The following is a 57,671-nucleotide window of genomic DNA, read 5'->3' on the forward strand; positions in this document are numbered from 1 at the left end:
TCTGAATATGCTCATCGACCGTGGTCGCCCAGGGCTCCGAGGGGAAGGCGATCGTCGGTGCGATTTCTGACAGCGCCTTATACTCGGCCTCGGTGATTCCGGAGTTGATGGCGACGATGAGATCGGGCTGCTGCATCAGGACGTACTCCAGGTCGACCTCACCGCGCTCCAATGAAGGGTCCACGGAGGGGAAGGGAGCACCGAGTTTCTCGATTGCTTCGGAGACCCACGGGTAGTAGTCGGCTTCGATGCCGGTTGCGTGGCCTTGCGCGACCGGAACCGTGCCGAACTGGATCGCGATATCGGCGCCGCTCCAGCCGATTGCGACGACGCGCTTCGGCTGGGTTGTGACCTCGGTCGACCCGTACGCGTGCTCGATCGTCACCGGATACGCACCATCCTCCGGCTCGGCGAAGACGCGTTGCTCGGCCTCCGCGGGCGGAGGTGGGGAAACGCATCCGGAGAGGAGAAAAGTGCAAGCCAGCACGGCGAGCGCCGCGCGACGGGAGATAGAGAGCATGGACAGTCCTCACGAGTAGAGATGATTCAGCGGGATAAGGTAACCCTTAGCTCCGACGCTATCCGTCGCTGTTTTCGTATGGCGGACATCTGCCGTTGCCCTTGCGACAGATCCCCGCAGGGCGCTCGCGAGCGATACCCGCGAGGGTGAACGAGCGCCGTGAGACGTCGCTGTGCGCCTTGGCGATTGCCGGCTCAGGAGGCAAGCGGTCGTCGGACGACGCGACGAGGGATGACCAGCGGTGTGCCGGTTTCGGGGTCGGGTTGGATGAGGCAGGGAAGGTCGTAGACGTCCTCGACGAGCTCGGCGGTGAGGACCTGGTCTGGTGCACCGGACGCGACGACCGCGCCGTCCTTCATGACGATGAGGTGGTCGGCGTACCGGGCGGCCTGGTTGAGGTCGTGGAGGACGACCACGATGGTGCGGCGTAGCTCGCTGCGGAGTGTCTCGAACAGTTCGAGGAGCCCGTACTGGTGGGAGATGTCGAGAAACGTGGTCGGTTCGTCGAGGAGTAGGACTGGGGTCTGCTGGGCGAGGGCCATCGCGACCCAGACGCGCTGGCGCTGCCCGCCGGAGAGTTCTTCGACGAGTCTTCCAGACAGGTCAGCGGTGCCGGTGGCTTCGAGGGCGGCGGTGACGGCGGCCTCGTCCTCGGCGGACCACCGGTCGAACATACCCTGGTGCGGGTAGCGCCCGCGGGCGACGAGGTCGGCGACGCGTATCCCGTCCGGGGCGAGGGAGGTCTGCGGCAGCAGTCCGAGCCGGGTGGCGAGCTGTTTCGGTGGTAGCCGGTGGATGTCGTCTCCGTCGAGCAGGATCGCGCCGTCGAGTGCTGGGAGGACGCGGGCGATCGTGCGCAGCAGGGTTGATTTGCCGCATGCGTTGGGGCCAATGATGGCGGTGTACGAGCCGCGAGCGATGGTGATGTCGACCCCATCGACGATGATCCGCTTGTCGTACCCTGCGCGCACGGCGACTGTGCGTACTGCGTCGACGGCGACGGTGCCGGTGGCGGGATTGGTCGTGGTCATGTTCTCCTCCGGAACTCCGAGATTAGCAGCCAGGCGAGGTATGCGCCGCCGAGTGAGACGGTGACGACACCGACAGGCACCCCGATGCGCTGGGCGAGGACGTCGGACGTGAGCAGGCTGAATGCGCCCACGAGCGCCGAGGGGACGAGCAGTAGTCCCGATCCGCGCACCAGGCGGCGCGCGATCTGCGGGGCGGCCAGGGCTATGAAGGAGATGGGGCCGGCGGCGGCGGTGACGAGCGCGGTGAGGGCGACGCCGACGACGACGGCGAGGGCGCGGGTGCGGTTGGCGCGTAAGCCGAGCGATTGGGCGGTGGCGTCGCCCAGTTCGAGCTGGCGCAGGCCCGGGGCGAGGGTGATCACGGCGGCGAGCAGGATGAGCAGGAGCGCGGTCATGGGCCAGAGCTGGTCGTGGCCGAGTGCGTTGAAGGATCCGGCTGCCCAGACGGCGGCGAGCATAGCGGTGTCGACGCTGGTGGACAACATGAGTGCGGAGTTGAGCGAGGAGAGCAGGGCGGCGACGCCGATGCCCATGATGATCAGCCGGAACGATTGCACGGATCCGCCCACCGTGGCGAGGAGATAGACGATAGCGGCGGTGATGATGCCGCCGACGATGGCACCCGTGGCGATGTCGAGGTAGCGGGTGGATCCGAGAAGGAGCATGACGAGGATCGCGCCGGTGTAGGAGCCGGAGGAGAAGCCGATGATGTCCGGGGAACCGAGCGGGTTGCGGGTGAGGGTTTGGAAGATGGCGCCGGAGATGGCGAGAGCGATGCCGCAGGCGATTGCGAACAGTGCCCGCGGCAGTCTCCATCCCAAGACGAGCATGTGCGTCTGCTTGCTGGCGGTGCCGGTGAGCGCGGCGACGACGTCGCCGAGGGGCACGGGGTAGGTGCCGAGGGTGAGGGAGATGATCGCGAGGATCAGGGTGAGCAGTGCGAGGGTGGCGCAGACCGCGAGGACACGTACGCTGACCACGCCCGAGACCCGTGGCACGCGAATGACGATCGCGCGGTATCCGTGGTCGAAGGTGTCGCGCCCGGGACTGCGGCGGGAGTAGGTGCTCACAGGCCGCTCACCCCCCGTCGTCGTGCGAGGAGAATGAGCGCGGGGGCACCGATGACGGCGGTGACAAGGCCTACGCGCAGTTCTCCACTGGGGAGGATGACTCGGCCGAGGATGTCGGACAGCAGCAGCAGAATCGGTGAGACGACGATCGTGTAGGCGAAGATCCATCGCTGATCGGGGCCCACGAACCAGCGCACGACGTGCGGCACCATGAGCCCGACGAACCCGATCGGTCCCGCCAGCGCGGTCGCCGTGCCGGCGAGCAGGGTGACGGCGACGATCACGACGATCCGCACCCGCCCGGCACGAACCCCGAGCGAGGCGGCGAGCTCGTCTCCGAGCGCGAGGGCGTTGAGCGCTCGGGCGGTGCCAAGGCCGAGCAGGAGCCCGAGAAGAATCAGCGGCGCGAAGGAGAGGACGATATCGAGCTGTCGCCCGCCGATGGATCCGACGCCCCAGAATCGGAGGTCGTCGAAGGTGTCACGGTTGCCGAGAACGATCGCGGTGGTGAGGCCGCCCAGCACTGCGCTGATCGCCACACCCGCGAGGGTGAGCTTCGCCGGGGTGGCTTTGCCGCCGCCGACGGCGCCAAGCGCGTACACGAGTATCGTGACAGCGCCGGCGCCGAACAGGGCGAACCAGACGTAGCCCAGCGGGGCGGCGATGCCGAGGAACCCGACCGCCATCGTCACCGCGAACGTCGCCCCGGCATTCACGCCGAGGATGCCGGGATCAGCGAGGGGGTTCCGGGTGTACGCCTGGATCAGTGCCCCGCACATCCCGAGCGCCGGGCCCACGACCAAGCCGACGACCGTGCGCGGCACGCGCAGCTCGAGAATCATCACGTGCTCATCGATCGTGTGGTCGTACGCCCACAGCGCGTCCCAGATCGTCGGCAGCGTGATAGCTCGAGCGCCGACGCCAACGCTGAGCATGACGACGACAGCGAGCACGGCGATCGCGGCACCGAGACCAGCCAGTCGAAACGCCCCGGAGCGGGCCACACCGGACGGTGCCGCCCGCTCCTCGAGCGCACGGGCGGCTTTCACTGTCGGGACGCTCACCTGCTCGAATCCGGATCGATGGGATGAACCCTGGAGCACCGTGTCACTGGGCCCTGCGCACGACGGCGCCACCGTCGATCGCCGCGGAGATGTCCTTGATGTAGCCCTGCTCGATCGCCCACGGGATGCTGAGCACGCTGGGACCGCTGGTGGCCATGCCGAGCGTGTTGTCTTCGGCGATGAAGTAGCGGCCGTTCGCGATCGGGTCCCACCGGGTGAAGACCGGGTGTTCGAGCGTGTGCTTGGTGTCGGCGGCGGCGTACGACCACGCCAGGACGACATCCGCCTCCACCGAATCGAGCTCCTCGAGACTGATGCCGCCGTACCAGGTGTCCGCCGGCACGTCTGCGGTCTTCGCAGCGAGCTGCGGAGTGTCGACCATGCCGAACTCGTGCAGCAGCCGCACGCGCGGGTCCTCGCTGATATAGGCGGTGATCTCCGTTGCCCCCGAGGAGAAGGTCGTGCTGTAGAGGAACGAGGCCCCTTTGAGGTTGGGGTACTTCGCGGCTTCCTCGGCGATGGCTGCCTCGGTCTGTTCGATCAGCTCGGCGGCTTTGTCTTCCTCGCCTAGGATCTTACCGATGATCTCGGTGTGCTCCTGCCACGTGCCGGCAGTGAACGGCCGATCCATGTACCCAACGGTCGGGGCGATCTCGCTGAGCCGCTTGTACTCTGTCTCGGTGAAGCCGGAGTACACGCCGATGATGACGTCCGGCTGGAGGGCCAGGATCTGCTCGTAGTCAGGGCCGTCCTCGGTCACGTTGATGACCTCCGGCATCTGCGCGCCCAGCTCGTTCTCGATCTGGTGACGGAACCACGGGGTGAAGCCCTCCTCGTCGCCGCCCCACGTCTCGGGAACGCCGACCGGAACGACGCCGAGCGCGGCGACGATGTCGTGGTTCATCCAACTCAGCGTCACCACGCGCTCCGGTTTCTCCGGAATCGTCGTGTCGCCCAACGCGTGTTCGATCGTGCGAGGGTAACTCGATTCCGTCGCGGCCGCCCCGTCGGGGGCTGCGCTCGAGTCGGGCGTGGACGAGCAGCCGGTGGCCAAAAGGATCGATGCGACGAGTGCGACGAGCGCGCCGGTGCGACGTAAAACGGACATGAGTCCTCTCAGTGATGTGATCAGGTGTCTCCGGTGGAAGACCTCCAGCAGCCAGGTTAGGCCAGCCTTAGCTCACGCTAGAGAATGATGCTTGCCGAAAACGGACACCTTCTTGCGTTGAACGGACACGAGCTCACCGCCGCTCCTGTCACATCGACATGAGGAGGCTCCCGCACGAGCAGCACCCAGGAAAAGGCACCGCCGAGCGTCATCGACCATGACCCCGAGGAGCACCTTCGTCAGTCGTCATTATTGGCGGGCAGGAATCGGTGCGGCGGACGCCCCATGACACGGTGGAATGCGGCGCTGAAGGCGCTGAAGGTGGCATAGCCGACTCTGCGTGCCACCATCCCGACGGGGGTCCCGTCGCTGAGGAGACGGACCGCGGCGGACATGCGTGCGGCCATGCGCCACTGACTGAACGTCATCCCGGTCTCGGCACGAAACGCACGTGCGAGTGTGCGAGCGCTGGTAGAGGTGATCCATGCCCAGTCCTCGATCGAGCGGTCATCGGCAGGGTCACGCATGATCGCCCGGGCGATTGGAGCGATGCGCGGATCCCGCGGGAGCGGCAGTTCGATCACAGGGAACACTTCATCTGCAACGAGCTCGAGACAGACCCGCTGGGCGCGCAAGCGCTGCTGGCGAGGCATACCGGTGATCGCCAGATGTGTGAGAAGCTCACGCAGAGCGGCGTTCACGGTGACCGGGCGCACCTCCGCTGCGGGGCCGTCCCACACCTCGGGTAGGAGGTGCAGAGCAGCGAGCGTGGTGGAGGGGGCGCGGCTTGCCGCGTGCCGCGTTCCGGCGGGCACCCACAGCCCCTGCCCGACGGTGAGTCTGCGTCGGATGCCCTCCACCTCGATCTCGGCTGAGGCGCGTTCCGGCCAGAACACGACATGTTCGGGGTGCGCGTGCTCGACCGGCGAGCACCCATCGGCGTCATCGACGTACGCATATCGCAGGAACCGGGTGGTCAGCAGGTACCCTTCGGGCACGATCCGCTCCCGTACCGGCAAGCCCACAGCATCATCGATGCACTCGCCGGTCGACGACGAATCGAGCAGAGTCACTAGCACCCCTCACTGTCCACGGCCATAGGTCTACTTAGGCAAGCCTAATCTATTTTGCAGTGTCTGATCGGCGACAACATTCGTCATCCCCGCGGTCACCCGCACGCCTAGCGTCTCAAGAGTGACCACCGACACTCCCCTCTTGACGCCACAGACGCCTGGCCGGGTCATACGCGTCGCGCTGTCGCGTGGCGGACGCGGGTGGCGACTGTCGGCGGCGACCGCGGGGCTCATGCTTCACCAGGCGAGCGAGGCAGCGGTACCGATCCTCATCGGCGTGGTCATCGACCGGGCGGTGCTCCCTCGTGATCCGGGCGCGCTGGCGCTTTGGCTGGGTGTGCTGGGAGCGGTGTTCCTCATCCTGTCGTTCAGCTACCAATGGGCGAGCCTGGCGATGGTTCGCATCTACGGGCACGGTGAGCATGACCTGCGGCAGCTCGCGGTCGCCCGGGTGCTGCATCCGCGAGGAATACGAACGCGCCGCACGGGCGAGGTGTTGTCCGTCGTCACGAGCGACACGTATCGGGTTGCCGGCGTCGCGTGGAGCATCGCCGAACAGGCCGCCACCATCGCGGCGCTGCTCACCGCGGTGACTGCGCTGCTACTCATCTCGATCCCGCTCGGCCTCGGAGCGCTGGCTGGGGCGCTGCTGGTGCTGTGGGGCATGGCCGCACTGGCTCGGCCGCTGGAACGTCTGGGCATGGCCGAGCAGAGCGCGGTCTCGCGGGCGAGCGACGTGGCGACGGACGCCATGGAGGGGCTGCGGATCATCCACGGCCTCGCAGCCCATCCGCAGATCGTCGCCCGCTACCGCGAAGCGAGCACAGCCTCCCGCGACGGCGCGATCCGCGCGTCTGGGTCACTGTTGACCTACCAGGCGGTGAGCACGGCAGTATCGGTCCTCTACCTCGGCGCGCTGGCTGCCGTGGCCGGTTGGATGGCGATGCACGGGACGATCACACCGGGGCAGTTGATCACCGTGGTGGGGTTGGCCCAGTTCCTGCAAGCCTCCCTCGACCACATCGGCACATTCGGGGCGAACTGGGCGCACAAGCACGCATCAGCCCGACGCCTGCACGACCTGCTCACCGAGCCGCACACTCTCCCCGACGGACAGGACACGGACCCGGATCACAGCATGCTGCGGTGGGCCACGATGGACGGTCGTGTGATCGAGTCGCAGCCGGGACGGATGATCGGCATCCGGGTGGCCGGCGCCAGGCACGCTCACGACGTGGCCACCCGGCTGGGGTTCCGCAGCGTGCCCGCACCGGGCGAACTCATGCTCGGCGGGGTCGACGCCCTGACCATCGGCCCGGATGCCTACCGGAAGCATGTGCTGGCTCCGCCTCATGATGCGTTCGTGTTCACCGGCAGCATCCGACACAACGTCACCCTCGCGACCTCCCCTTCCTGCGCGTTGAACGACGATCTGGTGAAAGCGACCGCGCTGGACGACGTGATCGAGCATGTCGGATCACCAGACGCGCCCATCGGTGAACAGGGGTGCCGCCTGTCCGGAGGACAGCGACAGCGACTGCTGCTGGCACGAGCGCTGCACACCCCGGCCGATGTTCTCGTGCTCGAGGAACCGACGACCGCGCTCGACCCCATCACGACGCATCGTGTGGGAGCCGGCCTCGCACGATGCGGCCGCACCATCCTGCTGATCACAAGCGACCCGATCCTGCTCGACAGCTGCGCGACGGTCATCGACCTCACCGCGCCCCCGGTTGCACAGGCGGTGCACACGTGACCGAGACGCTGCCCGTCGCATCGATCCGCGACACCCTGCGCACCGTCCGTGGTCTCCTGGCGCGACGACGAGGCCTGATCACCGCCACAGTGGCGTTGCTGCTGACCGGATCTGCCAGTGCATTGGCGATCCCTCCCGTGCTGGGCTGGATCGTCGACATCGTCCTCTCCGGCGTCGACGCGTGGCGCATCCCGTTCGCAGCCGGCATCCTCGTCGCAGCCGGGACCGTCTCGGCCACGACCGCCTGGTGGGGCGGACGGCTGCTGGTCGTCTGCGTGCAAGGGATGCTTGCGCAGCTGCGCGAGGACGTGTTCACCGCCGCCATGCGGATCGACGCGACGACGATTGAACGGGCCGGAAGTTCGGACGTGGTGTCGCGACTGACGGGTGATGTCGAGGCGGTCACCGAGGCCGGGTCAGGAGTGCTGCCGCGCTTTGTCGGCGCCCTGTTCACGATCGTGCTCACGGCAGTTGGAATCGCCGCGCTTGATCCGCTCCTCGCGCTGGCCGCGCTGATCGCCGTCCCGCTGCAGCTGGTCGCGGTGACGCGGTTCCTGCGCCGCTCGCGCCCTCTGTACGTGCGACTGCGCCGCGAGGAGTCTGACCGCGGACAAGCGATAATCGAGAGCGTCGCCGGAGCCCGCACCATTCGCGCCCATCGTCTCGCCCCTGCTCGTCTCGGACTGATCGCCGAGCGAAGCCTGACCGCGGTAGACACCGCTCGCACGGCCGGCAGGGCGCGAAACGTGTTCAACGGCACGCTCAACCTGGCCGAGTTCGCAGGTCTCGCCGCCGTGCTCACCGTCGGATTCTGGCTCGTGGAGACGGCCGGAATGACCGTCGGGACGGTGACCGCCGCCGCGCTGTTCTTCCACCGCCTGTTCGGCCCCATCGGAGCCTTGCTGTCGAGCATCGATGATCTGCAACGCGCCCAGGCGGGACTCGAGCGTCTCGTCGGCGTGCTGCACAGCACCGCTCCGGCAGCCCCGCGACAACCGATTCGCGATGCCTCCGTCGAGCTCCATCACGTGACGTTCACCTATCCCGGGGCGGGATCGGAACGACCCGCCATCGCCGATGTCAGTATCAAGATCGCCCCGGGGATGCGCGTCGTGCTCGTCGGGGCAAGCGGATCGGGGAAATCGACCACCGCGAGACTCATCGCAGGACTGGCCGAGCCTGACCGGGGCGCCGTGCTCGTCGGGGAACGACCCGCAACCCGAGCCGTGCAGGACTCGAGCAAGCCCGCGGTCATGCTCGTCACGCAAGAGACGCACCTGTTCTCCGGCACACTCGGCGACAACCTGCGACTCGCTCGCGCGGACGCCTCCGACGACGAACTGCGAACCGCCCTCCACGCGGTCGGCGCCCACTGGGTCGACGACCTTGCGCACGGGCTCGACACGCCCGCCCCACAGGATCTCGACGAGCAACGCCTCCAGCAGATCGCGCTTGCCCGCGTCCTGCTCGCCGACCCGCCCATCGTGGTGCTCGACGAAGCATCCGCTCATGCGGGCGCAGACACGACACTCGACCGCGCCGTCGACGCGGCCGTTCACGGACGCACCGCGATCATCATCGCCCATCGTCTCTCCCACGCCGAGCACGCCGACTCGATCGCTGTATTCGAGGCCGGCCGCATCATCGAGCAAGGCGACCTCGACGACCTCCTCGCCCGTGGCGGCGTCTTCCGCTCACTCTGGGAGGCCTGGACACGTGAACGCGACCAGACTTCCCGACCTCAGCCATCGCCCGCATCTCTCGAGGAGGAATAGCCCCATGACCGTCCCCTGCTCCCCCGCCCGCGTCGAACGCGTCGCACGACTCACCCCGCACATGATCCGGATCTCGTTCCAGACCATCGGCGACTGGCGCTGGCCCACCGACGGCACCGGCGACGAACGCATGGATATCGCGATACCCCGCCCCGGCGAGACCGAAGCCGATCTGACGACGTTCAACTCGCCCGAGTACGGGCCCGGGTGGACCGGCGAAGAACCCCCGTGGCGCCATTACACTGTCCGCCGCGTCTACGACGACGGCCGCCGTTTCGATATCGACTTCGCGATCCATGGCGAAGGAATCGCCTCGAACTGGGCCGAACGCGCAGAGCCCGGCCACATCATCGGCGCCTTCCATGGCGGCGGCTCCTACTACCGCCCGCCATCAGACGCGACGTTCCAACTCCTCATCGCCGACGCCACTGGGCTTCCCGGCCTGGGACGCATTATCGAAGAACTCCCCGAGACCACCCGAGCCCTCGCCATCATCGAAGTACCCGAGGCCGCCGACATCCAAACGATCGACTCCGCCGCCACCGTCGAATACCGCTGGCTGACCGGGACCGGAAATGGCCATGGCCCCAGCGCGCTGCCCGCCACCGTTGCTGCGCTTACCCCGCCCGCTGAGCCCTGGTACGCGTGGGCGGCGTGCGAAGCATCCGCCAGCCGCGCTATCCGCAGCGAGCTCCGCAAGCGACTCGGCTCACCCCGCGACCGTCACCACGTGATCGGCTACTGGACCGAAGACGTGACGGGTGACCGTCCGGCCGACACGGGGCACTGACATGTTGAAGCGCTCGGGGGTGATGCAGACTCTCAATCCTGGGAAGAGATGATGAGCGTCGCGGCAGCCCCGAGGCAACACAGCGTTGAGCTCCATCAACGGGTGACGCGGATGGCGCCTGACCCAGCACGCGCTGGCGTCTACCGGTTGTCGGCGGTTCGGGCGAGCATGGCCGCCTGGGTGCGGGTGGATACTCCGAGTTTCTGCATGATGCGCGCCAGGTGCGTTTTCGCGGTGGCTGGCGAGACCACGAGGCGTTGAGCGATCTGTTTGTTGGTGAGGCCTTCGGCGACCAGTTGCAGGACTTCCTGCTCTCGATCGGTCAGCTCCGGCGCGCCGGCGCTGGTTGTGCGTTTTGGCGTGTTTTTGCCGGTTGCCTGTGCGATGACGTACCGGGTCACTGACGGGGTGAGGTAGGCCTGTCCTGCTGCGACGGCGTGCACGGCGTCGATCATTTGTTGCGGCTCGGCCGTCTTGGCGAGGAATCCCGCCGCTCCGGCGTCGAGAGCCGCGGTGATGTTGTTGCTGATCTCGTAGGCGGTGAGGATCAGCACGCGGGTGGCGGTTCTTGCGGTGATCTCGCGGCAGATATCGATGCCGTCGCGGTCAGGGAGCTGGAGGTCGAGGACGACCACTTCGGGTTCCCGGCTGTCGATGAGCTGGATCGCGTCGTGGCCGGTCGCGGCTTCGCCGAGGATCTCGATGTCCGGATCGGCCGTGAGGATGGCCGTGACACCTGCCCGCACGGCGGCGTGGTCATCGACGATGACGAGGCTAGGCATGCTGCGTCTCCCGTCCGGCTGTCAACGGCAATCGGACGCGTAGGGTCCAGGTGTCGTCGGAGCGGTCGATGTCGAGGTCTCCACCGCAGAGGCGGACGCGCTCGGCCAGCCCGATCAGCCCATATCCGGACGACACCGCTCCGTCGTGCGCAGGCGGCTGCTGTCCGTTCGTGATCGTCATAGCGAGGGCTTCGCCCTCGCGTCGGATATCGATGGTCACGTCCCTGCCTGGGGCGTGTTTCTCGGCGTTGACGAGGGCCTCGCGGAGGGCGTTGTAGGCGGTGACCGAGACCAGCGGGACCAGGGTGATCGTCGTGGGGTCGTCGCCGGTCAGGGTGACGGATGCGCGGGATGCTCGTGCGCCCGCGATGAGCGAATCCACTGATGACCAGTTCTGGGGAAGTGCGACGGGTGAGGACGTGTCGGTGCGGAGCACGTCGATGAGGGTGCGCATGTCGCCCATCGCATCCAGACTGAGAACCCTGATGCGGCCGAGTCGCTCGGTGAGTTCCTCGGCTGTGAGCGGTGCCGTGGCAGCCAGGGCGCCCGCTGCCTGGATCGTGATGGCGGACAGGTGACCGGAGATGGTGTCGTGCAGTTCGCGACTGAGCTGCAGTCGTTCGGCGGCCAGCATCTCTCGTTGTTTGGCCGCGGCGGCTTCGGCGATGAGGGCGGCGCGTTCGCGTTCCTCCTCGGCGCGGGTCATCGGCGCCCTTACGGTGATGCCCCACCACAGGGTGACCCCGACTGCCAACAGCAGGATGGTGACCTGCAGCAGCGCAGCCGCGAGGATGTTCGCCAGCAGCAGTCCTGCGACGGCGATGGACAGGCAGGCCGCGGCGATCATCGGGAGGAGCCGTCGGGTCTGCGCTGTCGATCCGGCGATGACCAGGCTGTAGAGGGCGTCGCACTCGATGAGGATCGCGCCGACGGATGTGGTCCCGGTCGCGAGGGCCTCGACGGTCATCACTGCCAGTCCCGCCACGACGACCACGGTGGGCCACCGGTTCCGGAACAGGTGCACAGCACCGAGGGCGATCGCAGTGGCGATGCCGCCGATCAGGACCTGTGGGTAGGGTCCTGCGAACCACTCGATTCCGATGCCCGGCGCGAAGCAGAAGCCGATCGCGATCACGACATACCCGATCGTGATCCACGCATGGCCCGGCGACGGGACCGGGTCTGTCCCCGTCATGTCATCACCTCGCGAACCGGGCTCGTCCGTGCGTTTCCTTCTATCTCAACCCGATGGTGACTCTCGCGCAAGCACCGTTCGGCGTAGCCCGAACGGGTGACGCCGGATTCTGGGAGTGCGGCAATCTGGTCGATGACGGCCCCGGCGCTGGCCCCGCACAGTGGAGGCATGGATTCGTCTGGGAGCTGGATCATGGACTCGTTTGGGAGCTGGGTCGTGGGCGCCATCATCGGCGCCGAGATCGCGTTCTGGGTTCTGCTCGTGCTCGGGCTGCTCGCTCGCTACCTACTCAAGCTGAAACGGACCAGCACGGCGCTGCTGCTCAGCGTGCCACTCATCGATCTGGTGTTGGTCATCCTGGTGGGCCTCGATCTCTCGCGCGGTTCTGCGCCCACCTCCGTCCACGGGCTTGCCGCGGTCTACCTGGGCTTCAGCGTCGGATTCGGGCACTACATCATCAGCCGAGCCGATGCGTGGTTCAACCATAGATTCGCAGGTGGCCCCAGGCCAGCACGTCCTCCACGGACAGGGCCTGCCAAGGTCCGGCACGAGTGGCAAGTCTGGCTGCGTGTGCTGACGGCCTGGGCCATCGCCGTGCCCGCCTTGCTGATCATGAAGGCGTTCTCCGGCTGGTCGTGGCCCTCGTCGATGGAGGAGTTCTGGACTGACGAGCTGTGGTCCTGGGTGGCGCGACTCACGCTCGTCAACATCGCTTGGCTGCTCACCGGCCCCGTCTACGCCACGATCTTCGAATCACGATACGTCCCCGAAGGACCCGAGACTCGAACCAAGGAGAACGCATGAACACAACGAACAACAGCGTCGCGATCGGCCCCTAGTTGCTCAATCGGGTCTGCTGAGGGTTTGGTTGACTTCCGGGGTTATGCCGCCAGTGTAGCGGCGGGGTTGTAGATGAGTTCGTACTCGATGGGGGTGAGTTTCCCGAGGCGTCGTTGACGACGTTTCCGGTGGTGCTTGCCCTCGATCCACGAGACGATCTCGAGGCGGAGTTCGTGGCGGGTAGTCCAGGGTTGGCGGTCGAGGACGTTCTTCTGCAGCAGGGCGAAGAATGACTCCATCGCTGCGTTGTCACCGCAGGCTCCGACCCGGCCCATCGAGCCGCGCAGCCCGTGACGTTTGAGGGCGTTACAGAATTTCCTCGACCTGAATTGGGATCCTCGGTCCGAATGCACGATCACCCCGGCCGGCTGCCCCCGGTGAGTCACGGCCATCTCAAGCGCGTTGACCGCGATCCGGGCCTTCATCCTGGTGTCGATCGAGTAACCCACGATCCGGTTGGAGAACCCATCCTTGATCGCACACAGGTACACCTTTCCCTCTCGGGTGCGGTGCTCGGTGATGTCGGTGAGCCACAACTGGTTGGGCCCCTCAGCGGTGAACTGCCGCTGCACCAGGTCATCATGGACCGGCGAACCTGCCTTCTTGTAGCGCGATGTGCGTGTGACGATGACCGATTGGATACCAGCGATCCGGCACAGCCGCCACACACGACGCTCCGAGACCGTGTAACCCAGCTCGGTGATGTCATCGGCCAGCACCCGGTAGCCACCCTCGGGGTCGTCGGCATGGAGCTTGCGTAGCACGGCGATCAACTCACGTTCCTCGGCCTCACGGACCGAGATCGGCTGCTTGAGCCACTTGTAGTCGCCCTGTTTGGAGAATCCCAGTATCCGGCACGCAACCGCCACCGGCACCCTCACCGGGGCGCCGACCGCGGCCGTCTCCTTCACGAGCGGATAGATCATTTTGGGGGCGTGATGTGAGCCTGCGACAGATACGCCGCAGCACCTCGTTCTCCATCTCCAACTCACGGATCCTACGCAACGCCTGGGACATGTCCTTGCGCGCCTCGGGGTCCGTGGTCGGGGTCATCCCGTGAGACTGGAACCTCGCGTCCCGGACCCACGACTGCAGCGTGGTCTTCGCCACACCCAGGTCCTTGACGACCTGCTTGTGCGGGATGCCCGACTCGACCAACGCGACAGCGTCGCGCTTGAACTCGTCGGAGTAAGTGATCTTCGGCATGGTTGCCATCCTTTCAGCACAACCCCCTCCCAGAAGTCATGCGGTCTTGGAGTCAACCAAACCCTCAGCAGTCCGACGAGTGGGGCGAGAGGCACCCGGCGATCGTGCATCTCTGGCGCAGTTCCTGTGCAGAGTTCGTGCCGTTCCTCGAGTACGGTGTCGAGATCCGGCGGGTAGTCTGCACCACCAACGCGATCGAGTCGATCAACGCCCGATACAGGCGGGCCGTCCGGGCGCGCGGGCACTTCCCGAATGAGGCCGCCGCGATCAAGTGCCTGTATTTCGTCACGCGGTTGCTTGACCCGACTGGCGGCGGAAGCACACTCTGGGTGATGAGGTGGAAGCCCGCGCTGAACGCGTTCGCGATCACCTTCGCCGGACGTTCGAGAAAACCACCCACGAATGAAAACCGCCGGATCCCGCACACCGTTTACCGGACAGACCCAGAGCGACTTATCTACCCCTCGCAGCGTTGGTTACAACGGTGACGAAGCGCATAATGTAGTCCTGAAGAAATCGGACCGTCGACTCTTGCGCAAATTTGTCGTTCTCATCAAGCAGGGTGGGTGACTGCGCGAGGAAAACTTCCGGCTGACCAGGTGTGGGCATGTCGAAGTAGGACAGTGCGAGGCGGAGGTTCTTCTGCGAGCTGTATCCGCCCATGCGGCCGACGGAGTGGCTGATGATTCCTGCGGGGAGCCGCTTCCAGGCGACATCGCTGTTGGGTTTGGAGCCGATGTCGATAGCGTTCTTGAGGCAGGCGGGGATGGTGCGGTTGTTCTCCGGGGTGATGAATAGGACGCCGTCGGAGGCTTTGATCGTTTCCCGGAAGCGTGTGTACTCGGGTGGAGTGAGCTTGTCGGTAACCTCGGGGTCGTCGTAGTCGAAGTCGTAGAGTGGAAGGTCTCGGATCTCTACGATGCGGGCGTCATAGTCTTCGGGGAAGTAGTCGATGACGTTGTGAGCGATCTTTCGGGCGTAGGAGCCGCGTCTGAGGCTTCCGATGATGATGGAGATGTTCTTGGTCACTGGTGCGCTTTCGTTGATTCAGGTATGTGCGGGTGGGGCGTCGGCTCAGAAGTCCCAGTCGGCGTCGCTGATGTCTTCGGCTTTGCCGATGATGCAGGAGGAGCCCGAGCCTGAGAAGAAGTTGTGGTTCTCATCCGCGACGGGAGCGAGGGCGGCGAGGATCTCGGGGTTGACCTCGGTTTCTTCCGGCGCGAATCGAGCGGGATAGCCAAGGTTCATGAGCGCTTTGTTCGCGTTATAGCGGACGAAGACGGCGACATCGTCCATGAGTCCGAGCGGTTCGTACAGTTCGCCCGAGTAGCGGAGTTCGAGTTCGTCGAGCTCTTCCAGGAGTGCGTAGGTGAACTCGCGCATGTCGGATTGTTCCTGCCTCGTGAGGGTTTCCAGGCCGCGCTGGTACTTGTAACCGGAGTAGTAGCCGTGCACGACCTTGTCGCGCAGGATGAGGCGGATCATGTCGGCCGTGTTGGTCAGGGTCGCATGGACGGAGAAGTGCAGCGGCAGGTAGAACCCCGCATACAGCAACAGCGAGGACAGCAGCGCGGAGGACACCTTGCGTTTGAGGGGGTCGTCTCGGAAGTAGTGGAGGAGAACTTTCTTCGACCGTTCTTGCAGCAGGTCGTTGCAGATGACCCACAGGTAGGCGTCGTCGATCTCCGGGGGTGCTGGTCAGGGTGGAGAACACGGACGAGTAGGAGCGGGCGTGCACGGCCTGCATGAACGAGATGTTGGTGTACACGGTTTCCTCGTGCTCAGTACGGGCGTCCTGGATCTGGCAGATCTCGCCGACGGTGGCCTGCACGGTGTCGAGCATGGTGAGCCCGGTGAACACACGCATGGTCAGGGTGCGCTCTTGTGCAGTGAGCTTCTGCCACGCGGGGATTTCGTTGGCGAGGGGCACTTTCTCGGGGAGCCAGAAGTTCGCGGTGAGCCGGTTCCACACCTCTAGGTCCTTGTCGTCGCCGACCCGGTTCCAGTTGATCGGTCGCAGGCGGGCGGCGGGATCGTGCCGGTAGCCGGGCGGGGTGACGGAGAAGTCGGTGAGGGGGCGGCGGGGGTCGATGAGAGTCATTGGTGCTTCTTTCAGGAGGCGTGCGGGTGCGGGGTCAGAGTGCGCAGGAGACGCAGTTCTCGATCTCGGTGCCTTCCAAGGCGGGCTGGCGCAGCCGGATGTAGTAGAGGGTCTTGATGCCGGCCCTCCAGGCGTGGATCTGCGCCTTGTTGATGTCTCGGGTGGTGGCGGTGTCGCGGAAGAACAGCGTCAATGACAGTCCCTGGTCGACGTGCTGGGTGGCGGCGGCGTAGGTGTCGATGATCTTCTCGTAGCCGATCTCGTAGGCGTCCTGGTAGAACTCCAGGTTGTCGCCGGTCATGTGCGGGGCCGGGTAGTAGACGCGGCCGAGCTTGCCTTCCTTGCGGATTTCGATCTTCGCCGCGATCGGGTGGATGGACGCGGTCGAGTTGTTCACGTAGGAGATGGAGCCGGTCGGCGCTACCGCCTGGAGGTAGGCGTTGTAGATGCCGTGGGCGGTGACTGACTCCCGAAGGGTGACCCAGTCCTCACGGGTGGGGATCTGGATCCCCGCGTCGGCGAAGAGTTCCCGGACCCTCGCGGTGGCGGGCTGCCAGTCGCGTTCAGTGTACTTGTCAAAGTAGCTGCCGTCGGCGTAGGAGGAGGTCTCGAACCCGGCGAAGGTCTGTCCGCTTCCGATGGCGAGCTGGTTGGAGGCACGGATCGCGTGGTAAGTGACGGTAAGGAAGTAGATGTCGGTGAAGTCGATGCCCTCTTCGGAGCCGTAGTGGATGCGCTGGGAGGCGAGGTAGCCGTGGAGATTCATCTGCCCGAGACCGATCGCGTGGCTGGCGTCGTTCCCAGCAGCGACGGAGGGCACGGCGTCCACGTCGGTCTGATCCGAGACGCTGGTCAACGCCCGAACCGCCGTCTCGACGGTGGCACCGAAGTCGGGTGAGGCCATCGCCTGGGCGATGTTGAGGGAGCCGAGGTTGCAGGAGATGTCTCGTCCGATCTGCTCGTAGCCGATCGCCGCGTCGTAGCGGGAAGGTGTGTTGACCTGGAGGATCTCGCTGCACAGGTTCGACATGTTGATCCATCCCTCAAGCGGGTTGGCACGGTTGACGGTGTCCTCGAACAGCACATACGGGTAGCCGGACTCGAACTGCAGCTCGGCGAGGGTTTTGAAGAACTCGCGGGCGCTGATGGTGGTCTTGCGGATGCGAGGGTTGGCGACCATGTCGTCGTAGTGCTCGTTCACCGACAGATCCGACAAAGCTGTGCCGTACTCGCGCTGCACGTCGTAGGGGCTGAACAGGTGCATCTCGCGGTTCTCCTTCGCGAGCTTGAAGGTCACGTCGGGGATGACCACGCCGAGGGAGAGGGTCTTGATACGGATCTTCTCGTCCGCGTTCTCTCGTTTGGTGTCGAGGAATCGCAGGATGTCCGGGTGGTGCGCGTGCAGGTAGACCGCTCCGGCACCCTGGCGGGCGCCGAGCTGGTTGGCGTAGGAAAAGGAGTCCTCCAGGATCTTCATCACCGGCACCACCCCGGGGGCCTGGTTCTGAATCTCTTTTGTCGGCGCCCCGGTCTCGCGCAGGTTGGTCAGCAGCAGGGCGACGCCCCCGCCGCGCTTGGACAGTTGCAGGGCCGAGTTCACGCTTCGCCCGATGGATTCCAGGTTGTCCTCCAGCCTGAGGAGGAAGCAGGAGACGAGTTCGCCGCGCTGCGCCTTGCCGGCGTTGAGGAACGTCGGGGTCGCGGGCTGGAATCGGCCGGACATCATCTCGTCCACCAGCCGGCTCGCGAGGGCTTCGTCGCCCTGGCCGAGGAACAAAGCGGTGGCGGTGACGCGCTCAGGGAAGCCCTCCAGGTAGGTGGTGCCGTCGAAGGTCTTCAGCGCGTAGGAGGTGAAGAACTTGAACGCGCCCAGGAAGGTCTGGAACCGGTGTCCGGCGCCGTGGGCGCGCTCGTGGAGAGCGACGAGGAAGTCGCGCGAGTACGCCTCCAGGAATGCCGGTTCGTAGTAGTCGTTCTCGACCAGCCAATCAAGGCGCGCGGCCACGGTCGGGAAGGTCTTCATGTTCGGGACGACATGCTGGCGCAGATACTCCTCGGCCGCTTCGCGGTCCTTATCGAACTGGATCGACCCGTCGGGGGCGAACAGGTTCAGTTGCGCGTTCAGCGCGTGGTAGTCCTTCCGCACGCCGATGCCGGTACGTGCGGGGGCTTCCTGGGCGGTGGTGGTCATGCGGTCTTCCTCGATGGTTGTCTGTTCACCGGGTAGCTGTTCCCAGAAGCGGGTGAGGCCGGTGTTCACTCGGTCGATGTCGCGGCTCGTGCCCAGCAGCTCGAAGCGGTACAGCTCCGGGACATGGCACTTCGCGGAGATGATGGGGCCGGCGAGGCAGTAGTGCTCGCCGAAGTTCGTGCTCCCCCGCGGTGATAACTCCGCGGATCAGCGCCCGGTTGGCAGAGTCGTTCAGGAAGCCGACCACCTGCTTGGGCACGGCGCCTGAATGTTGCCCGCCGCCGTAGGTCGGCGAAGGGGCGCCATACTCGGATCAGCCCCTCCCGGCGCGGGCGCAGCGGGATACGCGCGGCAGGCCGGTCCAGGCGTTCCACGAACCGCCGGGTGTTCTCCGAGACGCTGGAGAAGAACACCAGATCCGGCGACTGCGTCCCCTCCAGCTCCCGCACTGGAAACGCATCCAGGGATGATCTTGGCGTTGCCTGCACAGCGATCCTTCCTCAGTGGTGGGCCGGCCGCATGACGCAGCCAACCACTACATGTTGTGTCTACCCATGTTTTGGGGTGCCGTATCTAGTAGTAACACTGTTGTGATCCTTCTGCCTACGACGCGCCCATGTTTTGACTACGACAGGCCGAATATCGGATGTTGGGTGTGCGGCACCGCGCTGCGAGAGGGGAGTGCATGGTGACAACGGAGACCTCCCGAGAAGGCACATGACCGGAGGCGATCGGCCTGTTTCAGCAGGCACGGTCGGGGGATCATCTGGCTGCGATGCGGTTGCAGGAAACCTCGGCAGACCCGGTCGGGGTGGTGCACGGACAGTTGCGGATGCTGGTGGTGTTCTTGAGGGGCGAGGACGCCGAAAAACTGGAACGGTTCCTGGACGCGTCGATCGTCCCACGCCCGCAGCGACCGCTTCGGCCCAACATCGGGCATACCCTCGCGTGTGGCGGTAGCGAGGATGGGCAGCTGCGCAGCGAGCAGTTCCCTCATCGGCTCCGTCAAGCGCGCCTGCCCCCGAAGCCGATCCGCAAGCCTCTCGGTATCCTCGGGAATCGGACCGGCGAAGGTCGGGTTCATTGGCGGCGCGCCCGCGCGCAGAAGTACGTGCTTCGTGAAGATAGCTCGTCATGGCACACGGTGAGGTATGCGGGCAGCCGAGGCGTAGAGTTCTGGCTCGTAGGCGGGCGCGTCGCCGGCTCCGGAGCTGTACCCGCCGCCGTGGATCCACACGATCACCGGCAGGTGCGAGCCGCCCGTGAAGTCATCCGGCATGGTGGCCGACAGGCGCGGGCAGTCCTCGGACTACGGCATCCCCGCAGTGAAGTCGATGCCGATGATGCCCGGAACCTGGGTCAGCTGCACGCACGCGGGCGCGGCCCGCGACGCGTCCAGAGGGGCTGATGTCTCCGGCTCCGCTACCGCCCGCTCGAACCGCTCGGCCCTTGCGTAGCGGGTGCCGCGCGCACGGATGATACCGTCGCCGCGGAGGGCTTCGACGACGCGACTCATCCCGCGACACCCACTTCGACCACGCCCCGCATACGTCGAAAGCGGGGGTGGACAATCACGAAGACGGCGACGATCGTCATGATCACGGCGGCGACGATGATCGGCAGCGGTGCCCACACGCCGTACAGCGCGGTCCCCGCGGTGGGGGCGACGACGAACGTGAGCCCGTTGGTCGCGCCGATCAGCCCAGCAAGCCCGCCCTGCTCCTCTCGGGTGACGAGGAGTGTGGGACCGGCTGTGTAGCCGGGCATCGCGATGCCCAGCCCCAGGCCGATGATCAGATTCGCGACGAACAGCAGCACCGCTCCCGCGTCGAAGACCAGCACGACGAAGCCCGCGAGCGCGATCACCCCGCCGACCCGCAGCAGCGTGGCTGGGCGCCACCCGCTGCGGGGCACGATGATCGCCTGGGCGACGATCATGCCGATGCCGGCGGTGACGAGCGCGCCGCCGGTGACCAGGCCCGTGGTCTCGGCGTCGAGCCGAAGACGGTCTTGCACGACGAAACCAGTGATGACCTGGATGAATCCAAGCGCGGTGAACATGCCGAAACCGGCCAGCAGAAACGGCCACACGCGCGGGTCAAGCGGACTGACTTTGACCGGCGCTTCGATGAGTTCGTGGCGGGGCTCACGGCGCAGCCGGAAGGCGATGAGGACCAGCCCGGCGGCAAGCAGCACCGGGATCACGATGAGCGGGATGATGAGCCCGAACGCCGAGAGCGCCCCGCCCAGGGCGGAGCCGGCGATCATGGCGATGCCTTGCATTGCGCCAACCCCCGCCATCCCCTTGACCCGGGTCTTCTCGTCGAGGGTCGTGTCGGCGATGTACGCCTGCGCGGTGGGCGGCACGGCCGCGATGGCCGTGCCGAACCCGATGCCGCGCAGCAGCACGAACAGCAAGAACAGGGTGACGCCGGTGATCACTCCGGTCATGCCTGCCCGGGCCAGCAGCGCGAACAGGATCATCGTGACGGTCGCGAGTGCGAACGCGGCCACCAGTACCGGTTTGCGGCCCCAAGACTGGGAGCGCCGCCCCCAGAACTGGCTGGTAAGCACGACCATGATCGCGGCGGCGCTGATGGTGACACCGATCTGCCACTCGGCCAGCCCCACCTCGCGGGCAAGCGGTGCGATGATAGGGTTGAGCGTCATCTGCCCGACGTAGATGAGCAGCACCGTGGTGAGCAGCAGCGGGATCTGCGGTCGCGGCGCTGTCGTGAGCGGCGCGGCTGCGGAGCTGGAATTGACCATTCGGCCTCCTTCATTCATTCTCGGCGAGGGTGGGCACGCCCACGCCCTCGCGTTCGGATCAAGCAGGGACGAGGGTGAGCTGCCGGTCGGCGGCGAGGGCGAGCAGGTCGTCGTCGTGACTGATCAGCAGCACCACGGCGCCGTCGGCGGCAACCTGTCGGATCTGGTCGGAGATCGACTGCAGGTGGCGGCGGTCGACGCCCGAGCTGGGCTCGTCGAAGATCACGATGCGTCGACCTGAGACCCGGGAGGCGGCGACGACGAGCCGCTGTTGCTGCCCGCCGGACAGGGCCAGCGGGTGGCTTTCGGCCAGATGCGCCAGATCTAGGGCTTTGAGCACGGCGGTTGTGTCCGGCGGGGCGGGTGAGGCGGATGTTGTCGCGCAGGCTCGCCCGCAACAGCTGCACGTCCTGGAACACGAACCCGACCTGCCGGTAGAGCTCGTTCGAGACGACCTGGCGCACATCTGCGCCGCCGATCCCGACGCTGCCGGTGTCGACGTCGTAGAAGCGCGGGACGAGCTTTGCCAGCGTCGACTTCCCCGATCCGGAAGCGCCAACGAGGGCGGTGACGGTGCTGGGTGCGCAGGATGCGGCGATGTCGTGGAGCACGTGGTGTTCCCCGTCGTAGCTGAACGCCACATCGTCGAATGCGACATCGCGGCCGTTCGGCGTCTGCGGTGCGTCGGGCTGGGCCAACGGGGGGAGGGCGAAGAACTCGGTGAGCGAATCGCGTGCCTTCGTCGCGTTGCGCAGGGAGTGCCCGGACGCCCCGAGCTTCATCAACGGGGCGGTCAGCCCGAGACCGAGAAGCAAGCCAGGCAGGACGTCGACCGGGGAGGCGCCCCCGTTAGCGACCAGCCATACGGCGGCGGTCAGCAACCAGGCCAGCACGACGATCGGCGAGGCCAGAAGCTCGACGATCGTGAACACGACGGCGGTCTCGCGGGTCCACTCGGCGACGAACCTCGAGTACTCGCCCGTCGCGTCCCGGTACCGGCGGTGACTGCGGCCGACCTGCCCGAACCGCTTGACGACAGCGATGCCCTGCACGAACTCGACCGTCGCACCCGAGAGAGTCTGCGTGGCCCGGTCGTACTGGACGTACGCCTCGCCCGCCCCCCGCATCAACAGCGGGTAGAGCAGGAAGATCAGCACGAGCGGCACGAGCGCTGCGAGCGCCATCCGCCAGTCGACGACGAACAGGTAGATCAGGCTGATCACCGGGACCGTGATCGCGGTCAGCACGTCCTGGATCGCGTGTGCGACCAGCTGGTGCAGCGCGACGACGTCGTTCTCCACCAGCTTGCGCACCGCCCCGGAACTGCGCTGATCGAACCAGCCCAGCGGCAGGCGCTGCAGGTGGCGGACGATCCGGCGCCGCAGGGATCGCTGCAATTCACCGTCTGCGAAGTGCCCGGCGACTCCCGCGGCCAACGCCGCACCGAAGCTCACGCTCAGCGCGACGACCGCGACGATCACGATCGTCCAGACCCTGCCCGCGTCGACCGGCGCACCGTCGAGCGTCGGCAGCAGCGTGCGAGCGAGCTCGACGATCGCGATGAACGGGATCACACTGCTCGCAGCCCCCAGGATGGCCAGCGCGATGATCCCCGCGAGGCTCCCCCTCACGGGCGCGAAGAACGACTCCGCGGCTGCCGGGGCGCTCGCCGTCTCGTCTCGCCGCTGCTTCATCCCGACTCCTCACATCCACACTATTGAGACTGATTATCACTCGCTATGATGAACGGTATTCTATTCCCGCCCGCGAGTCTACAAGTAAGGCAACCCTTACCTTAGCTGGGATCATCAGATGCGCCTGCTATAAGGCGAGCCGGGGAGGCGCCGTGTCCGCGACCGATGCCTCCCCGTTCCATGTCGAGCTCACCCCGAGCGCGTCGTCGACGTGGCGGCGGAGCTGAGCCGTGAGACGCATCTGCTGAGCTGGTCGATCCGTGACCTGGCGGGCCGGCTCTGGATTGCGGCGTCGGGGATCTATCACCATGTCGGCGGCAAATACCTGCTGTGCCGCGCGGTGGTTGAGCGGATGATCGAGCGGATCAAGCTGCCCGAGGGGCTGCGCGATGGTGATCGCCTGCCCGAGCCGATTTTCACGCCGGCCTACAAGGCGCCGCAGGGTGAACACGACGAGAACATCAACTTTGAGCGCGTGGCCGAGCTAATCGGTGCCGACGACGCCGAGGCGCTGCGCGCGCTATCGCTGCGGATCTACCGCGTGGGTGCCGAGGTGGCGCTCGAGCACGGGCTGGTGCTGGCCGACACGAAGTTTGAGTTCGGTCGCGACCGCGAAACCGGTGCGATCACGCTGGCCGACGAGGTGCTGACGAGCGATTCGTCGCGGTATTGGGATGCGGCGGCCTATGCGGATGCGGATGCGCCGCTGAGTGCGCGCCTGGCCTCGTTTGACAAGCAGATCGTGCGCAATTGGCTGCGCGAGAACTGGGATGGGCAGGGCGTGCCGCCGGTGCTGCCCGCCGAAATCGTGGAGCGCACCCGGGCGCGCTACGCCGAGCTGCTGCAGCGCCTCGGCGTGCCGGACGCCGCGCCTCACACCACCTCAAATCACGCCAAGTGACCCTCTAACTCGCAAATGACCCTCCCACAGCAGGGTCATTTGCCGATAACAGGGTCACTTGCCGGGGAGGGCGGCACGGTGCGCGGGAAGGCACCGGGCGAGGGAAGGGCGGCGTGGGGCGCCCAGCCGCGCCTATGCCTTGCGGGCCCGCGGCTTCTTCGCCTTCTCGCGCAGCTCGCGCAATCGCTCACTCATGGTCGACCCATCCGGGTCGGCCTCAAGCTCTGGCAGCGGCTCCTGCCACGCCTTGATCAGCGCCCATGCCACGGCCATCAGCGGCACCGAGATCAGCGTGCCGATAATCCCGCCGAGCACGGTGCCCACCGTCAGCGTCAGCATCACCACCAGCTCGTGCAGCGCCAACTGCTTGCCGAGCACAATCGGCGAGAGCAGGTTACCTTCGGCCTGGTTCACGATCACCACGATGATCGCCACAATCAGCGCAGCCCAGAATCCGTTGGTCACCAGCGTTACCAGCGACGCCACCACACCGGCGAGCGTTGCACCCACCACCGGGATGAACGCGCAAATAAACACCACCACGGCCAGCGGCAGCGCCAGCGGCACCTGTAGCACGAGCAGCCCGATACCGATCAGCAATGCATCCACAAACGCGACGATGACGGTGCCGCGCACATAGCCGCCGAGTACGGAGACGGCACGCATCCCCATCAGTTCAGCGCGCAGGTGCTGCGCATCCTGCAACGGACGAATCACGAACCGCCAAATCTGCGGCCCGTCCTTCAAGAAGAAGAACAGGATCACGAGGAAGAGCACGAGCCCGGTTGCCAACAAGCCCACCGTGCCGAGGCCGGCCGCCACACCGCTACCAACCGCGCCATAGTTCAGGTTGCTCAACCACTCGCGCGTAGCCTCCCATCCCTGCTGAATGTTGCCGTCGTTGAGCGCAAACTGCGGGAAGGTGCTGTTCCACCACTGCACCAGATGCGTGATGCCCTCGATGGTGCGATCGCTCAGCAGTTCCCAAGAACCAGCGATCTGCGCCACAACCAGCCACATCGCACCCGCGATAATCAGCAGGATGCCGAGCAGCACCGTGAAAGTACCGAGCAGCCGCGGCCAGCCATGGTTTTCAAGCCAGGTCACCACCGGGCCGAGCGCGGCCGACACGATCAACGCGAGCAGCAGCGGCGTCACCACCAGTGAAACCTGCAGCAGCGACCAAATCACCACCGTTGCCGCGGCGAGAATCAGCATTCCCTGCAGCGCGCGCGTGGCGACGATACCGACGCTGTCTTTCCACAGCGCCTGCACCGTATCGGGCTTCGTAAGTCGCCCCTGGCTGTCCATATGTCCTCCCGGTGGTGTGGCGCGCATCCCGCTACTCGGGGATGCATACGGTATTCGAACTTACACAGTCGCGCTGACAACGTGTGTCGTGGGCGCGCGGCCAGGATAGGATGGGCGACAGACTGAGTGGGATGAGAGGAACCTCGATGCCGAAGATCATCGTGCAGGTAATGCCCAAGCGCGAGCTGCTTGACCCGGCCGGTAAGGCAGTGCAGCGTTCGCTGGCTGCGGGCGGTCAGGGTCACTTCACCGATGTTCGTATTGGTAAGCGTTTTGAGATCACCACCGACCGCGAGGTCACCGCCGAACTCATGGAAGAGGTGGCGGCGCTCGCCGACAATTTGCTGTCGAACGGTGTGATTGAAGATGTGACTTCGATCGACGTGGTTGAGGATGCCGGCGAGGTCGATCCTGCCGACACCGAAACTGTGACCGATGACGGTTTTTTGCCCACCGGTGCCGCGAGCGACGGTCAGGCTCTCGCTAACGAGGCGGGCAACTAATGCGGGTTGGCGTTGTTACCTTCCCCGGCACGCTCGATGATCGGGATGCGCAGCGCGCCATTGAGATCGCGGGTGGTGAGCCGGTGGCGCTCTGGCACCGCGACGATTCGCTGCGCGATGTGGATGCGGTGGTACTGCCGGGTGGATTCAGCTACGGCGACTATTTGCGCTGCGGGGCGATTGCCGCGCAGGCGCCAGTGATGAAAGAGGTCGTCGCGGCAGCTAGTAAGGGCCTGCCGGTGCTCGGCATTTGCAATGGTTTTCAGATGCTCGTTGAGTCGCACCTGCTGCCGGGCGGTCTGATCCGCAACGCGCACGGCCGGTTCGTGTGCCGTGACCAGCGGCTGCGCGTTGAGAACATCGATACCCCCTGGACGAACGCCTATGAGCAGGATGAGGAGATCATCATCCCGTTGAAAAATGGCGAGGGTGCCTATATCGCCGATGACGAGACGCTGAAACGGATCGAGGGCGAGGGGCTGGTGACCTTCCGGTATGTGGGCGTGAACCCGAACGGTTCGCTCAACGACATCGCCGGTTTGCGCAATGAGCGCGGCAATGTTGTTGGGTTAATGCCGCACCCCGAGCACGCGGTTGAGCCCGGTTTTGGTCCAGATACTCCCGAGCGGATGCGGTCGGGTATCGATGGTCTGGGGATGTTTGCCAGCGTGCTGCGCTCGATGGCACAGGCATAGCGCGCAGTTGCGTTTTCAAGGCGCCGAAACGTTTCAAAGACACCGAAACCGCTGAGGTACACCGCTACAGCGGTGTACGCGAGCATTATCGGTGTACGCGAGTGCGTTTCATTGGGCACAGTTGAGCGGTGACGCTACAGCCACCCCTTCGCTGCCGCGAGCGCACCTGCCTGAAACCGACTGTCGGCGCCAAGCAGCTCGAAAATCTGCGCGATGTGTCGCCGGCAGGTGCGCACGCTCATCCCGAGCCGTGATGCCAGCGCTTCATCGGTGAGTCCGGATGCGTGGCCGCGCAAAATCGTCCGCTGCGTGGCGCTGAGTTGCTGCTCGGTTGTCGCATCGTCGACGGTGAATGGGTCCGCAAATGCCCACACCGCATCAAAAAGTGCGCCGAGCAATCGCACGAGGTCTGCATCCCTGGTAACGATTGCAGCCCCGTCGTCGGATTCTCGCGCGCGCGAGAGGATGGCGGCGTGCCGGTCAAACATGAACAGGCGCCACGGCACTACCGGTAGTGTGCGAAACTCGGCTCCGGCGGGTGTGAGCCGGGCCACCGAATTACGGGTTGCGGCGTGGTCGCGGCGACGCTCGTGGTAGAGGTTCTTGCGAATGACGCCGCGCTCAAGCAACTCGAGGTCTTTCGCGTCGCTTTCTTCATGCATTTCGACGGTGGAGCCGCGGCCGGGAACTACCATCAGCACTTCATTGTTGACTCTGCGGCCGAGGTCAAGCAGTAGCTGCTGCGCCGCAGTGGCATCCTCGACAATCTCGAATTGTGATACATCACTAACGCGGGCGCGGGCTTCGAGATATTTCGGTACGAGCGGCAGCATGGTGGCCCGGCGCTCAGCTACTTCCCGCTGTAGGTCAAGGATTTCTCGTTCCTGCGCGTCGACGAGCCCGGCGAGGGCCACTTCGGGCGGTACTGCGACATATGCATCATCCCCCGCGACCTGCACGAGATGCAGAGCAACCAGCTCACCGATAGCTTCTTGCGTATCGCGCTTCCGCAGTGCCAACCCTTCTGAGACCAGCTCGACTGTCGCCTCTGGTAGCGCACTGATGAATTGGTACACGTGCAGGGCGTTCGCGGTCAGCATTGATCTCATACCACTGAGCGTAGCGATCACAGTGCGCATCCTCGCCCAATTGGGATGCGGTACTATGCCGTGCGCCGCTCGGCTGCGGCAGCGAGCGCAATAGTCACCACCGCGAATGTTCCCGCCAGCAGGCTGAATGCGAGGACCGGCTGGTTCGCGTATAGCGGTACGGCGGCGGATCCAACGATGGCGGGGGCCACGAGCAGCGGGATGAATTTGTTGCGCTGCGACTTGTCGATTTGCCCCAGCACGCGGGCGGCGACGAGCGAAAGACCGGCGATACCGATCACGAACGGCACCAGGGCCCAGATGGTTAGCTGCTGGGCGAGCACTACGATGGCGATTGCGGTGAGCCAGGATGCGGTTGCAGTTGCGGCTGCGAGGCGAGTCATTTGGATTCCTTTCGGTCGGGATGCACAGTCAGACTCGCGTGGCCGGTAACCGGTCGCAAGAGCATCCTTGCGCCAGGGCAGGATGCTGCCAACGCTCTCCTGTCGTAGCGCAGTTTTGTGCCGCGGTTCGCCCGGTGACAACTGTAGGAATTGGCAGGAAAATGCCACCCACTCGCCCGAGTATGAACCGCAATTACCTGGCATGAACCCCGATGACAGCGCGTTGGATTCGGTTTCTCGCGGCTTGCTACTTTGCGAGCAACACCGCATCCACCCAGAAGGAGTCACCCATGGCAGTGTTTAATGTCACTTCGAAGGCGACCGGCGAAACCCAGCTGGAAGACACGGCCCGTCAGTTCAAGTTTGTTGTCGACGAGCCGCCGGCACTCGGCGGCGAAGACCAGGGCCCCAACCCCGTGGAATATGTGCTCGGCGCGTTGCTGGGATGCTTCAACGTGGTGATTCACATCGTCGCGAAAGAGCGCGGCGTCACCATCAATTCGCTCACCCTTGACGCCGAAGGCGACCTCGACCCGTCGAAGGTGGTTGGCCAGCCCACCGAGAACCGCGCCGGCTACAGCGACATCCGTGTCACCGTGCGCCTCGACAGCGACGCCGACGATGCCACCGTGCAGTCGATCATCGACGAGGCAAAGACGCGCTGCCCCGTCTCCGACAACCTCGCGAACCCCACCCCGGTGTCGTTCGCATTCGAGCGCGCCTAACGCATCCCCTTACAGCCGCAGCGTGCTGACTGCCCTCGGTTTCGCCGGGGGCAGTCGTGCTTCAAAGCCACCAAAACCACCGAGGGACACCGCTATGGCGGTGTCCCTATGGGTTTTTGGTGTACCCGAGCGGTGCCTGCGGCGCCGGGCCACGCTCGCGTCGCGAAGTCAGCTACTTAGCAACCTCGTTCTTATCTTTGCGGAAGCAAAGGAACCAATCGAGGCAGTACTCGTCTTCGCTTTGGTTCAGCATGCGCTCAGCCGCAACACCACACGAACCGGCGGTGGGCACGATCACATCCTCACCGGGGCGCCAGTCGGCGGGAGTCGCCACATTGTCACGGTCGGCGGTCTGCAGCGCGATGATGATTCGCTTAATTTCGTCGAAATTGCGACCGGTCGACAGCGGGTAATACAGAATCGTGCGGATGATGCCCTCGGGGTCGATGATGAACACCGCGCGCACGGCCTGCGTGTTCGACTGGCCAGGCTGGATCATCCCGTATTTTTTCGAAATATCCATGCGGATGTCTTCGATGAGCGGGAAGGTCACGTCGAGGTTTTTCATGTCCTTCCACTCGAGCTCTTGGATCTTGCGCAGCCAGGCGATGTGGCCATACAGCGAGTCAACCGACAGGCCAACGAGTTCGGTGTTGAGCGCCTTGAACTCGCCCATCATCTTGGCGAAGGTCATGAATTCGGTGGTGCACACGGGCGTGAAGTCGGCCGGGTGCGAGAAGAACACCACCCACTTACCCGCGTAGTCGGCGGGGAAGCTAATGTCGCCCTGCGTGGTCACGGCTTCGAATGCTGGTGCGGGCTCACCCAGCATGGGCATCGGGTTACGAGTTTCGGTAGCTTCGATCTGTTCGGTCATCTGAACCTCCGGGGTAACTCAGCGGCAACTTAACCGGCGCCGCACTGCGGTGCTCTGTTCTTTCAGCTTAGGGATGCTGGATGAACAGCTCGGCGTGAAAATTCCGCGCGTCTCGGCACCTAAAATCCGTTCGTGACCAGCCATTGTGTGCATCCAATTTGTGCCGGCCCTGCTGTTCGATGATCGACCGGCAAGCACCCAAGTAGGCTGGCCGGGTGACTCCTCGCCGTGTTCTTCGCATCACTTCCATCATCGAAGCCTGCACCTGGGCGTTTTTGCTGGTCGCGATGCTATTCAAGTACGTCATTAATCCGGATGCGGGCAGTGTGCTGGTGCCGTTTGCGGGCGCGGCGCACGGCACCGCGTTTTTGGCATACCTGTTCTTTGGCCTGGTGGTGGGTGCGAGCGCGCGCTGGTCGTTTGGGCTGATGCTGGTGGGCGGGTTGGCTTCGGTGCCGCCGTTCGCGACGCTGCTTTTTGACTGGTGGGTTGAGCGTTCGGGTCGGCTTCCCAGCGGTTGGATGCACGAGGATGTGGATGCGCGGGCGCGCGGCTTGCGTGCCGACTATCGGGGTGCGGGGATGTTCGGAAAGCGACTCGATGGCCTGGCGACCTGGACGCTCGCGCATCCGGTGACCCTGGCGCTGATCGCGGTCGCGGCGTTCGTTTTTATCCTCGCCCCTTCACTTGGTGCAGCACTGCGGGGGTAGCTGAAATCCGACTCAGGTGGCACGACAGCGGATGGGCGGCTTCAGTAAACTGCGCATAATCGCGCAATGAAGCGCGGCGCCGCGACATCGAAACTTTAGGCCGAAAGGGTAACTGTGAACTCCAACCCGCAATTCCCCGAAATGCCGCCGCTACCGAACATTCCGCAGTCTGGCGGCAGTGATGCGCAAAAAGCAACCGATCAAGACGCCGCGCAATCATTTCCGCCGCCACCTCCGCACAGTGCCGGTGCACCGCATCCTGTACCGCCGCATCCCGAAACAGGGCCGATGCAACATGGTCCACACACCGGCCAGCAGCACTATCCGGCAGCTCCACCCAACCAGCAGGCCCATCCGCCTGGGGCACCGTTCGGTGGCCACCAGCACGGAATGCAATATGGCCCACCGCCGGACCAACCGCCGGGCCCGCCACCTTATGGGGCCCCGCAAACCAAGAACCGCGCGCAACGCAAAAAGCGCGGCCGCGCAGCCTTGATCGTGTCGCTCGTGGTTGTCGCGCTCATCCTGGCAGCTGCGGTGCCAGTCGGGTGGATGCTGTATCAAAATGCCCAGCCAAAGTATTTGCTGAGTTCGCACAACGAGATCCGCTCGATCTCTATTGATTTGACCTATCTTGATTCCACCGACTCTTGCAGGACCGAAGCAAGGTCAATCGAGGCATCACAACTTGCCACTGACGGGACAAAGAAGGTTGGCGACTATGCCGACGATGCGACTGCAACCCGCGAAATTTTTATTGGCAGCATGACGCATCCCAGCACCATCACCGTATCCGAAGTCACGCCATACGCTCGTGAAATCACAGTTGGCGATGGAACCGAGCCCGTTGAGTTTTTGATTTTTCGCGCAGACGACAACCAGGAAAGCTCGTTCCACGCCGTACGGGTATTTGACGCGAGCGATCAATTTGCTGAATTCATCTACAAGTGCTCCGGCGATGAAGCCAACTACAAGGATTTCATCAGCGCATTCGAAAAAACCAAAATCCGCATCCGTGATTGAGACGAGTGAAACTAGCCATGAACAAGCGAATCGCCCGACTTATCCAGCTCGGCGCAGCAGTCGCCACTGTTTTTGCCCTGGCGGGATGCAGCACCTACACAATCAACAACGCCGACCCCGAGGCAGCTGAGCATCCCGGTGGCAAAACCGCCGAGGATGCAATCGAGAGCTACTTCGCGGCCCTTGAGTCGGGCGATGCGGCGGCACTCGCAGAACTTGCCGTCGAAGAGATCGACGTCGACTCGATCCAGATGCCTGACACCCCAGCCACGCTCAAAACTGTTTATGGGGCGCCCGAACAAAACCCGCGACCGGTTGACCGAAAGTTTGTCACGGTGCAAATTGTGTACCGGATTGATTCCGAAACGGCCACCTGGGATGCATCAATGCGATACGCCGGTGAAGAAAAGGGGTGGCAGTTCTTCGACCCGTTCGTGTCTATCGCGGCTTCCGAAGACGGCCAACTGGGCCTGGATGCGGGCGCCACAATCATGCCGAGCAAACATTTTGCCCCGGGCATTCATGAACTCGGCGACGAACTGTCGACCAAATATCTCAAAGCACCCGATCGAGGCATTAATGTTCGGCTCGCACACGCGGTCGACAATGAGGCCACAAAGAACGGCACGCGCATACAAAAGGCCGTCGACCTCGCCCAGTTCACGCTGACCGACGAGGCGAAAGCCGCTGCAAAAAGCAAGATCGAAGAGTTCCGCGACGATTGTAAAAACTGGTGCTCGCATTTCGACCGCACGATCCAGCCACACGAGCAGCTGCCTGACGCCGAAGGTCGCGTGCTGCGGTTCAAATCCGACGCCGCAATGCCCGACAAAGTGACGCTGATCGACAGCCATTCCAAAGATGAGAAGGCGTGGTATGAGGAGCAGCACTCGCATGTCGACCCCTTGAAATCATTCGTGAAGATCGAACCCGTCACCATTGAGCGAACCAAATACACGTGCAAAAACAACGATTGCACCTACGCCTCCGCGGCGCCTGACTACAAGGTGGTGAAAAAGGCGGCGTTCATCTACGAAATCAAGGGTGACGAGCTCGAGTTCGTTGAGATTCGCGACAACGAATAGCGGAGGGCGTTAGCGGCACAGCTACGGCAACCGCATCGCACCCGGATGCCAGTTCTGTGCGCCGCCGCACTCGCCAGGCGTGAACGGGCACCGCCGACTAGACTCGGAAGCAGACTTTGCCCGACCGGCCGTGTCGGGCATCCTCACCCCGTCTCTAGGAGCGAATTTGAGCATCCGTCACGTGCCCGACACCGTCGAAAACGCCAAGGCCACCCCTGAAAAGGAGCAGCCGTACGAGTCGCTCGGCCTGAAGGCAGAAGAGTACGCGCTCATCCGTGAAATCCTCGGCCGCCGCCCCACTTCGGGTGAGCTGGCCATGTATTCGGTGATGTGGTCGGAGCACTGCTCGTATAAGTCGTCGAAAAAGTACCTGCGCCAGTTTGGCCAGAAACAGAACGACAAGATGCGCGAGCACCTCATGGTGGGTATGGGTGAGAACGCCGGTGTGCTCGACATCGGCGATAACTGGGCCGTCACTTTCAAGGTCGAGTCGCACAACCACCCCAGCTACATTGAACCGTTCCAGGGCGCTGCCACCGGTGTTGGCGGCATTGTGCGCGACATTATTTCGATGGGTGCTCGCCCGGTTGCGGTGATGGATGGCCTACGTTTCGGTGAAATCGACGACCCCGACACCGCGCGCGTGGTGCACGGCGTTGTGGGCGGCATTTCGTTCTACGGCAACTGCCTGGGTCTGCCGAACATCGGCGGCGAAACCTGGTTCGACAAGACCTACCAGGTGAACCCGCTCGTGAACGCGCTCGCTGTGGGCGCCCTCAAGCACGACGATCTGCACCTCGCGAACGCTCGCGGTGCCGGCAACAAGGTGGTGCTGTTCGGGGCCCGCACCGGTGGCGATGGAATTGGTGGCGCATCCATTCTCGCTTCCGATTCGTTTGACGAGGGTGGCCCCACCAAGCGTCCCGCGGTGCAGGTTGGTGACCCGTTTGCCGAAAAGGTGCTGATCGAGTGCTGTCTCGAACTATTTGCTGCCGGGGCCGTTGAGGGTATTCAAGACCTCGGCGCGGCCGGTATTTCGTGCGCCACCAGCGAGTTGGCTGCGGCGGGTGATGGCGGGATGCACATCTCGCTCGACAATGTGCTGTTGCGCGACGACACCCTGACCGCCGAAGAGATTCTGATGTCGGAGTCGCAGGAGCGGATGATGGCGGTTGTCAGCCCCGAAAAGCTCGACAAGTTCCTCGCGATCACCGACAAGTGGGAGGTCGAGGCCAGTGTGCTCGGCGAGGTGACCGACACCGGCCGCCTGTTCATCGACTGGCAGGGTGAGCGCATCGTGGATGTTGACCCCACCACCGTCGCGATCGACGGCCCGGTGTACGACCGCCCGGTGGCCTACCCCGAGTGGATTGACGCGCTGCAGGCAGATCGCGCTGAGGCACTCCCCCGCGCGACCAGCGGTGACGAGCTGCGGGCGCAGCTTTTCGCGGTGCTCGGCCACCCGAACGCGGCCGACCCGGCCTGGGTCACCGACCAGTTTGACCGCTACGTTGGCGGCAACACGGCGTTTGCCTATCCCGAGGATGCGGGTGTGTTGCGTATCGACGAAACCACCCGCCTGGGTGTGGCGCTGTCGATGGATGCGAACGGCCGCTACACGCAGCTTGACCCGCGCACCGGTGCGCGGCTCGCGCTTGCCGAGGCGTACCGTAACGTTGCCGCCACCGGCGCGGAGCCGATGGCGGTGAGTGACTGCCTGAACTTTGGTTCGCCAGAGAACCCTGAGGTGATGTGGCAGTTCTCGCAGGCGGTTGAGGGGCTCGCTGATGGTTGTCTCGAACTGTCGATCCCGGTGACCGGCGGTAACGTCTCGTTCTACAACCAGACCGGTGATACGCCGATCCACCCCACCCCCACTGTTGCGGTGCTGGGCCGTTTTGAGGATGTCGACCTGCGAGTTGCGGGTGGCTGGCAGGATGAAGGCAACAACATCTACCTGCTGGGTGTCACTCGCGAAGAGCTTTCGGGTTCGCTGTGGGCCGATGCGGTGCACGACCACCTGGGCGGGATGCCTCCGGCAGTCGACTTCGAGGCTGAGATGGCGCTCGCTTCGGTGCTGCAGTCGGCTTCAAAGGAAGGGCTGCTGTCGTCGGCACACGACCTTTCTGAGGGCGGGCTGGCGCTGGCGCTCGTGGAGTCGTGTGCCCGCTTCGGGATCGGCGCCCGCATCGTGCTCGATGAACTGTTGCAGCGCGATGGTGTGGATGTGACCACGGCGCTGTTCTCAGAGTCGCAGGCGCGCGTGATCGTGTCGGTGCCCCGCGAGGACGATGTGCGGTTCACCCTCATGTGCGAGGCCCGCAAGCTGCCGATTCTGCGCATCGGCGTCACCGATGGTGATGCGCTCGAGGTGCAGGGTCAGTTCAAGGTGCCGGTTGCTGAGCTGCAGCAGCTGCGGGCTGCGACGCTGCCCTCGCGTTTCGGCGACCGCGTGACCGAGTAGCTGCGCGGGATGTTAGGGGCGGGGTTCCACTGCCAGGTAGTGGAACCCTTGCCCGCGGCCAGACTCATTTGACGGCGCAAGATCACCCTGCGCTGCGAGATGTTTCAGCGTTGCACTGAGGTTGCTGGGTTGAACACCCATAATTGACCCGAGCTCGGTGCTACTAATCCTTCCTCGATAACGCGCGTAGCTGAGCGCGGTCTCGGTGCGGTCAGGCAGATGACGGGCACTTTCGCGTTCGAGCCATCCGCGTTCCAAGTATTTACGAACTGCTGTGCCCAAACACCAAACTGGTTCACTACCTGCAGGAGCCCCTTTAACGGGCTGGATAATGCGTTCACCCCGAAAACTGGCGGCGGCGAGACTGTGGATCGCCAGTTCGGCTTCTTGTCGTGGAAGCTGAATGGCAGCGGCTGCCTCACTAAGCTCTACCCAACCCTTTCGTGCCAAAGCATCGAGAATGATGAGCTGGTTCAAATCCTTCCCGGCGGTTGCGGGCTCAATAGCGTCGAGAAACTCCATCCAGATTTTGTCGGGGACGTCACCAATGAGTGTTGTTCGGACAGCCGCAGCCGCATCCAGTTGAGAAAAAATTGGTGCTGAGTAGCCCAATCGGAGCATCTCGCGCACCATGCGGTCAACTCCGATCCCCTCACGCTCGGCAATCCCCAGCAATGAGAACAGGTGCGCGAGTGATGCATTTCGTGACCGCGATGGATGCGAAATAATGTTTGTCTCGTTTACGCCTCCGACAAAACCTCCAGGACTCGTGACGCGGAGCGTGCCGCCGATATGTTCGACAAGCGTTGAGTCGTGTGATTGCCAGTTCCGGTGCGTCATGCCGTTAACGATCGCTTCGCGCATCGCGAGTCGAGGCAGCGCGGGCAGCTGACGCATCACGAGTCCAGCTTGCACGTGCCGAACGGGGTTATAGACATCCAACAGTTGGAATGTCTCATGGAGCGCTTCGATCGCCGAGATTCCCTTGCGATTCATGCGTGTCAGGCTGTCCCCGCCCGCATACTCGCGGCGAAGATAATCGATCGGAGAGAAGTCGAGTGCCGTAAATGCGATTGCCCCCGCATTTGTGAGTTTTCCGGTTGGTGTGACTAACCCAAGGCGACGGAGTAAATCTGCGTCATGAGCGTTGGCCAGGTCTTCTCCTTTTGAGTCGCCGCGGTCTCGGAGGTAGTCTCTGGCAATTTCGAGCGCGCGAGCCCGAACTTCGTCAAGACTGATCTCAGAAGACTGTTCCGACCAGTCGAAGTTCAGCAGGTCAAGCCGGCGGGTGTGCCACCCAGCTGCATCGATCTCAACACAGCTGTCACCCACTCGCCATCGGATCCGGCCCCCGTAGCGGATCGGCTCGAGCGCCTCAGGGGCCACGATGATCAGGAGGCGTACGCCTGAAATCACCTGTTCAATGCACTCAACAGTTAGTCGACGGTCGGTCAGCTCGTAGATTCGCTTGCGCAACCAATCAGCATCGGTTGCAGCACCGACAAGTTCGCCATCATCTGCGACTCCGACAATCAGCGCACCCCCTCCAGGGGTGTTCGCCATACAGGAGGCCTCCTGTGCCAGCTGTTTTGCTACTTCATTCGATCTGGGGGTCCCCGGCAGTATGGTTTTCGAGCCGTTCCGCCGTCCGGCTTCTTCTTTCAGGTCGAGGTGTGGGCCTTCGACACTTCCGGTGACGCGCTCGCCGTTCTCCAGCCGCTACAAAACAGCAGCTACCGCCTGACGAACTGGATCGTTAATCATCGCGCTACCCCCTGATCCACACAGCGCATAATTAACCTGCAGATTAATTATGCATGGGATGTGATCCACCGGTTACGCATAATTAAACCCGCTGCCACACCCGCTACTCTGAACGCAGCTCGCCCGAGGTGGCGAGCCCGGCGGTGCGCATCAGCGACTCGAGCGGGCCGCGACCAACCGTGAGCGCCCACGCCGTGCATCCCATCAAGAACGCGAGCGTGACAATCAGCGCGGTCGGGTCGCCCTCAAGCGGGCCGATCCAGTCGCTGAGGTTGGTGTTGCCGTACACCACGAGGTAGACGACAACGTGCAGCGAGTAGACCGTCAGCGGCATCGATCCGAGCGCCGCGAACGGCAGCGTTACCCAGCGCATCCGGGTGCTGCCGATAAGCAGGCACAGCCCGACCACCGCCAGGCTCACTCCCAGGCCGAGGAAGATTTCGAGGCTGCCGCCGGTGTGCGGCAGGCTGTTGGTGAGCCCCGCGAGCACTCCCGCCAGCGGTGAGTGTTCGAAGTCGTCATCCGCGGGAAGTTCGCCGTAGGCCGACCACGAGCCACTGCTGCTCGAGAGGTTTGTGTATTGCGGCGGTTGGCCGACACCTTCGGGGGTGAGGGATGCGAGCGCGAATCCGGCGACGGTGATGACCACTCCGGCGAGCAGCGCGATGCTTGCGAGTTTGCGACTGCGCAGGTCGAATCGGCCCAGTGCCATCCCGAATAGCGCCATCGCCAGCCAGGCGTGCAGCGGATAGTGACCGTAGAAGACGAATGCGAGCCCCGCCGCGTAGGGCGCGCTCAATTGCAGCAGCTGCACGAGCATCGGCGCGAACACCATGAGTGCCGCGGCCCAGATGATGAGGAAGTGTCGGCGCATCCGAATAAATGGCAGCAGCGCGAGGTAGAGCAGCCCGAATATGGGCAGGATGATGGCGATGGGGGTGCCGAGCGCTTCAAGGGAGAGGCCGATCGCGAAGATCACCGCGCCGCGACCGACCAGGCGCAGCCGAAGTTTGGGGAGTTGTTCGACGGCGGGTCGCGCGCGACCGCCGGTCATGAGCGCGACCGAGGTGCCGGCGAGGAATGCGAAAAGCAGCGAGGTGAACCCGTGGATGATGCCGGGCCAGGTTTCGGGTTTCGCGAGCTGCAGCTCGGGCACGAGTGCCATGTGGGCGAATATCATGCCGATGATGGCGAGTGCGCGAGCCAGATCGAGCCCCGTGATGCGGGGCGGATCGATCAGCGATCGAATTTTTTGCATGGCGTCATCTTGCCCGAGCGCGACAGAAAAATGCATGCGATTCACTGAGAACTGTTCGCAACTGGTGGGATTTTTACGGTTGCCACTTACGGCTGCCCGTTAGGGTGAAGTCATGACAAACGTTCTGCTGCTGGGCCACGGCGCCATCGCCCACGATCTCATCCGCCTGCTTTCGCCGGAGATTTCCCGCGGCGAGGTGCACATTTGTGGCGCGGTGGTGCGTGACCCCAGCAAGCATGGCGACCCGGCGTATCGGCTGTATGTTGCTGAGCGGCTCGACGAGGCGCTTGCCGAAGCGGATGTGGTGGTGGAGTGCGCCGGGGTTGCTGCTGCACGAGCAATGGGCCCGAAAGTGATCGCATCCGGGCGCGATTTGATTCTCACCAGCGTCGGCGCGCTGGCGCACGAGGATGCGCGGCGCGACCTGCTCGGCGGCCCCGGTCGGCTTGTGGTGACCAATGGCGCGATTGGTGGTTTTGATGCGCTGGCTGCGGCGGCGCAGGCTGGCGGTGTTGATGAGGTGACGCTGCGCACTTCGAAGCTGGCGCGGGCGCTCGTGCAGCCGTGGATGAGTGAGGCTGAGGCTGAGCGGCTGGAGATGTTGACCGAGGCGGATGGGCCGCTGGAGCTATTTGTAGGAACACCGACCGAAGCGATTAAGAAGTTCCCGTCGAATGTGAATGTGTCGGTGGCGCTGGCGTGGGCGACGCAGGATTTGTTGCCAAAGGATGCATCGCTTGCTGATCGGGTTGCGAATCTAGAGCGCGCGCTCGAGCGGGTGCAGGTGACAATTGTGGCGGATGCAGCGGCGACGCTGAGTGAGCATCTGATCCGCACTTCGGGTCGCGCCGGCACCTGCGAGTTCCACTTTTTGAATGCGCCGTCGCCCACCAACCCGCGCACCAGCGGCTTCACCGCGATGTCGGTGGCGCGCGACCTGCGGGAGTGGTTGCGGGGTTAGCTGCGCGGTTGCTCAAAAATGTCGGAGGCTCGTGGGACAGTTGCCTTATTCCTGTAAGAAAGGGCTCCAATGGCGACTGCGTTCGATGGCCTCTCTGCCGCTGCGAAATCACTGTGGGCGAAGTCGGGAGATGAGTCAGGCTGGCTGACGCTCCCGCAGCACATGCGCGACTCGGCAGATGTTGCCGCCTTGCTCTGGGATGAGTGGGCTTCCCCACAGGTTAGAGCTGCGTGTAGTTCTGCGCTCGGTCTCGAGCCTCCAGCTGCCCGTGCACTGTTTCGATGGCTTGCCTGTGTGCATGACATTGGCAAAGCGAGTCGCCACTTCGCTGGTCAACTCGATCAACGTGGCGAGCAGTTCTCGGTTTTCAGCTCACGTATTCGCGATGCCGGGCTTCCGATGCGGATGCCGGCGATCGAGGCCCAAGAGAAAATCTGGCATCCAACAGCCGGCCGAGCAATCGCGATTAGGTGGCTTACCGAGAAACAAAATATGACGCGGCTTTCAGCCGTGTCGTTGGCGAGCGTGATTGATGCACACCACGGATTGCCTTCTTTCACAACTGAGTTTCGCCATGCTGACGCATGCATCAATGGCGAGTATGAGGATCCGTGGTGCGAGGTCTGGGACGAGTTACTGGTGGCCGCTCTGGAGTATTGCGAGGCAGCAACCCCAATTTCAAAGCTGACCGACGACCGATTCTGGCAACTTCCAGTCACAGGGCAGATGCTGCTTACCGGCCTGGTCATTATGACCGACTGGATCGCATCAAACAGTGATGCATTTCCAATGAGCCCCTCGTGCGATCAGCTTCAGCGAGCCTTTGACGGCTACGCCGCAATCGACCTTCCCAACGCATGGCGTCCGAAACCAATTGATGACATCGCAAAGCTCATGCGTCAGCGGTTTAGCTGGCCAGATTCTGCGTCACCTCGCCCCGTACAAGTAGCCGCCAGTGAGCTCGCGGATACCGCACCGATGCTCATGATCATTGAGGCGCCCACCGGTGAGGGGAAGACTGAAGCTGCTCTGGTAGCAGCAGAGCGACTCGCCGCATTATCCGGGGCCGGGGGTGTTTTCTTCGGCGCACCAACAATGTCAACAAGCGATGCACTGTTCCGGCGCATCGAGTCTTGGGCTCGACACGCTACCCCAACTGGTGAAGTCAACTCACTGTTCTTGGGCCATTCAAAGGCCTCGCTTAATCCCGATTATCAGCAGCTGCGTTTTGACGGCATCGGTCTCGACTGCGGTCACGATGACTATGGGGATGTTGTGGCAACCCAGTGGCTTTCGGGACGCAAAACGGGGATGCTCGCCAATATGGTCGTCGGCACAGTAGACCAACTGCTGATCATGTCACTCCAGTCGCGGCACGCAATGCTGCGTCATCTCGCGCTTGCTGGAAAAGTCGTCGTCATCGATGAGGTTCACGCCTATGACACCTATATGAGCGGTTACCTCCACGAATCGCTTCGTTGGCTAGCTTCCTACGGCGTCTCGGTGATCTTGCTGTCGGCGACATTGCCGGTGACATCGAAGCGCAAATTGCTCGAGGCCTACCGAGGTGGACTGCCCCTTCAGCCTGATGGCCGAGAGATTGAACTCCCTGGCGAGTTGAGCACCGCCTATCCACTCATTACGACGCTCGATGGCACCAATGGGCTGACTCAAACAAAGGTTGCGTCTCGACCGCCCGATGCACACGTGGCCGTAAAGATTATCGAGGACACGGTTGATGCCCTCGTGGATCGCTTGTCCTCAGAGACTCGTGAAGGTGGCTGCGTGCTCGTTCTCTGCAACTCAGTTGTTCGAGCACAGCAAGTTCTTAACGCTCTCCCCGCCGAGTTGGCTGCGGACGCAGAGCTGTTGCATGCGCGGTTCATCGCTTCGGATCGTGCTTCTCGTGAGCAGCAGTTCGTGGCCGAACTCGGACCAGATGCCAGGCGCGGTCGGGGGCGCCCCTCGCGACGGATCGTGATTGCGACACAGGTTGCCGAGCAGTCACTCGATATTGATGTCGACTTGCTCATTACCGACATCGCTCCGGTCGACCTCTTGATTCAGCGCATGGGACGTCTACACCGACACGCCAGGCCGGAAACCGATCGACCTGAACGTCTGCGTCAACCCAGGATGCTCGTTCGCGGTGTACTCGAAAATTCACCCACGGCCGTCCGTTTTGATCGGCATTCCGAGCTAATTTATGAACCAAAGACACTGATCGCTTCGTTGCATGAGCTCAACATACACGCGATCCCGCATGGAATAATTCGACCTAACGATGTCGCAGGTTTCGTGCAGCGCGCATATGGTGGCGGACAGTCCCTGCCCGCGGGTTGGCAGGAGCGCTGGCAAGAAGCGTGCGCGACATGGGAGAGTAACCAGCAGCGCGCAGAGCAGCGCTCCAAGACCTTCCGATTTCCTGATCCTTACGATGCGACCAGCATGCTCGGGCTATTTGACGCCCAAAGAACAGACGTTTCGAAGAATGCCGCTGCCGAGGAACAGGGCTTTGCGCAGGTGCGCGACTCAGAACCCAGCTTGGAAGTGGTGCTGATAGTCGGAGACGCGGAAGGGTATTCACCGTTGCCATGGGTGGTTGATGACGTCGGCATGATCCCTAACGATGCCGAGGTTGATCGGGTAACCGCACATGCGCTCGCGCGCTCCACTGTTCGGCTACCTCGACGGTTCGGTACGTATCACTTCGAACAGGCGTTGACCGAGCTAGAAACGTCGACCCCTGCCGCTTGGCAGAGTGACCCGCTGCTGAGAGGCATGCTTGCGCTACGACTCAATAGCAATTTGTGCGGCAGCCTCTGTGGAATCGAACTGCAATATAGCCGAGAACTTGGGCTCAGTGAGGTGTCAAAATGATTGACTCCCTAAACTGGAATCGCCTCGCATCTGGCGAGGATGAGCCCTTATTTTTTCAGGGGCCAGCATTGGCCCCGCGTAAGCGGGGATGGCGGCCTGCTTCCGGGCGCCTCACATTTGCTTTGAACTTATTATTTCATGTAGCATACAGAGCGATACCGATGCGAAGGAGCATGAATGCCCACCCCAACCTTCCACCTTCTGGATGACCCCTGGCTCGAATGCGAGATGCTTGACGGCACTGTTCGCATGCTGTCACTCCAGGAGCTTGCTGCACAGCTTGGGAGTATTCGCGATCTGCGGGGCGACTGGAAGCCACAGCAATACGCACTCCACCGCGTACTACTCGCCATGTTTTGGCGAGCCCACCGCGACGACCAGCCATTACAGAATCGACGAGACGCATCGCGGTTTGACATGTGGTGGGTCGCTACCCGCGAGTTGTTTCAGCAGGACCCTGCGGACACTCCCCTCAGGGACTACCTCGAACAGCACCGCGATAGATTTGCGTTGTTCGGCCCAACCCCTTTTATGCAGGTAGCGAACCTCGAAACCAGCAAGGGCACCTATAGCGAAGTACGTCGCCTTGTCCCCGAGGTTGAATCCGACTTTTTCACAACAGCTGCCGGTGAAGGCGCGACTCAGATTAGCTTCGCCGAGGCTTCACGTTGGGTTGTTTCACTTCAGGCCTTCGACTACAGCGGCATTAAGTCCGGAGCCCTGGGCGATCCGCGCGTGAAGGGAGGGAAGGGCTACCCGATCGGCACCGGCTGGTCAGGTATGACCGGCGGCGTGCTGATCAAGGGCTCAAACCTCGCAGAAACGTTACTACTCAACACCGACCCGAAGACAGTTTTCACGCCAGACACGGCAGACGATCTGCCAGCGTGGGAACGCGAACCTGATTCTGCCGCCGAGCGGTCGCTCCCCGAGCCAACCGGCCCCTGTGATTTGCTGACCTGGCAGTCCCGGCGTATTCGACTCTTCACCGAAGGTGACATGGTCACTGGGGTATTGGTCTCGAATGGCGACCAAATCCCCGGCGCGGGTGCCAATATCCTCTCCGACCCAATGACTCCCTACCGCTTCTCGAGCAATAAGTCGAAAGCGGGTAAACAGGTATTTTATCCGCGGCCGCATGATTCGGAGCGCACCATTTGGCGAGGGTTGGCACCACTACTCGCTCGCGAAGGTTTCGTCTTCGAACTCAAAAAGAACGAGCTGCCGCCAAAAGCACCGAAAACAATTGAACACCTGGGCCAGCTGAACGACTCGGGGCAGCTCGATCACGATCTGCATGTCGGCCTCGAACTCATCAGCGTTGAGTACGGGCCGCAAAGCTCGTCGATCGTCGACACCGTTTACGCACAGCTCGAGCTACCACCTAACAGTTTTTCGCAACACGACCTGCGGGTTGGTAACGCAATCCTCGCGGCAAGCAAAGCCACGCAGGAAGCTGCGCTCGCGCTCGGCCGTTTTAGCGGTGAACTCAACGTCGCAGCCGGTGGTGACTATGCGTTTGATGCCGTGAGTGCAGGTAGTTTGCTCGACTCATTGAGCCCAGCGTTTCGCGAGTGGCTCACCACGCTCAGTAGCGGTCAAACTAACCAAGCGCTCACTGGCTGGTTCGCCCATGTTCGACGAACCGTACGTGAACACGCGGATGTACTCCTCACCGGAGCCGGAGCTCGCGCCCTGGTCGGCAGAGAAAAGGATGAGCGCTTCGTGTCCGCCGGCACTGCTCATCAGCGTCTACTTCGAAACCTCAGCACTATCCTGCCCACCCCAGAACCGCAGGAACAGGCAGCATCATGAACACCGTTGGACCAGCCGAAACGCAACGCAAAACCATCTCTGGCGTAGTCGGTGGCGCGCTCAGCCGCCTCCAGCACGACTACCTGAGCAGCGATAATCACGCTGCCCAGGCTCAGGCCCGCGGCATCCTAGCGACACTTCGCCGCGGCGCAGGCACCGCACCCGAACAGGATCTCGTGACCTGGCAGCAAACGCTCGAACTCGTTGTGCCCGACCTGCCTGAACAGTTCCAGGGTAAAAGCAATGCCCCCTCTCCCTCTGAGCGCGCAATCTACGATGCGCTAACGCTTTACGCACTGCACATGCAGTCGCAACAAAAACCAATGCATGACCGCAGTCGATCATTCGCGCGAGCCGCTGGAGTCTTGGTCGCTAAACGTGATTCTGACTCGGTCAAGCCGCGGTTTGATGCTCTGCTCATGGTGAAAAATCCCAGTACTCGACGCCACCACGCTCGAGGTTTGATCACGCTCATGCGCGCCGAGTCAATCGGATTTGACTACGGACGTTTTGCAGAAGACCTCTACCGACTGGACAGTCCAAGCCGCAATTCAGTGCTGCTGGCATGGGGCCGAGACTTCGCAAACGGACGCTTCCGCCAAGACCAGTCCACCGTTAACGATTCCGCTCAAACTACTAACTAGCACCTTTAAGAGAAAGGCTGACCATGTCGATCACCGTTGATTTCCACGCCCTTCACACTCTGCCGCCGAGCAACATTAACCGCGATGACACTGGAGCACCCAAATCGGGGCTCTTCGGCGGGGTTGTTCGTCAACGTGTGTCTTCGCAGGCATGGAAGCGTGCAATCCGCAAGGACTTTGAGACCTACCTTGATCGTTCACAGCTTGGCGTACGTTCAAAGCGAACGCCGCAACTCATCGCAGAACGAATGACCGCTCTTGCACCTGAACTCGACCGCGTAGAAGCGGTAGCTCGCGTCGACGCGCTTTTCAAGGCAGCCAAGATCAAGGTGCACGACGAGAAACCCCAGGATGGCGCGGAAACCGCGGGTAAGGTGACCGGCTATCTGCTTTTCCTTTCTGAACAGCAAATCTCCCGGGCGGCAGAGTTCCTCATCGAGAACAGTGACGGAAAAGTCAGCAAGCGCGACGCCGATGCAATCCTCGATACTTCACACAGTGTCGACATCGCTATGTTTGGTCGCATGGTCGCTGAGGCACCTGATTACAACGTCGATGCAGCTGTCCAGGTGGCTCATGCACTCGGAGTCCATGAGTCGGAACCCGAGTTTGATTTCTTCACTGCCGTCGATGATGTCGTCGAAGGTGCTGAGGAGGCCGGTGCTGGGATGCTCGGAACCGTGCAGATGATGTCATCTACGCTGTACCGATTCGCGTCAATTGATTTCGAATCGCTCGCAAAAAACCTAGGCTCTCGCGAGGCCGCCGTCGAAGCCGCCACCGCCTTCGCCAAGAGCTTTGTGCGCTCGCTTCCCACCGGCAAGCTCAACACTTTTGCGAACTGGACGATGCCAGAGCTTGTCTACGTCACTGTTCGAGACGATCGCGCGGTATCACTGGTAAACGCCTTCGAAACTCCCGTCGATGCTGCACCTGGAAACAGTCGCCGTGAGGCAGCCGCCGAAGCGCTAGCTACTGAGGCATCTCAGGTCGAGGCAATGTACGGCCTGGCTCCCGCAGCTTCGTGGATCTTGGCTCAAGACAATCTCGCGTCACCGTTCGCAGAGCAAGCCACCCGCGTTAACTTCGATGGTCTGCTGGAACAGCTCTCGCAACAGCTCACGGAGATGACTCGTGACTAGCACTCTCTTGCTGAAGCTGTCCGGTCCGCTACAGTCGTGGGGCACCGACAGCCGATACTCAACCCGTGACACTTCGCCACATCCGTCAAAGTCAGGCGTGGTAGGGCTGATCGCTGCCGCGATGGGACGCCGACGGTCCGACCCCGTTGAAGACCTCGCCTCACTGCGGTTCGGTGTGCGTATCGATCAGCCCGGTTCGATGGCAAAAGATTTCCAAACGGCCATTGACTGGCGCACCGGAAAATCGCAGCCGCTCATCAGTCGCTACTACTTGGCTGACGCAGTTTTTGTTGCCGCGATCGAAGGGCCCGGCCCGATCATTGCTGGAATCGAGTCTGCTCTGAAATCGCCTCGATTCCCGCTCTACTTAGGACGTCGCTCTTGCCCCGCGGGAGCCGACCTCGTGCTCGGCGTACGCGAGGGCAGCCTTGAATCGGCCCTGCTGCACGAACCGTGGCACGCCTCACGAGCGCACCGAACGACTCGCGCACAGCAGGTAAACCTGGCTGTGATCCGTGATGCGCATCCTGGCGAAACTGGGCTACAAGTCCGTGACCATCCAGTGAGCTTCGCACAAGAGCATCGGCAATATTCTTGGCGCGAAGTCGTGCAGGACACACCGGTGACGGTAGAGAACCCAGACGGTCGATCCCTGAATGACGATTTCTTCGAGGCGGTGATGTCAGCGTGACGAGCTTTACAAGAATGTTTATCAACCCCTCAAAAAGACAGGGGAGAAAACTACTTCTGAACCCACAGGCAATGCATGCTGCCGTGCGCGGAGCATTTCCACCCGATCTGAATACTTCCGAGGGGCGGGTCCTGTGGCGCATCGACTCTGATCGAGACGTGCATACGCTCTACATCGTTGCACCCGAAGTTCCCGATATGACGGCGCTCAACGAACAGGCGGGTTGGCACACCCGTCCGGCACAGACAGCGGACTATCAACCCTTTATTGACGGGCTGCGTATCGGTCAAGAGTGGTGCTTTCGTCTCGCCGCCAACCCCGTTAGATCGGTCAAAGGTAAGGCTGATCGAGGCGTGGTAAAGCCACACGTGTCTGTTACTCACCAAATCGGGTGGCTACTTGACCGTGCCGAACGCATAGGAGTTGAGTTCCTTGCTCCTGAGGGTGCCGAGGCAGGCGAACTCATCTCGGTGTCGAGCCGATCATCGCTTGAATTTAATCGTTTTGATCGAGTTCGTGACAAGCGCGGCCGCGTCAACCTTCGCAGGGTTCAGTTCGACGGCATGTTACGTGTGACCGACCGAGATGCCCTGTCTGAGACGCTTGTCAAGGGAATTGGCAGGGGCAAAGCCTATGGAATGGGGCTACTGACGCTGACGAGAGCACAATCACAATGAGCCCAACCGGAGCTCGACCGCCCGAGCGAAAAGAGCTCGGGCGGTTCGAGAACCGCTTGTCATTCATTTATGTCGAGCAATGCGTCATACATCGAGACGCGAATGCGCTGACATTTACTGACGATAGCGGGGTTGCTCATCTACCGGCGGCCTCAGTTGCGGCACTCATCATCGGACCAGGGGCGCGAATTACACATGCCGCAATGGGCTTGCTCGGTGTCTGCGGGGTGAGTGTGGTGTGGGTCGGAGAGCAGGGCGTGCGCTATTACGCACATGGTCGCCCGCTATCAGGTTCGAGCCGGATGGCTGAGACTCAAGCAAAACTCGTCTCTAACTCGAGGTCACGAGTACAAGTTGCTCGTGCGATGTATCTCCGAAGGTTCGATGAACCCGACATTGATGAACTGTCGATTCGTGAGTTGCGGGGCCGCGAAGGTACCCGCATGCGTCGCCTCTACCGTGCACATTCCGAGCGAACCGGCGTTCCATGGAGCGGTCGACAATATGATCCGGATGACTTCGATGCAAGTGATCCGATCAACATGGCGCTCACCGCAGCCAGTGTCGCGCTCTACGGTATAGCCCACGCAGGAATCGTGGCGCTCGGCTGCATCCCCAGCCTGGGGTTCGTGCATCGAGGAACCGATCGAGCTTTCGTGTTTGATATCGCTGATCTCTACAAGGCTGAGATTTCTATTCCTACAGCTTTCGACGTTGTTGCTTCCGGATCAACCGATATTGCTGGTGACACAAGACGTGCCGTGCGCGACGCGATCGTGAAGTCGAAACTGATGCGACGGATCCCTCGCGATATTGCTGAGCTCTTGAGCGTAGAAGGCGACGAAGAGAGCGATGTGCTTCGTCTTTGGGATACCACTGGATCGGTATCAGCTGGACTCAATTACGGGACCAACGAGTCATGATGACACTGGTGCTAACGGCTGTGCCCGCAGGATTGCGGGGCGACCTGACGAAGTGGCTCATAGAAATTAGTGCGGGTGTTTTTGTAGGTGACCCTGGAGCCCGAATTCGTGAGGAACTTTGGCAGCGAGTGGTGGATGAGTCTGTGAGGGGGCGGGCGATCATGGTCTACAACGCAGCCACGGAACAAGGGTTCACGGTTCGCACACATAATCACGACTGGCAGCCTCGCGATTTTGATGGTGCTGTGCTCATGCATCGCCCGTCCAAGAAAGCGCAGGGCAAGGATCCAAAGCAGCCTGCATGGAGCCTTGCTCGGGCACGCCAAAAATCGCTCCGACCCTCCTGGGCGGAACGGCGCGATGCCGCAAGTCGGTACAAAAACGACTCCAAACCCAACTAAACTCCAGATCAGAAAGAGTGCGCCCCGCGTAAGCGGGGATGAGCCCGCTGCCTGCTCGATGGTTTCGCCGACTGCATGGTGCGCCCCGCGTAAGCGGGGATGAGCCCCACATTGAGCGGCCGTGCCGTTTCGCGGTGCCGTGCGCCCCGCGTAAGCGGGGATGAGCCTTACTAAGCTACAGCCGGACTCATAGCGACGCAGTGCGCCCCGCGTAAGCGGGGATGAGCCCACGGCCGCCCCGTACGTGGTGATCTGGCCCACGTGCGCCCCGCGTAAGCGGGGATGAGCCCATCCTCGGCAACCACCCGGCCCGCATCGGCGGGTGCGCCCCGCGTAAGCGGGGATGAGCCGCCCTCCAGCTCGAGCGCGGCCTTACCGATCGTGTGCGCCCCGCGTAAGCGGGGATGAGCCCTGAAGTAGCAGCGATTAAGGCCACGCTTAACCGTGCGCCCCGCGTAAGCGGGGATGAGCCCGCCACAGCGCCACACCCCAAAACGGGATGGCGGTGCGCCCCGCGTAAGCGGGGATGAGCCACACGGCCGCAGATGGTGCCGGGTCGCTATCGGGTGCGCCCCGCGTAAGCGGGGATGAGCCGCCGCATTCGTCGCCAACCCCATCGGCCTGATCGTGCGCCCCGCGTAAGCGGGGATGAGCCCTGATTGTTGCGAGCTTGCGGGAAGGACTCGCCGTGCGCCCCGCGTAAGCGGGGATGAGCCCGCAACCAAACCAACTAGCACCAGGAGGTGGTGGTGCGCCCCGCGTAAGCGGGGATGAGCCGCAACCGCGCAGCTCGCGTCGATTTCTATTTTCGTGCGCCCCGCGTAAGCGGGGATGAGCCTGCCGACATGTGGCCTCCCCTGGTCGGTGTGTTGTGCGCCCCGCGTAAGCGGGGATGAGCCGGGGAATGTTATGTCTTGCATGTCGGAAGCACAGTGCGCCCCGCGTAAGCGGGGATGAGCCTATTGCAGCGAAACTGACGCTGACACATTGCTTGTGCGCCCCGCGTAAGCGGGGATGAGCCCCCGCAAGCCCGCATAGCGTCCGCCACGTCGACGTGCGCCCCGCGTAAGCGGGGATGAGCCGCCGGGCACCTCGAAGCCGAAGTCGAGACCGCAGTGCGCCCCGCGTAAGCGGGGATGAGCCCCCGACCTCACCGGGCTGCACTGGACGGTACACGTGCGCCCCGCGTAAGCGGGGATGAGCCCGCGAGAGTTGCATGATTTTTTTGAGTACAACAGTGCGCCCCGCGTAAGCGGGGATGAGCCTACCCGTTTCGCTCATAGAACTTGAGCTTGAAGGTGCGCCCCGCGTAAGCGGGGATGAGCCCGAAACGCACTCTCGACTACGCGATCCGCTCAGGTGCGCCCCGCGTAAGCGGGGATGAGCCCTGCACGGTGCGCGGTACCCGAGTAAGTGCGTGGTGCGCCCCGCGTAAGCGGGGATGAGCCCATTCACGTTAGCGAGTTGCTCCCCTGCACGTAGTGCGCCCCGCGTAAGCGGGGATGAGCCTCACTAAGCTACAGCCGGACTCATAGCGACGCAGTGCGCCCCGCGTAAGCGGGGATGAGCCCACTCGTGCTAGGCGAGCACGGCCAGATCCGTAGTGCGCCCCGCGTAAGCGGGGATGAGCCCCACGAACGCCTACTAGTTGCGCGGGTAGCACCGTGCGCCCCGCGTAAGCGGGGATGAGCCGTGATCGCGGATGATCCGGGTTACCTAATCGACGTGCGCCCCGCGTAAGCGGGGATGAGCCCCCAGCACCGATCACAGTGCCATCACTAAAACCGTGCGCCCCGCGTAAGCGGGGATGAGCCTAATTCGTGGCAAACGGGGGTGAGCTTTCTGGTGTGCGCCCCGCGTAAGCGGGGATGAGCCCCAGTCACGGTGACGTACGAGTATGGGGCGGTCGTGCGCCCCGCGTAAGCGGGGATGAGCCCGACCTTGTAGTCGCCCTCATCACCGGTCTCTTGTGCGCCCCGCGTAAGCGGGGATGAGCCCGGCATCGACGCGGTAACAGCGGTGATCTCGCCGTGCGCCCCGCGTAAGCGGGGATGAGCCCGTCGCTGATTCGCTGGTGAAGGAGCTACAGCGGTGCGCCCCGCGTAAGCGGGGATGAGCCCTGCTGCGAGGTCTGCAATAGTCACGTTTGCAGGTGCGCCCCGCGTAAGCGGGGATGAGCCCCGGCTACTGATTCTCACCAGGTTCGACCGGCGGTGCGCCCCGCGTAAGCGGGGATGAGCCCGCTTAACCATTACACAAAGAATGACAAGTGAAGTGCGCCCCGCGTAAGCGGGGATGAGCCCGTTTCGGGGCTGGGTTTGGGGCCGCTGGCCGTGTGCGCCCCGCGTAAGCGGGGATGAGCCCCACGAAATGGGGCCGATCCGACCCGGCCAGTTGTGCGCCCCGCGTAAGCGGGGATGAGCCTGACCAGGCAATTGCGTCGCTTGCGGCGAAATCGTGCGCCCCGCGTAAGCGGGGATGAGCCCACGTCAGTAGCCGCTGAGGCATAGTCGCCTGAGTGCGCCCCGCGTAAGCGGGGATGAGCCCAGGCCACCACCCGCCGCCGCATTATCGGTGGCGTGCCCCCGCGTAAGCGGGGATGAGCCCTTCCACAGCTCGGTTGGGGTGTAGAGGATCGCGTGCGCCCCGCGTAAGCGGGGATGAGCCTTGCCGTCGTACGCCATGGTGGCTCTAATCCTGGTGCGCCCCGCGTAAGCGGGGATGAGCCCGGCGCGTCGATCACGGTAGCGTCAATCACCCCGTGCGCCCCGCGTAAGCGGGGATGAGCCCGGAGACATCGCCGGCTACGAGCCCGTCGACCTGTGCGCCCCGCGTAAGCGGGGATGAGCCTGGGTGCGCGTGTTTTCCGGCCTCGAGCTTGGAGTGCGCCCCGCGTAAGCGGGGATGAGCCGGGCTGGGGGATCAGTGCACCGGGTGATGACCAGTGCGCCCCGCGTAAGCGGGGATGAGCCCGCTCGATCCGTGGTGGTGCGGGTGCGGGCGCCGTGCGCCCCGCGTAAGCGGGGATGAGCCCGCACCCTTCCTGATCACGTCACCGTAGGAGTCGTGCGCCCCGCGTAAGCGGGGATGAGCCCCCCGATCCCTGCAACGCATCATCGGGCCATCAGTGCGCCCCGCGTAAGCGGGGATGAGCCCGCGAACATTGCCGTGTCACTGCGGGGGCAGCGGTGCGCCCCGCGTAAGCGGGGATGAGCCCCGTTGAGGTGTCGTCATCTATTAGCTGCTCGTGTGCGCCCCGCGTAAGCGGGGATGAGCCCGGGCAGGTAGCAGTTCTGCCGGTCATGGTCGAGTGCGCCCCGCGTAAGCGGGGATGAGCCCACCGGGTTTTTTGGGGCGATACCTTCCGGCGCGTGCGCCCCGCGTAAGCGGGGATGAGCCTGCCCTGACGGGTTGATTGTGGGCGAGTTTAAGGTGCGCCCCGCGTAAGCGGGGATGAGCCTAGCGTCACGAACGCGAGCGCCCCGCCTGCAGTGTGCGCCCCGCGTAAGCGGGGATGAGCCCTGCACCATCGGGTCTTCCTCAACGTCACGGATGTGCGCCCCGCGTAAGCGGGGATGAGCCCTGTCCGAGTTGCGCAACCTGTTCATAAGTGTCGTGCGCCCCGCGTAAGCGGGGATGAGCCCGAGGCCGCGGCATGAACACCGGACAAGACCTGGTGCGCCCCGCGTAAGCGGGGATGCGCCCCGTTCTGCGCGCGTTGGCGCGCACTGCTCGCTGTGCGCCCCGCGTAAGCGGGGATGAGCCCACAACTCACCGCTGCACCCCCTTTGAACGGTCGAGCGCTGGCGCGCTCGGGGTCGCTGCACGCGCGCGTGCAGCTCCATCGAGCTGCGCCGCTAGGCCGTCTGCCGTCACCTTCGGTGCCGGCTCTTCCCGACCGCCAAGCCCGCACCCGATCACCGGGTACTGACCCTGGTATCCCCACTCGTTCAGCAGTCCTTCACTCCAACAACTCGCGGGCCGGCACCTGCGCTTCCAGGATGCGCGGTGCGCGCTCCGACGCGCCATGCTGCGCGGCGTAATCACGGGAAATCGCTACCCAATCGCCAGGGTTAATCGTGTCCACTCCATCGGGAACAGCACGCCATACAGTCACCATCGCGTCGGGGTTGGCGCGTGCATCGGCAACTTGCGCGTTGCCGTGAGCGTGCGTGCCTCCGTAGCGCTCGGGATACCGCGTAACATCGCGCGGAAACACCGTGTCATCGGCCGTGCCCACCTGGTCAAGGCGAACCGTCGTGCCGTCCCCATCAGGGCCGGGTGCTGCGTGCCGGCCCCGGTAATCGGTCATCCTGTGGGCCTCCTACTCGGGGGTCCAGGACGGCGACCAGACTCTGGCCCGCGACGTCGGTCTGTCAGCTGATCCAGCTGCGCTCGTAACGCGCGCGGCTGCACCTGTAACGCGTCATCAAGCACCTGCGCCAACCGATCATTGCGGCCAGTAGCTTGACTATAAAAACGTGCGTTCACGAACGCATCACGCAAGTTTGGCCGGCCTGCGCGGATGAGTTCGCGCTGGGCCTCGGGGCCGACCTCGGCGAACCGGCGGCCGTCCAGGTGATAGCCAGCTTCCTCAACCAGCTGAGAAAAGAACACAAACTGCGACCGCGTATTGCCCTCTCTGAACGTGTGAATCACGTTCAGCTCACCCCAATGTTCAGCCAACCGCTCCACGAACGGGCCACGCTCCAGACCGCGCAAGTAGTTGTCACTCGCCAGCTCGGCATAGCGCGCTTCCGCCGCCCGATTCATCTCGTCATTGCCCGGATAATAGGCATACAGGCGCGGCCGCGGGTCGGTGGGATCAAGCACGTTCGGCCCTTGCTTCACCATCGCAGTCTCGGGGCCGCGCCGCGGCTCCCCCGCCCACTCATAAACGTCTTGAAACAGATAGCGGTGGATCGCCTGCATGTGCGGGTAATCGAAGTTCCCCAGTAACGGCTTCCTCGCAATCTGTGCGAGACGCTTGGCCACGAACCTGGTTTCGAGTAGATGCAGGAGCGAGTGACTGGTCACGCCGAACGGCTGACTCGGCGACGTGAACTTGTTGCGCAGAACATCAGTGCCTGGGATGAAGTAGTCATCCCAGGCACCGAACTGCTGTGCGCTCATGAGTGCAGAACGTGCTCCATTGCGGCGCGGTCATACTCAGCTTCACTGATCTCGCCGCGCACGTAACGCTCCAAGAGGTCAACCGACACCGGGTCGGCAAGTGCATGCCCGGCGGCCCCGAGCGCGCCATGTACAAAATCAAGCGTGCGCTCGACATCGTCCGACACTGCATGCAGCTCTACCTGTGGCTCAGCCATAGCACCCCTCCTTCGTTGACGTTACGGCCTATTCTATCGGGCGGTACAAAAACGATCGAGGTTCAGTTTTGCACCGCTACAGTTTTGCACCAGACTTATGAACCGACACCTCGGGCACAAACTGCCGGATCATGGCCACGCCGGGTCGGCGGTGCAGAAACGACCGTTAATGGGCTGCCATACCCCTTAGCACGTATTAGTGTGCCCAGTGGGCAACTGATTGGTTGAGCTTGGTCAAGCCTGCTTTGCCTGCGCGACCGCACCACCGCTGCTACGCACGATGCATTCACTCCTGCTGCATTAGGTTTCCACGCTGGCAACGTCTACGCGCGCTGCACCACTACCCCCGCCACACTCGATGAGCTGAGCTGGCGTACCGGTACCGATGCCCGCGAGCTGCACGCAATCTTGCATGAGCTAGCCGCTGTCGGTCTCCTCGAAGGTACCCGTGATGGTTGGCGACGAGCTGACGAAGATCGACGTGACCAGGTTGCCGAGATACGCGGAACTGCTGGCCTGCTGACTACCCGCGCCGCAGCATACGCGACCGAGCGAGAGCTGTGGGCCTGGTGGCAAGCCGAGCTTGCCTGGATGCACCAGACGAAGGCTGAGCGCGAACAACGACCCGACCCAACTCAACTCGCGCTCTTCACTGCGCCACTCCCGCACGGCCCGAGACGGAAACGCCCCCGACGACGAGGACGAGCTGATTTCCGAGCCGCCCGAGCCGCCCTGGTGGGCACGTAGCCGCCCGATGCGCACCTGCGTGACCACCACCGCCACCACCCCGAAACGAACCCAACCCCACCCGTAGGCAACTCATCGCGCAGCGATGAGGCGGCAGCTCCTCGCGGCCCCCGACCGCGCTCACCGCACCCTCTCGCTTTGGCGACGCGTGCAATCAGATCGGGCCGCGTCATCGGCGCTCACGTCGATCACCAGTGCGCCCTGCGTAAGCGGGGATGAGCCCACCAACCCGCGCACCAGCGGCTTCACCGCGATGTCGGTGGCGCGAGACCTGCGGGAGTGGTTGCGGGGTTAGCTGCGCTGAAGCAGTAGCCCCAGGCGAAATGCCAGCCACCACATCAACGCCACACAAGCAAGCACAGCAGCTGCCCACCAGCCTATTGCCGCACGTGTCGCGCCGGAATCCTTCGCCGCTACGAGACACCCCACGGTAACCGCAATGAGTGCGAGACTCACACCAAAAGCCCAGTCAGACCACTTCTGCAGAGGTTTGAAGACGGCCATTTTTCTCCTTCATCAGTCGAATATTTGAGTGCGTTGAATTGGCACTCACCAATAGTTCGAATCTCACGGAGAAAACGGCGCTCACTCTGGTCAGGTTTGCAACTTTCCGCAAAATGCGAGTGAGAATTCCCGAGGAAATTACTCAGAGGTACGTGGTTACCGACAGAAAGAGTCTCGAGGTCATGAGCCACCACTGGCGCAGCTCACCGTTTTTGAGCGCCCCGTTAGCCACATAAACGGGCATGAGCCATACTCTCTCGAAGAGAGCATCGGCGCTACACGAGCATCTGATCCGCGGTTAAAGTCACGCCAACAGATTAAAACTCCAACCGCACCAAACACCCATCCCCGGCGTTTGCAACCGTCGCAGCACCACCGTGGTGTTCCATCACCATCTGCACAATCAGCAACATCCCTAGCTCGGTGAAGCGACCACTGCTACCGACGAATGCCGGCATATCTTGTGCACGAATTCTGAGTTGCAGGAGTCACGCGCAACCGGCAGCAGTACCCGCAGCAAGGACGAATGAGTGGAACAACGAGTCTCGAAATTCGGTAAGGTTTGCCGCAGGAATTCGCACCCAATAGAAGAGCGGGGATGCCGATGAGCACCGACAACACGCCAACTATCGACCAGTTTCGACCGGTGGTGCTGCAGGTTCTCAGCGATGGCCAAGAATACCCCCTCCAGCAAGTGTGCCAACTCGTGGCCGATCACATGGGCCTGAGCGATGAGGTTCGTGCCGAAACCGTCCCATCCGGGCAACGGCGCTACGTAAACCGTATCGCTTGGGCGTGCTCTGGATTGTTTCAGGCAGAACTGCTGACGCGCCCCAAACGCGGTCACTATCGCATCACTGATGACGGGCGCACCGTGGCCTCCCGTCGCCTAACGGAGTACAGCGAGAAAGACATGCACGAGTGGCCCTCGTGGCGGGCATACCAAGAGGAAATCGCAGCGCGGAAACACTCGACACCGAACGAGCCCGACGTCGACTATGAGGAAGGCAGCAACCCGGTTGAGTTAATGAGCTTGGCTGAACGCTCTTTCAATGCCCAGACAGAGACCACGCTTCGCAAACGCCTGCAGCAGGCCTCGCCAGAATTCTTTGAGAAGGCGGTCATCGACCTTTTGTGGGCTATGGGGTACGGCGGTACGCACGGCGAAAAACAGCACGTAGGCCGTTCGGGCGACGGCGGGATTGACGGCGTAATACGCCAAGACGCCCTCGGATTGACGAACGTTTATATCCAGGCCAAGCGTTACGCCGACACAAACAAGGTCGGCGACCCAGAAATCCGCAACTTCATTGGCTCCCTCGACGCACAGGGAGCCAATCTCGGGGTGTTTTTCACAACCTCCTCATTCCTGCCTAGCGCTGTACGCACGGCGGATCGTTACCGTCACGGCCGAATCATCCTCATTGACGGCATCAAGCTGACCAACTTGATGCTCACCTACGGTGTCGCCGTCCATATGGCGCAAAGCTACACGCTGTACGAAATCGACGATGACTTCTTCGAAGACGATGTTGTTTAGCACCAGCGGCTTCACCGCGATGTCGGTGGCGCACGACCTGCGGGAGTGGTTGCGGGGTTAGGGTTTGCCCCGGCCAGCGTCACCCAACACCAGCATCAAACCCCACCGGCATCAAACCCCACCTAAAACCCCAACCGCACCAAACACCCATCCCCGGCGTTTTCTACCGTCACGGCACCGCCGTGCAGCTCCATCACCATCTGCACAATCGGCAGGCCGAGTCCGGTGCCCGCGAGCGCACCCGGGGTGCGCGCCGCATCCCCTCGCCAACCGGTATCAAACACTCGCGCCAATTCCTCATCACGCAACCCACCACAGCCATCACGCACCTCAACCACGGCGCGACCATCCGCCACAAACGCACGCGCCCGCACCGTCGTCCCCGGTTTCGTGTACGCGATCGCGTTCACCAGCACATTTTGTAGGGCCCGCGAAATCAAACCCGCATCCCCCACAACCTCAACGGCACCGTCAACACTGCCCGTCACCCGCACATCCCGCTGCTTGGCGAGCGGCGCGAGATGCGCAACCAAATCCGACAGCGCATCCCCCACCGAAACCGGTTCGGCCACCGACTCTGCCGACCCGCTACTCAACCGGGTGAGCGCCAACAAATCATCCACAATTCCAGACGTGCGCTGCGCCTCAGCCGCAATCGCCCGGTAATACTCCTGCGGGTCGGCCACGATCCCGTCTTCCAGCGCCTCGGCCATCGCCCGAATCCCCGCAAGCGGCGTGCGCAAATCATGCGACATTCCCGCCATCAGCTCACGACGCCCCCGCTCCAGCTCACGCGCCGAACGCTCCCGCTCAAGCGCACTCGCCGACTCGGCCGCCCGCCGCTGCGTGCTCATCGAAATCACCACACCCACCGCGAGCGCAACCGGCGCCGTCGCCAACAGCATCACCATCGGCACCTGCGCGTCGACCAGCATCTGGTCGACACCCACCAGCATCCCCGCCGCAACGGCCAGCAGCACCGTAATCGGCCCCAGCACCGCCGCCCAGCGCAGCGACCGCCGCGCCACCGCAATCGTCACGAGCATCCCCAAAATGCCCACCGCAATCGTCGCGCCAACCGCCCACAGCACCGGCTCGATCATGCGCGCGCCTCCCAGCGATACCCGCGCCCCCACACGGTCACCAGCCGCGTCGGATGCGCCGGGTCGGCCTCAAGCTTCCCCCGCAGCCGCCGCACATGCACGGTCACCGTCGAAGCATCCCCAATCTGCCAACCCCACACTGCAGCCAGCAGATCATCACGCGAGAGCACCTGGTTTGGATGCGCCAAAAAATACGCCAGCAAATCAAATTCGCGCAGCGTCAAATCCAGCTCGCGCCCGCCACGAAACGCTTTTCGAGCCACCGGGTCAATCGTCAAATCACCATCCTGCAGCACTTCACGTTCGACCGCGCGCCCAGTGCCACGCCGCAAAATCGCCTCGATGCGCAACACCAGCTCGCGCGGGCTGAACGGCTTGGTCAAATAGTCATCAGCACCCAGTTCAAGCCCCAGGATGCGGTCTGATTCGCCATCCTTCGCCGTCAAAATAATCACCGGAATATCGAGCTCAGCCGCGCGCATCCGGCGCAGCACCTCAAGCCCATCCATGCCCGGCATCATCAAATCGAGCACCACCAGG

Annotated in this window: 45 protein-coding genes, 7 pseudogenes and 1 CRISPR repeat array (2 of these 53 cut by a window edge); of the genes and pseudogenes, 23 read left to right on the plus strand and 29 right to left on the minus strand. The window is 63.3% G+C overall.

Annotated elements, in window-relative coordinates:
- From PV375_RS03995 to PV375_RS04020, 6 genes are all read right to left on the minus strand, one after another.
- Positions 1–520 carry the start of an ABC transporter substrate-binding protein gene (locus PV375_RS03995; protein WP_101630785.1) on the minus strand. Its footprint begins 533 nt before the window's first position, so the window shows 520 of its 1,053 coding nt (coding positions 1–520); its start codon is at positions 518–520; its stop codon lies beyond the left edge, outside the window.
- Positions 521–714: 194 nt separating this feature from the next.
- The gene (locus PV375_RS04000; RefSeq protein WP_070759185.1) at positions 715–1,551 is read right to left on the minus strand and encodes an ABC transporter ATP-binding protein; all 837 of its coding nucleotides are present in this window, start codon (positions 1,549–1,551) and stop codon (positions 715–717) included.
- On the minus strand, positions 1,548–2,621 hold the full coding sequence (locus tag PV375_RS04005; protein WP_332106231.1) for a FecCD family ABC transporter permease: 1,074 nt from the start codon (positions 2,619–2,621) through the stop codon (positions 1,548–1,550). The genes PV375_RS04000 and PV375_RS04005 overlap by 4 nt, the downstream gene beginning before the upstream one ends.
- Entirely contained in the window at positions 2,618–3,670 is a 1,053-nt protein-coding gene (locus PV375_RS04010) for a FecCD family ABC transporter permease (protein WP_332106232.1), read from the minus strand. Before PV375_RS04010 ends, PV375_RS04005 begins: the two co-directional genes overlap by 4 nt.
- A 58-nt stretch (positions 3,671–3,728) precedes the next feature.
- Complete coding sequence (locus PV375_RS04015; RefSeq protein WP_332106233.1) at positions 3,729–4,793, minus strand: iron-siderophore ABC transporter substrate-binding protein; 1,065 nt, start codon at positions 4,791–4,793, stop codon at positions 3,729–3,731.
- 239 nt (positions 4,794–5,032) lie between these two features.
- Positions 5,033–5,866 (minus strand): helix-turn-helix transcriptional regulator, encoded by an 834-nt coding sequence (locus PV375_RS04020; RefSeq protein WP_332106234.1) that lies wholly within the window; start codon positions 5,864–5,866, stop codon positions 5,033–5,035.
- A gap of 121 nt (positions 5,867–5,987) precedes the next feature.
- Here PV375_RS04020 and PV375_RS04025 point away from each other — a divergent pair, with 121 nt between their 5' ends.
- The 3 genes from PV375_RS04025 to PV375_RS04035 are packed head-to-tail and all read left to right on the plus strand — an operon-like array spanning position 5,988 to position 10,187.
- A complete protein-coding gene (locus tag PV375_RS04025) occupies positions 5,988–7,622 on the plus strand; it encodes an ABC transporter ATP-binding protein (RefSeq protein WP_332106235.1) in 1,635 nt (544 codons plus the stop codon).
- A complete protein-coding gene (locus PV375_RS04030) occupies positions 7,619–9,397 on the plus strand; it encodes an ABC transporter ATP-binding protein (RefSeq protein WP_332106236.1) in 1,779 nt (592 codons plus the stop codon). The genes PV375_RS04025 and PV375_RS04030 overlap by 4 nt, the downstream gene beginning before the upstream one ends.
- A gap of 4 nt (positions 9,398–9,401) precedes the next feature.
- Positions 9,402–10,187 (plus strand): siderophore-interacting protein, encoded by a 786-nt coding sequence (locus PV375_RS04035; protein ID WP_332106237.1) that lies wholly within the window; start codon positions 9,402–9,404, stop codon positions 10,185–10,187.
- Between the two features lie 140 nt (positions 10,188–10,327).
- Here PV375_RS04035 and PV375_RS04040 read toward each other — a convergent pair whose 3' ends face one another.
- Positions 10,328–10,969, minus strand: coding sequence for a response regulator transcription factor (locus PV375_RS04040; RefSeq protein ID WP_332106238.1), 642 nt, complete (start codon positions 10,967–10,969; stop codon positions 10,328–10,330).
- A complete protein-coding gene (locus tag PV375_RS04045; protein ID WP_332106239.1) occupies positions 10,962–12,164 on the minus strand; it encodes a sensor histidine kinase in 1,203 nt (400 codons plus the stop codon). Before PV375_RS04045 ends, PV375_RS04040 begins: the two co-directional genes overlap by 8 nt.
- A gap of 216 nt (positions 12,165–12,380) precedes the next feature.
- Here PV375_RS04045 and PV375_RS04050 point away from each other — a divergent pair, with 216 nt between their 5' ends.
- Entirely contained in the window at positions 12,381–12,968 is a 588-nt protein-coding gene (locus tag PV375_RS04050; RefSeq protein WP_332106240.1) for a hypothetical protein, read from the plus strand.
- 77 nt (positions 12,969–13,045) lie between these two features.
- Here the strand turns inward: PV375_RS04050 and PV375_RS04055 are convergent.
- Positions 13,046–14,210: pseudogene (locus tag PV375_RS04055) on the minus strand (IS3 family transposase).
- An 80-nt stretch (positions 14,211–14,290) separates the two neighbouring features.
- Here PV375_RS04055 and PV375_RS04060 point away from each other — a divergent pair.
- Positions 14,291–14,593: pseudogene (locus PV375_RS04060) on the plus strand (transposase); the annotation flags it as partial.
- Positions 14,594–14,663: 70 nt separating this feature from the next.
- Here PV375_RS04060 and PV375_RS04065 read toward each other — a convergent pair.
- The 8 genes and pseudogenes from PV375_RS04065 to PV375_RS04095 form a co-directional block, all read right to left on the minus strand.
- Positions 14,664–15,239, minus strand: coding sequence for an NADPH-dependent FMN reductase (locus PV375_RS04065; RefSeq protein ID WP_332106241.1), 576 nt, complete (start codon positions 15,237–15,239; stop codon positions 14,664–14,666).
- 45 nt (positions 15,240–15,284) lie between these two features.
- A pseudogene (nrdF, locus tag PV375_RS04070) lies at positions 15,285–16,311 on the minus strand (class 1b ribonucleoside-diphosphate reductase subunit beta).
- A gap of 34 nt (positions 16,312–16,345) precedes the next feature.
- Positions 16,346–18,502 carry a class 1b ribonucleoside-diphosphate reductase subunit alpha gene (nrdE, locus tag PV375_RS04075; RefSeq protein WP_332106301.1) on the minus strand — a complete coding sequence of 719 codons (2,157 nt, stop codon included), beginning with the start codon at positions 18,500–18,502 and terminating at the stop codon, positions 16,346–16,348.
- Positions 18,503–18,538: 36 nt separating this feature from the next.
- A pseudogene (nrdI, locus tag PV375_RS04080) lies at positions 18,539–18,951 on the minus strand (class Ib ribonucleoside-diphosphate reductase assembly flavoprotein NrdI); the annotation flags it as partial.
- Positions 18,952–19,634: 683 nt separating this feature from the next.
- Positions 19,635–19,799 (minus strand): annotated as a pseudogene (locus tag PV375_RS10535) (hypothetical protein); the annotation flags it as partial.
- A gap of 12 nt (positions 19,800–19,811) precedes the next feature.
- On the minus strand, positions 19,812–20,018 hold the full coding sequence (locus PV375_RS04085; protein WP_332106242.1) for a hypothetical protein: 207 nt from the start codon (positions 20,016–20,018) through the stop codon (positions 19,812–19,814).
- A complete protein-coding gene (locus PV375_RS04090) occupies positions 20,015–21,271 on the minus strand; it encodes an MFS transporter (RefSeq protein WP_332106243.1) in 1,257 nt (418 codons plus the stop codon). The genes PV375_RS04085 and PV375_RS04090 overlap by 4 nt, the downstream gene beginning before the upstream one ends.
- A 58-nt stretch (positions 21,272–21,329) precedes the next feature.
- Positions 21,330–22,965 (minus strand): annotated as a pseudogene (locus PV375_RS04095) (ABC transporter ATP-binding protein).
- 364 nt (positions 22,966–23,329) lie between these two features.
- Here PV375_RS04095 and PV375_RS04100 point away from each other — a divergent pair.
- Positions 23,330–23,866: pseudogene (locus PV375_RS04100) on the plus strand (phosphoribosylaminoimidazolesuccinocarboxamide synthase); the annotation flags it as partial.
- Between the two features lie 132 nt (positions 23,867–23,998).
- Here PV375_RS04100 and PV375_RS04105 read toward each other — a convergent pair.
- A complete protein-coding gene (locus tag PV375_RS04105) occupies positions 23,999–25,177 on the minus strand; it encodes an AI-2E family transporter (protein ID WP_332106244.1) in 1,179 nt (392 codons plus the stop codon).
- Positions 25,178–25,323: 146 nt separating this feature from the next.
- Between PV375_RS04105 and purS the strand changes: the two genes are divergently transcribed.
- Positions 25,324–25,680, plus strand: coding sequence for a phosphoribosylformylglycinamidine synthase subunit PurS (gene purS, locus PV375_RS04110; protein WP_332106245.1), 357 nt, complete (start codon positions 25,324–25,326; stop codon positions 25,678–25,680).
- The gene (purQ, locus tag PV375_RS04115; RefSeq protein ID WP_332106246.1) at positions 25,680–26,375 is read left to right on the plus strand and encodes a phosphoribosylformylglycinamidine synthase subunit PurQ; all 696 of its coding nucleotides are present in this window, start codon (positions 25,680–25,682) and stop codon (positions 26,373–26,375) included. Before purS ends, purQ begins: the two co-directional genes overlap by 1 nt.
- A 134-nt stretch (positions 26,376–26,509) precedes the next feature.
- On the opposite strand, the gene PV375_RS04120 is transcribed toward purQ, so the two are convergent.
- The gene (locus tag PV375_RS04120; protein WP_332106247.1) at positions 26,510–27,484 is read right to left on the minus strand and encodes a helix-turn-helix transcriptional regulator; all 975 of its coding nucleotides are present in this window, start codon (positions 27,482–27,484) and stop codon (positions 26,510–26,512) included.
- A gap of 53 nt (positions 27,485–27,537) precedes the next feature.
- A complete protein-coding gene (locus tag PV375_RS04125; RefSeq protein WP_332106248.1) occupies positions 27,538–27,867 on the minus strand; it encodes a hypothetical protein in 330 nt (109 codons plus the stop codon).
- A 290-nt stretch (positions 27,868–28,157) separates the two neighbouring features.
- Between PV375_RS04125 and PV375_RS04130 the strand changes: the two genes are divergently transcribed.
- Positions 28,158–28,592 (plus strand): OsmC family protein, encoded by a 435-nt coding sequence (locus PV375_RS04130; protein WP_332106249.1) that lies wholly within the window; start codon positions 28,158–28,160, stop codon positions 28,590–28,592.
- A gap of 172 nt (positions 28,593–28,764) precedes the next feature.
- Here PV375_RS04130 and PV375_RS04135 read toward each other — a convergent pair whose 3' ends face one another.
- A complete protein-coding gene (locus tag PV375_RS04135) occupies positions 28,765–29,469 on the minus strand; it encodes a peroxiredoxin (RefSeq protein WP_332106250.1) in 705 nt (234 codons plus the stop codon).
- Between the two features lie 215 nt (positions 29,470–29,684).
- On the opposite strand from PV375_RS04135, the gene PV375_RS04140 reads away from it, so the two are divergent.
- The 4 genes from PV375_RS04140 (at position 29,685) to purL (ending at position 34,751) form a co-directional block, all read left to right on the plus strand.
- Complete coding sequence (locus tag PV375_RS04140) at positions 29,685–30,179, plus strand: DUF3817 domain-containing protein (RefSeq protein WP_332106252.1); 495 nt, start codon at positions 29,685–29,687, stop codon at positions 30,177–30,179.
- 114 nt (positions 30,180–30,293) lie between these two features.
- Positions 30,294–31,202, plus strand: a complete 909-nt coding sequence (locus PV375_RS04145) for a hypothetical protein (protein ID WP_332106253.1) — start codon at positions 30,294–30,296, stop codon at positions 31,200–31,202.
- A 17-nt stretch (positions 31,203–31,219) separates the two neighbouring features.
- Entirely contained in the window at positions 31,220–32,287 is a 1,068-nt protein-coding gene (locus PV375_RS04150) for a hypothetical protein (protein ID WP_332106254.1), read from the plus strand.
- A 166-nt stretch (positions 32,288–32,453) separates the two neighbouring features.
- Positions 32,454–34,751, plus strand: a complete 2,298-nt coding sequence (gene purL / locus PV375_RS04155) for a phosphoribosylformylglycinamidine synthase subunit PurL (RefSeq protein WP_332106255.1) — start codon at positions 32,454–32,456, stop codon at positions 34,749–34,751.
- A gap of 12 nt (positions 34,752–34,763) precedes the next feature.
- Here the strand turns inward: purL and PV375_RS04160 are convergent, their stop codons facing one another.
- Both PV375_RS04160 and PV375_RS04165 read right to left on the minus strand, forming a co-directional pair.
- Positions 34,764–36,467 (minus strand): ATP-binding protein, encoded by a 1,704-nt coding sequence (locus tag PV375_RS04160; RefSeq protein ID WP_332106302.1) that lies wholly within the window; start codon positions 36,465–36,467, stop codon positions 34,764–34,766.
- Between the two features lie 151 nt (positions 36,468–36,618).
- Positions 36,619–37,773, minus strand: coding sequence for a heparan-alpha-glucosaminide N-acetyltransferase domain-containing protein (locus PV375_RS04165; protein ID WP_332106256.1), 1,155 nt, complete (start codon positions 37,771–37,773; stop codon positions 36,619–36,621).
- 112 nt (positions 37,774–37,885) lie between these two features.
- Here PV375_RS04165 and PV375_RS04170 point away from each other — a divergent pair, with 112 nt between their 5' ends.
- The 9 genes from PV375_RS04170 (at position 37,886) to cas2e (ending at position 47,907) form a co-directional block, all read left to right on the plus strand.
- A complete protein-coding gene (locus PV375_RS04170) occupies positions 37,886–38,734 on the plus strand; it encodes an aspartate dehydrogenase domain-containing protein (protein WP_332106257.1) in 849 nt (282 codons plus the stop codon).
- Positions 38,735–38,803: 69 nt separating this feature from the next.
- A complete protein-coding gene (gene cas3, locus PV375_RS04175; protein ID WP_332106258.1) occupies positions 38,804–41,614 on the plus strand; it encodes a CRISPR-associated helicase Cas3' in 2,811 nt (936 codons plus the stop codon).
- A gap of 177 nt (positions 41,615–41,791) precedes the next feature.
- On the plus strand, positions 41,792–43,429 hold the full coding sequence (gene casA / locus PV375_RS04180) for a type I-E CRISPR-associated protein Cse1/CasA (RefSeq protein ID WP_332106259.1): 1,638 nt from the start codon (positions 41,792–41,794) through the stop codon (positions 43,427–43,429).
- Entirely contained in the window at positions 43,426–44,073 is a 648-nt protein-coding gene (gene casB / locus PV375_RS04185) for a type I-E CRISPR-associated protein Cse2/CasB (protein WP_332106260.1), read from the plus strand. Before casA ends, casB begins: the two co-directional genes overlap by 4 nt.
- Before the next feature lie 23 nt (positions 44,074–44,096).
- Entirely contained in the window at positions 44,097–45,215 is a 1,119-nt protein-coding gene (gene cas7e, locus PV375_RS04190; protein ID WP_332106261.1) for a type I-E CRISPR-associated protein Cas7/Cse4/CasC, read from the plus strand.
- On the plus strand, positions 45,208–45,906 hold the full coding sequence (gene cas5e, locus PV375_RS04195; protein WP_332106262.1) for a type I-E CRISPR-associated protein Cas5/CasD: 699 nt from the start codon (positions 45,208–45,210) through the stop codon (positions 45,904–45,906). The genes cas7e and cas5e overlap by 8 nt, the downstream gene beginning before the upstream one ends.
- 14 nt (positions 45,907–45,920) lie before the next feature.
- Positions 45,921–46,583 (plus strand): type I-E CRISPR-associated protein Cas6/Cse3/CasE, encoded by a 663-nt coding sequence (gene cas6e / locus PV375_RS04200; protein WP_332106263.1) that lies wholly within the window; start codon positions 45,921–45,923, stop codon positions 46,581–46,583.
- On the plus strand, positions 46,580–47,506 hold the full coding sequence (gene cas1e, locus PV375_RS04205; protein ID WP_332106264.1) for a type I-E CRISPR-associated endonuclease Cas1e: 927 nt from the start codon (positions 46,580–46,582) through the stop codon (positions 47,504–47,506). The genes cas6e and cas1e overlap by 4 nt, the downstream gene beginning before the upstream one ends.
- Positions 47,506–47,907, plus strand: a complete 402-nt coding sequence (cas2e, locus tag PV375_RS04210) for a type I-E CRISPR-associated endoribonuclease Cas2e (protein ID WP_332106303.1) — start codon at positions 47,506–47,508, stop codon at positions 47,905–47,907. The genes cas1e and cas2e overlap by 1 nt, the downstream gene beginning before the upstream one ends.
- A 17-nt stretch (positions 47,908–47,924) precedes the next feature.
- Positions 47,925–51,672: direct repeats of the CRISPR family, unit length 28 nt; unit sequence GTGCGCCCCGCGTAAGCGGGGATGAGCC.
- A gap of 196 nt (positions 51,673–51,868) precedes the next feature.
- Here the strand turns inward: cas2e and PV375_RS04215 are convergent.
- The 4 genes from PV375_RS04215 to PV375_RS04230 all read right to left on the minus strand — a co-directional run bounded on the left by PV375_RS04215 (position 51,869) and on the right by PV375_RS04230 (position 54,014).
- Positions 51,869–52,219, minus strand: coding sequence for a hypothetical protein (locus PV375_RS04215; RefSeq protein WP_332106265.1), 351 nt, complete (start codon positions 52,217–52,219; stop codon positions 51,869–51,871).
- On the minus strand, positions 52,216–53,040 hold the full coding sequence (locus PV375_RS04220; RefSeq protein ID WP_332106266.1) for a Fic/DOC family protein: 825 nt from the start codon (positions 53,038–53,040) through the stop codon (positions 52,216–52,218). The genes PV375_RS04215 and PV375_RS04220 overlap by 4 nt, the downstream gene beginning before the upstream one ends.
- Positions 53,037–53,237: a hypothetical protein gene (locus PV375_RS04225; protein WP_332106267.1), complete on the minus strand. Its 201-nt coding sequence runs from the start codon at positions 53,235–53,237 to the stop codon at positions 53,037–53,039. The genes PV375_RS04220 and PV375_RS04225 overlap by 4 nt, the downstream gene beginning before the upstream one ends.
- 417 nt (positions 53,238–53,654) lie before the next feature.
- Positions 53,655–54,014, minus strand: a complete 360-nt coding sequence (locus PV375_RS04230; protein WP_332106268.1) for a hypothetical protein — start codon at positions 54,012–54,014, stop codon at positions 53,655–53,657.
- A gap of 1,078 nt (positions 54,015–55,092) precedes the next feature.
- Between PV375_RS04230 and PV375_RS04235 the strand changes: the two genes are divergently transcribed.
- Entirely contained in the window at positions 55,093–56,028 is a 936-nt protein-coding gene (locus PV375_RS04235) for a restriction endonuclease (protein ID WP_332106269.1), read from the plus strand.
- 122 nt (positions 56,029–56,150) lie between these two features.
- Here PV375_RS04235 and PV375_RS04240 read toward each other — a convergent pair whose 3' ends face one another.
- Both PV375_RS04240 and PV375_RS04245 read right to left on the minus strand, forming a co-directional pair.
- Positions 56,151–57,131, minus strand: a complete 981-nt coding sequence (locus tag PV375_RS04240) for a sensor histidine kinase (protein WP_332106270.1) — start codon at positions 57,129–57,131, stop codon at positions 56,151–56,153.
- Positions 57,128–57,671: the 3' portion of a response regulator transcription factor gene (locus PV375_RS04245; protein ID WP_332106271.1), read on the minus strand. The gene runs 140 nt beyond the window's last position; only the last 544 of its 684 coding nucleotides appear in the window; its start codon lies off the right edge, out of view; its stop codon occupies positions 57,128–57,130. The genes PV375_RS04240 and PV375_RS04245 overlap by 4 nt, the downstream gene beginning before the upstream one ends.

Source organism: Gulosibacter sp. GYB002 (assembly GCF_036577665.1).
Taxonomy (GTDB): Bacteria; Actinomycetota; Actinomycetes; order Actinomycetales; family Microbacteriaceae; genus Gulosibacter; species Gulosibacter hominis.

What these genes read in the sequence shown, in the direction of transcription:
- PV375_RS04040 (WP_332106238.1), bottom strand. Translation starts at nt 10,969, where the DNA reads ATGCCTAGCCTCGTCATCGTCGATGACCACGCCGCCGTGCGGGCAGGT.
- PV375_RS04240 (WP_332106270.1), bottom strand. Translation starts at nt 57,131, where the DNA reads ATGATCGAGCCGGTGCTGTGGGCGGTTGGCGCGACGATTGCGGTGGGC.
- PV375_RS04135 (WP_332106250.1), bottom strand. Translation starts at nt 29,469, where the DNA reads ATGACCGAACAGATCGAAGCTACCGAAACTCGTAACCCGATGCCCATG.
- cas6e (WP_332106263.1), top strand. Translation starts at nt 45,921, where the DNA reads ATGTTTATCAACCCCTCAAAAAGACAGGGGAGAAAACTACTTCTGAAC.
- PV375_RS04125 (WP_332106248.1), bottom strand. Translation starts at nt 27,867, where the DNA reads ATGACTCGCCTCGCAGCCGCAACTGCAACCGCATCCTGGCTCACCGCA.
- PV375_RS04035 (WP_332106237.1), top strand. Translation starts at nt 9,402, where the DNA reads ATGACCGTCCCCTGCTCCCCCGCCCGCGTCGAACGCGTCGCACGACTC.
- casA (WP_332106259.1), top strand. Translation starts at nt 41,792, where the DNA reads ATGCCCACCCCAACCTTCCACCTTCTGGATGACCCCTGGCTCGAATGC.
- cas3 (WP_332106258.1), top strand. Translation starts at nt 38,804, where the DNA reads ATGGCGACTGCGTTCGATGGCCTCTCTGCCGCTGCGAAATCACTGTGG.
- PV375_RS04105 (WP_332106244.1), bottom strand. Translation starts at nt 25,177, where the DNA reads ATGGACAGCCAGGGGCGACTTACGAAGCCCGATACGGTGCAGGCGCTG.
- PV375_RS04165 (WP_332106256.1), bottom strand. Translation starts at nt 37,773, where the DNA reads ATGCAAAAAATTCGATCGCTGATCGATCCGCCCCGCATCACGGGGCTC.
- PV375_RS04150 (WP_332106254.1), top strand. Translation starts at nt 31,220, where the DNA reads ATGAACAAGCGAATCGCCCGACTTATCCAGCTCGGCGCAGCAGTCGCC.
- purS (WP_332106245.1), top strand. Translation starts at nt 25,324, where the DNA reads ATGCCGAAGATCATCGTGCAGGTAATGCCCAAGCGCGAGCTGCTTGAC.
- PV375_RS04215 (WP_332106265.1), bottom strand. Translation starts at nt 52,219, where the DNA reads ATGACCGATTACCGGGGCCGGCACGCAGCACCCGGCCCTGATGGGGAC.
- PV375_RS04120 (WP_332106247.1), bottom strand. Translation starts at nt 27,484, where the DNA reads ATGAGATCAATGCTGACCGCGAACGCCCTGCACGTGTACCAATTCATC.
- purQ (WP_332106246.1), top strand. Translation starts at nt 25,680, where the DNA reads ATGCGGGTTGGCGTTGTTACCTTCCCCGGCACGCTCGATGATCGGGAT.
- PV375_RS04090 (WP_332106243.1), bottom strand. Translation starts at nt 21,271, where the DNA reads ATGGTCAATTCCAGCTCCGCAGCCGCGCCGCTCACGACAGCGCCGCGA.
- PV375_RS04130 (WP_332106249.1), top strand. Translation starts at nt 28,158, where the DNA reads ATGGCAGTGTTTAATGTCACTTCGAAGGCGACCGGCGAAACCCAGCTG.
- nrdE (WP_332106301.1), bottom strand. Translation starts at nt 18,502, where the DNA reads ATGACCACCACCGCCCAGGAAGCCCCCGCACGTACCGGCATCGGCGTG.
- PV375_RS04045 (WP_332106239.1), bottom strand. Translation starts at nt 12,164, where the DNA reads ATGACGGGGACAGACCCGGTCCCGTCGCCGGGCCATGCGTGGATCACG.
- PV375_RS04170 (WP_332106257.1), top strand. Translation starts at nt 37,886, where the DNA reads ATGACAAACGTTCTGCTGCTGGGCCACGGCGCCATCGCCCACGATCTC.
- PV375_RS04015 (WP_332106233.1), bottom strand. Translation starts at nt 4,793, where the DNA reads ATGTCCGTTTTACGTCGCACCGGCGCGCTCGTCGCACTCGTCGCATCG.
- PV375_RS04235 (WP_332106269.1), top strand. Translation starts at nt 55,093, where the DNA reads ATGAGCACCGACAACACGCCAACTATCGACCAGTTTCGACCGGTGGTG.
- PV375_RS04000 (WP_070759185.1), bottom strand. Translation starts at nt 1,551, where the DNA reads ATGACCACGACCAATCCCGCCACCGGCACCGTCGCCGTCGACGCAGTA.
- casB (WP_332106260.1), top strand. Translation starts at nt 43,426, where the DNA reads ATGAACACCGTTGGACCAGCCGAAACGCAACGCAAAACCATCTCTGGC.
- PV375_RS04225 (WP_332106267.1), bottom strand. Translation starts at nt 53,237, where the DNA reads ATGGCTGAGCCACAGGTAGAGCTGCATGCAGTGTCGGACGATGTCGAG.
- cas2e (WP_332106303.1), top strand. Translation starts at nt 47,506, where the DNA reads ATGACACTGGTGCTAACGGCTGTGCCCGCAGGATTGCGGGGCGACCTG.
- cas1e (WP_332106264.1), top strand. Translation starts at nt 46,580, where the DNA reads ATGAGCCCAACCGGAGCTCGACCGCCCGAGCGAAAAGAGCTCGGGCGG.
- PV375_RS04085 (WP_332106242.1), bottom strand. Translation starts at nt 20,018, where the DNA reads ATGAGTCGCGTCGTCGAAGCCCTCCGCGGCGACGGTATCATCCGTGCG.
- cas7e (WP_332106261.1), top strand. Translation starts at nt 44,097, where the DNA reads ATGTCGATCACCGTTGATTTCCACGCCCTTCACACTCTGCCGCCGAGC.
- PV375_RS04220 (WP_332106266.1), bottom strand. Translation starts at nt 53,040, where the DNA reads ATGAGCGCACAGCAGTTCGGTGCCTGGGATGACTACTTCATCCCAGGC.